This is a genomic window from Pusillimonas sp. MFBS29 (assembly GCF_020687695.1).
GTDB lineage: Bacteria > Pseudomonadota > Gammaproteobacteria > Burkholderiales > Burkholderiaceae_B > Pusillimonas_C.
Genome location: NZ_JAJEWL010000004.1, coordinates 170,021 through 226,008, shown reverse-complemented (window position 1 = coordinate 226,008; position 55,988 = coordinate 170,021). Strand labels below are relative to the sequence as shown.

56 protein-coding genes (2 of these 56 running past the window's edge) are annotated in these 55,988 nt (G+C 59.1%); 15 read left to right on the top strand and 41 right to left on the bottom strand.

Annotation, left to right across the window (positions count from 1 at the left end):
• From aceK to LKR43_RS08075, 9 genes are all read right to left on the bottom strand, one after another.
• On the bottom strand, positions 1 to 1,728 hold the 5' portion of the coding sequence (gene aceK, locus LKR43_RS08115) for a bifunctional isocitrate dehydrogenase kinase/phosphatase (RefSeq protein ID WP_227683539.1). 153 nt of this gene lie to the left of the window's left edge; 1,728 of the gene's 1,881 nt are visible here — the first part of the coding sequence; the start codon lies at positions 1,726 to 1,728; its stop codon lies beyond the left edge, outside the window.
• A 22-nt stretch (positions 1,729 to 1,750) separates the two neighbouring features.
• Positions 1,751 to 2,929 (bottom strand): isovaleryl-CoA dehydrogenase, encoded by a 1,179-nt coding sequence (locus tag LKR43_RS08110; RefSeq protein ID WP_227683538.1) that lies wholly within the window; start codon positions 2,927 to 2,929, stop codon positions 1,751 to 1,753.
• Between the two features lie 137 nt (positions 2,930 to 3,066).
• Positions 3,067 to 3,486 carry a PaaI family thioesterase gene (locus LKR43_RS08105; RefSeq protein ID WP_227683537.1) on the bottom strand — a complete coding sequence of 140 codons (420 nt, stop codon included), beginning with the start codon at positions 3,484 to 3,486 and terminating at the stop codon, positions 3,067 to 3,069.
• Positions 3,483 to 4,292 (bottom strand): IclR family transcriptional regulator, encoded by an 810-nt coding sequence (locus LKR43_RS08100; protein ID WP_227683536.1) that lies wholly within the window; start codon positions 4,290 to 4,292, stop codon positions 3,483 to 3,485. The genes LKR43_RS08105 and LKR43_RS08100 overlap by 4 nt, the downstream gene beginning before the upstream one ends.
• 94 nt (positions 4,293 to 4,386) lie before the next feature.
• Positions 4,387 to 5,352, bottom strand: a complete 966-nt coding sequence (locus tag LKR43_RS08095) for a tripartite tricarboxylate transporter substrate binding protein (protein ID WP_227683535.1) — start codon at positions 5,350 to 5,352, stop codon at positions 4,387 to 4,389.
• Between the two features lie 54 nt (positions 5,353 to 5,406).
• Positions 5,407 to 6,612, bottom strand: coding sequence for a CaiB/BaiF CoA-transferase family protein (locus LKR43_RS08090; protein ID WP_227683534.1), 1,206 nt, complete (start codon positions 6,610 to 6,612; stop codon positions 5,407 to 5,409).
• Between the two features lie 78 nt (positions 6,613 to 6,690).
• Entirely contained in the window at positions 6,691 to 7,827 is a 1,137-nt protein-coding gene (locus LKR43_RS08085) for a MaoC family dehydratase N-terminal domain-containing protein (protein WP_227683533.1), read from the bottom strand.
• A gap of 14 nt (positions 7,828 to 7,841) precedes the next feature.
• Positions 7,842 to 9,422, bottom strand: a complete 1,581-nt coding sequence (locus tag LKR43_RS08080; RefSeq protein ID WP_227683532.1) for an acyl-CoA synthetase — start codon at positions 9,420 to 9,422, stop codon at positions 7,842 to 7,844.
• A gap of 249 nt (positions 9,423 to 9,671) precedes the next feature.
• Positions 9,672 to 10,061, bottom strand: a complete 390-nt coding sequence (locus LKR43_RS08075) for a MerR family DNA-binding transcriptional regulator (RefSeq protein ID WP_227683531.1) — start codon at positions 10,059 to 10,061, stop codon at positions 9,672 to 9,674.
• A gap of 116 nt (positions 10,062 to 10,177) precedes the next feature.
• Here LKR43_RS08075 and LKR43_RS08070 point away from each other — a divergent pair, with 116 nt between their 5' ends.
• Positions 10,178 to 11,248, top strand: a complete 1,071-nt coding sequence (locus LKR43_RS08070; RefSeq protein WP_227683530.1) for an MBL fold metallo-hydrolase — start codon at positions 10,178 to 10,180, stop codon at positions 11,246 to 11,248.
• Between the two features lie 9 nt (positions 11,249 to 11,257).
• Here LKR43_RS08070 and LKR43_RS08065 read toward each other — a convergent pair whose 3' ends face one another.
• Entirely contained in the window at positions 11,258 to 11,887 is a 630-nt protein-coding gene (locus LKR43_RS08065) for a LysE family translocator (protein WP_227683529.1), read from the bottom strand.
• A gap of 146 nt (positions 11,888 to 12,033) precedes the next feature.
• On the opposite strand from LKR43_RS08065, the gene LKR43_RS08060 reads away from it, so the two are divergent.
• Entirely contained in the window at positions 12,034 to 13,233 is a 1,200-nt protein-coding gene (locus tag LKR43_RS08060) for a PLP-dependent aspartate aminotransferase family protein (RefSeq protein ID WP_227683528.1), read from the top strand.
• Positions 13,234 to 13,285: 52 nt separating this feature from the next.
• Here the strand turns inward: LKR43_RS08060 and LKR43_RS08055 are convergent, their stop codons facing one another.
• The 4 genes from LKR43_RS08055 to LKR43_RS08040 form a co-directional block, all read right to left on the bottom strand.
• Positions 13,286 to 13,915, bottom strand: coding sequence for a thiol:disulfide interchange protein DsbA/DsbL (locus tag LKR43_RS08055; RefSeq protein ID WP_370632083.1), 630 nt, complete (start codon positions 13,913 to 13,915; stop codon positions 13,286 to 13,288).
• 66 nt (positions 13,916 to 13,981) lie between these two features.
• Positions 13,982 to 14,641: an SPOR domain-containing protein gene (locus LKR43_RS08050; protein WP_227683527.1), complete on the bottom strand. Its 660-nt coding sequence runs from the start codon at positions 14,639 to 14,641 to the stop codon at positions 13,982 to 13,984.
• Positions 14,642 to 14,650: 9 nt separating this feature from the next.
• Entirely contained in the window at positions 14,651 to 16,336 is a 1,686-nt protein-coding gene (gene argS, locus LKR43_RS08045; RefSeq protein ID WP_227683526.1) for an arginine--tRNA ligase, read from the bottom strand.
• A gap of 142 nt (positions 16,337 to 16,478) precedes the next feature.
• Positions 16,479 to 20,228 carry a phospholipase effector Tle1 domain-containing protein gene (locus LKR43_RS08040; RefSeq protein ID WP_227683525.1) on the bottom strand — a complete coding sequence of 1,250 codons (3,750 nt, stop codon included), beginning with the start codon at positions 20,226 to 20,228 and terminating at the stop codon, positions 16,479 to 16,481.
• A 95-nt stretch (positions 20,229 to 20,323) separates the two neighbouring features.
• Between LKR43_RS08040 and LKR43_RS08035 the strand changes: the two genes are divergently transcribed.
• Positions 20,324 to 20,668, top strand: coding sequence for a DUF1840 domain-containing protein (locus LKR43_RS08035; RefSeq protein ID WP_227683524.1), 345 nt, complete (start codon positions 20,324 to 20,326; stop codon positions 20,666 to 20,668).
• Positions 20,669 to 20,704: 36 nt separating this feature from the next.
• Positions 20,705 to 21,022 carry a hypothetical protein gene (locus tag LKR43_RS08030; RefSeq protein ID WP_227683523.1) on the top strand — a complete coding sequence of 106 codons (318 nt, stop codon included), beginning with the start codon at positions 20,705 to 20,707 and terminating at the stop codon, positions 21,020 to 21,022.
• Here the strand turns inward: LKR43_RS08030 and LKR43_RS08025 are convergent.
• From LKR43_RS08025 to LKR43_RS08015, 3 genes are all read right to left on the bottom strand, one after another.
• A complete protein-coding gene (locus tag LKR43_RS08025; RefSeq protein WP_227683522.1) occupies positions 21,019 to 21,753 on the bottom strand; it encodes an IclR family transcriptional regulator in 735 nt (244 codons plus the stop codon). The genes LKR43_RS08030 and LKR43_RS08025 overlap by 4 nt on opposite strands.
• A 125-nt stretch (positions 21,754 to 21,878) precedes the next feature.
• Complete coding sequence (locus tag LKR43_RS08020; protein ID WP_227683521.1) at positions 21,879 to 22,769, bottom strand: NAD(P)-dependent oxidoreductase; 891 nt, start codon at positions 22,767 to 22,769, stop codon at positions 21,879 to 21,881.
• Between the two features lie 60 nt (positions 22,770 to 22,829).
• Positions 22,830 to 24,311, bottom strand: coding sequence for an aldehyde dehydrogenase (locus LKR43_RS08015; protein ID WP_227683520.1), 1,482 nt, complete (start codon positions 24,309 to 24,311; stop codon positions 22,830 to 22,832).
• A gap of 269 nt (positions 24,312 to 24,580) precedes the next feature.
• Between LKR43_RS08015 and LKR43_RS08010 the strand changes: the two genes are divergently transcribed.
• On the top strand, positions 24,581 to 25,549 hold the full coding sequence (locus tag LKR43_RS08010) for a tripartite tricarboxylate transporter substrate binding protein (protein ID WP_227683519.1): 969 nt from the start codon (positions 24,581 to 24,583) through the stop codon (positions 25,547 to 25,549).
• A 14-nt stretch (positions 25,550 to 25,563) separates the two neighbouring features.
• Here the strand turns inward: LKR43_RS08010 and LKR43_RS08005 are convergent, their stop codons facing one another.
• The 7 genes from LKR43_RS08005 to LKR43_RS07975 are packed head-to-tail and all read right to left on the bottom strand — an operon-like array spanning position 25,564 to position 32,362.
• Positions 25,564 to 26,388 (bottom strand): N-acyl homoserine lactonase family protein, encoded by an 825-nt coding sequence (locus tag LKR43_RS08005; RefSeq protein WP_227683518.1) that lies wholly within the window; start codon positions 26,386 to 26,388, stop codon positions 25,564 to 25,566.
• Positions 26,389 to 26,425: 37 nt separating this feature from the next.
• The gene (locus LKR43_RS08000; protein WP_227683517.1) at positions 26,426 to 27,226 is read right to left on the bottom strand and encodes a carbohydrate ABC transporter permease; all 801 of its coding nucleotides are present in this window, start codon (positions 27,224 to 27,226) and stop codon (positions 26,426 to 26,428) included.
• Complete coding sequence (locus tag LKR43_RS07995) at positions 27,223 to 28,098, bottom strand: carbohydrate ABC transporter permease (RefSeq protein ID WP_227683615.1); 876 nt, start codon at positions 28,096 to 28,098, stop codon at positions 27,223 to 27,225. The genes LKR43_RS08000 and LKR43_RS07995 overlap by 4 nt, the downstream gene beginning before the upstream one ends.
• Positions 28,099 to 28,108: 10 nt before the next feature.
• Complete coding sequence (locus LKR43_RS07990; protein ID WP_227683516.1) at positions 28,109 to 29,404, bottom strand: ABC transporter substrate-binding protein; 1,296 nt, start codon at positions 29,402 to 29,404, stop codon at positions 28,109 to 28,111.
• Between the two features lie 13 nt (positions 29,405 to 29,417).
• Positions 29,418 to 30,482, bottom strand: a complete 1,065-nt coding sequence (locus LKR43_RS07985; RefSeq protein WP_227683515.1) for an ABC transporter ATP-binding protein — start codon at positions 30,480 to 30,482, stop codon at positions 29,418 to 29,420.
• Between the two features lie 20 nt (positions 30,483 to 30,502).
• The gene (locus LKR43_RS07980) at positions 30,503 to 31,309 is read right to left on the bottom strand and encodes a phosphodiesterase (protein WP_227683514.1); all 807 of its coding nucleotides are present in this window, start codon (positions 31,307 to 31,309) and stop codon (positions 30,503 to 30,505) included.
• 3 nt (positions 31,310 to 31,312) lie between these two features.
• Entirely contained in the window at positions 31,313 to 32,362 is a 1,050-nt protein-coding gene (locus tag LKR43_RS07975) for a substrate-binding domain-containing protein (RefSeq protein WP_227683513.1), read from the bottom strand.
• 137 nt (positions 32,363 to 32,499) lie between these two features.
• Between LKR43_RS07975 and LKR43_RS07970 the strand changes: the two genes are divergently transcribed.
• The gene (locus LKR43_RS07970; protein ID WP_227683512.1) at positions 32,500 to 33,360 is read left to right on the top strand and encodes a DMT family transporter; all 861 of its coding nucleotides are present in this window, start codon (positions 32,500 to 32,502) and stop codon (positions 33,358 to 33,360) included.
• A 17-nt stretch (positions 33,361 to 33,377) separates the two neighbouring features.
• Here LKR43_RS07970 and leuA read toward each other — a convergent pair whose 3' ends face one another.
• Both leuA and LKR43_RS07960 read right to left on the bottom strand, forming a co-directional pair.
• Positions 33,378 to 35,081 (bottom strand): 2-isopropylmalate synthase, encoded by a 1,704-nt coding sequence (leuA, locus tag LKR43_RS07965; RefSeq protein ID WP_227683511.1) that lies wholly within the window; start codon positions 35,079 to 35,081, stop codon positions 33,378 to 33,380.
• 320 nt (positions 35,082 to 35,401) lie between these two features.
• Positions 35,402 to 35,947: a hypothetical protein gene (locus LKR43_RS07960; RefSeq protein ID WP_227683510.1), complete on the bottom strand. Its 546-nt coding sequence runs from the start codon at positions 35,945 to 35,947 to the stop codon at positions 35,402 to 35,404.
• Positions 35,948 to 35,963: 16 nt separating this feature from the next.
• Here LKR43_RS07960 and rpoN point away from each other — a divergent pair, with 16 nt between their 5' ends.
• The 3 genes from rpoN to bfr all read left to right on the top strand — a co-directional run bounded on the left by rpoN (position 35,964) and on the right by bfr (position 38,582).
• Positions 35,964 to 37,373 carry an RNA polymerase factor sigma-54 gene (gene rpoN / locus LKR43_RS07955; RefSeq protein ID WP_227683509.1) on the top strand — a complete coding sequence of 470 codons (1,410 nt, stop codon included), beginning with the start codon at positions 35,964 to 35,966 and terminating at the stop codon, positions 37,371 to 37,373.
• 118 nt (positions 37,374 to 37,491) lie between these two features.
• Entirely contained in the window at positions 37,492 to 37,755 is a 264-nt protein-coding gene (locus tag LKR43_RS07950; protein WP_227683614.1) for a (2Fe-2S)-binding protein, read from the top strand.
• Between the two features lie 350 nt (positions 37,756 to 38,105).
• Positions 38,106 to 38,582 (top strand): bacterioferritin, encoded by a 477-nt coding sequence (gene bfr / locus LKR43_RS07945; protein WP_227683508.1) that lies wholly within the window; start codon positions 38,106 to 38,108, stop codon positions 38,580 to 38,582.
• Between the two features lie 59 nt (positions 38,583 to 38,641).
• Here bfr and LKR43_RS07940 read toward each other — a convergent pair whose 3' ends face one another.
• The 4 genes from LKR43_RS07940 to LKR43_RS07925 form a co-directional block, all read right to left on the bottom strand.
• Entirely contained in the window at positions 38,642 to 39,298 is a 657-nt protein-coding gene (locus tag LKR43_RS07940) for a hypothetical protein (RefSeq protein ID WP_227683507.1), read from the bottom strand.
• 117 nt (positions 39,299 to 39,415) lie between these two features.
• Positions 39,416 to 41,023, bottom strand: coding sequence for a peptide chain release factor 3 (locus LKR43_RS07935; RefSeq protein WP_227683506.1), 1,608 nt, complete (start codon positions 41,021 to 41,023; stop codon positions 39,416 to 39,418).
• Positions 41,024 to 41,026: 3 nt separating this feature from the next.
• A complete protein-coding gene (locus tag LKR43_RS07930) occupies positions 41,027 to 41,656 on the bottom strand; it encodes a LysE family transporter (protein ID WP_227683505.1) in 630 nt (209 codons plus the stop codon).
• Between the two features lie 55 nt (positions 41,657 to 41,711).
• On the bottom strand, positions 41,712 to 43,157 hold the full coding sequence (locus tag LKR43_RS07925) for a DEAD/DEAH box helicase (RefSeq protein WP_227683504.1): 1,446 nt from the start codon (positions 43,155 to 43,157) through the stop codon (positions 41,712 to 41,714).
• A gap of 349 nt (positions 43,158 to 43,506) precedes the next feature.
• Here LKR43_RS07925 and LKR43_RS07920 point away from each other — a divergent pair, with 349 nt between their 5' ends.
• From LKR43_RS07920 to LKR43_RS07910, 3 genes are read left to right on the top strand one after another with little or no spacing between them, the layout of a single operon-like run.
• Entirely contained in the window at positions 43,507 to 44,118 is a 612-nt protein-coding gene (locus LKR43_RS07920; protein ID WP_227683503.1) for a LemA family protein, read from the top strand.
• On the top strand, positions 44,118 to 45,005 hold the full coding sequence (locus tag LKR43_RS07915) for a YgcG family protein (protein ID WP_227683502.1): 888 nt from the start codon (positions 44,118 to 44,120) through the stop codon (positions 45,003 to 45,005). Before LKR43_RS07920 ends, LKR43_RS07915 begins: the two co-directional genes overlap by 1 nt.
• 30 nt (positions 45,006 to 45,035) lie before the next feature.
• The gene (locus tag LKR43_RS07910; RefSeq protein ID WP_227683501.1) at positions 45,036 to 45,542 is read left to right on the top strand and encodes a TPM domain-containing protein; all 507 of its coding nucleotides are present in this window, start codon (positions 45,036 to 45,038) and stop codon (positions 45,540 to 45,542) included.
• Between the two features lie 18 nt (positions 45,543 to 45,560).
• Here the strand turns inward: LKR43_RS07910 and LKR43_RS07905 are convergent, their stop codons facing one another.
• Genes LKR43_RS07905 through LKR43_RS07895 form a run of 3 tightly spaced genes read right to left on the bottom strand, consistent with a single transcriptional unit; the run spans position 45,561 to position 48,745 of the window.
• Complete coding sequence (locus tag LKR43_RS07905; RefSeq protein WP_227683500.1) at positions 45,561 to 46,946, bottom strand: GTPase/DUF3482 domain-containing protein; 1,386 nt, start codon at positions 46,944 to 46,946, stop codon at positions 45,561 to 45,563.
• Positions 46,933 to 48,384: a DUF2868 domain-containing protein gene (locus LKR43_RS07900; RefSeq protein ID WP_227683499.1), complete on the bottom strand. Its 1,452-nt coding sequence runs from the start codon at positions 48,382 to 48,384 to the stop codon at positions 46,933 to 46,935. Before LKR43_RS07900 ends, LKR43_RS07905 begins: the two co-directional genes overlap by 14 nt.
• On the bottom strand, positions 48,377 to 48,745 hold the full coding sequence (locus LKR43_RS07895; protein ID WP_227683498.1) for a YkvA family protein: 369 nt from the start codon (positions 48,743 to 48,745) through the stop codon (positions 48,377 to 48,379). Before LKR43_RS07895 ends, LKR43_RS07900 begins: the two co-directional genes overlap by 8 nt.
• Before the next feature lie 249 nt (positions 48,746 to 48,994).
• Between LKR43_RS07895 and LKR43_RS07890 the strand changes: the two genes are divergently transcribed.
• A complete protein-coding gene (locus LKR43_RS07890; protein WP_227683497.1) occupies positions 48,995 to 49,327 on the top strand; it encodes a hypothetical protein in 333 nt (110 codons plus the stop codon).
• Here LKR43_RS07890 and LKR43_RS07885 read toward each other — a convergent pair.
• On the bottom strand, positions 49,317 to 49,922 hold the full coding sequence (locus LKR43_RS07885) for an NUDIX domain-containing protein (RefSeq protein ID WP_227683496.1): 606 nt from the start codon (positions 49,920 to 49,922) through the stop codon (positions 49,317 to 49,319). The two genes, LKR43_RS07890 and LKR43_RS07885, sit on opposite strands and share 11 nt — an antisense overlap.
• A gap of 84 nt (positions 49,923 to 50,006) precedes the next feature.
• Positions 50,007 to 50,510, bottom strand: coding sequence for an IclR family transcriptional regulator C-terminal domain-containing protein (locus LKR43_RS07880; protein ID WP_227683495.1), 504 nt, complete (start codon positions 50,508 to 50,510; stop codon positions 50,007 to 50,009).
• Between LKR43_RS07880 and LKR43_RS07875 the strand changes: the two genes are divergently transcribed.
• The gene (locus tag LKR43_RS07875) at positions 50,481 to 50,906 is read left to right on the top strand and encodes an NAD-binding protein (protein WP_370632084.1); all 426 of its coding nucleotides are present in this window, start codon (positions 50,481 to 50,483) and stop codon (positions 50,904 to 50,906) included. The genes LKR43_RS07880 and LKR43_RS07875 overlap by 30 nt on opposite strands.
• Entirely contained in the window at positions 50,899 to 51,789 is an 891-nt protein-coding gene (locus tag LKR43_RS07870; RefSeq protein ID WP_227683494.1) for a glutamate cyclase domain-containing protein, read from the top strand. Before LKR43_RS07875 ends, LKR43_RS07870 begins: the two co-directional genes overlap by 8 nt.
• A 68-nt stretch (positions 51,790 to 51,857) precedes the next feature.
• Here LKR43_RS07870 and LKR43_RS07865 read toward each other — a convergent pair whose 3' ends face one another.
• The 6 genes from LKR43_RS07865 to LKR43_RS07840 form a co-directional block, all read right to left on the bottom strand.
• Positions 51,858 to 52,325 (bottom strand): DNA-binding transcriptional regulator, encoded by a 468-nt coding sequence (locus LKR43_RS07865; protein ID WP_227683493.1) that lies wholly within the window; start codon positions 52,323 to 52,325, stop codon positions 51,858 to 51,860.
• A gap of 2 nt (positions 52,326 to 52,327) precedes the next feature.
• Positions 52,328 to 52,633, bottom strand: a complete 306-nt coding sequence (locus LKR43_RS07860; protein WP_227683492.1) for a DUF4258 domain-containing protein — start codon at positions 52,631 to 52,633, stop codon at positions 52,328 to 52,330.
• A gap of 136 nt (positions 52,634 to 52,769) precedes the next feature.
• A complete protein-coding gene (locus LKR43_RS07855; RefSeq protein WP_227683491.1) occupies positions 52,770 to 53,483 on the bottom strand; it encodes an HAD-IA family hydrolase in 714 nt (237 codons plus the stop codon).
• Complete coding sequence (gene pehA / locus LKR43_RS07850) at positions 53,476 to 55,014, bottom strand: phosphoric/sulfuric ester hydrolase PehA (RefSeq protein WP_227683490.1); 1,539 nt, start codon at positions 55,012 to 55,014, stop codon at positions 53,476 to 53,478. Before pehA ends, LKR43_RS07855 begins: the two co-directional genes overlap by 8 nt.
• A gap of 4 nt (positions 55,015 to 55,018) precedes the next feature.
• Positions 55,019 to 55,909 carry an ABC transporter permease gene (locus LKR43_RS07845; RefSeq protein ID WP_227683489.1) on the bottom strand — a complete coding sequence of 297 codons (891 nt, stop codon included), beginning with the start codon at positions 55,907 to 55,909 and terminating at the stop codon, positions 55,019 to 55,021.
• Positions 55,906 to 55,988, bottom strand: the 3' portion of a protein-coding gene (locus tag LKR43_RS07840; protein ID WP_227683488.1) for an ABC transporter permease. The gene runs 853 nt beyond the window's last position; 83 of the gene's 936 nt are visible here — the last part of the coding sequence; its start codon lies beyond the right edge, outside the window; its stop codon occupies positions 55,906 to 55,908. Before LKR43_RS07840 ends, LKR43_RS07845 begins: the two co-directional genes overlap by 4 nt.

Sequence of the window (55,988 nt, the reverse complement as noted above, 5' to 3'; positions counted from 1 at the left end):
GTCCAGCAGTTCGGCGTGGTACTTCATGAAAGCCGCCCGCACACGGGGGTCACCCAGTAAAAAGATTGAAAACTCTTCTGGAAATACATCGTTGGCACCCACCGGATACCAGGGTTCACCGGAAAGCTCGGCTTCGGGATATGGCGCCGGCGGGATGCGCCTGAAATTCATTTCAGTCATGCGTTGAATTTCATCGTAATCATAGAATACGACCCGGCCAAGACGTGTAACGCCGAAGTTCTTGAACAGCATGTCGCCTGGAAAGATATTGGCCGCCACCAGATCGCGTATGGCGTCGCCATAGCCCTTGACGGCGGTTTCCAGCACGGCATCAGAGGCTCTTGCCAGGTACAGGTTCAGCGGCGACATCCGCCGCTCGATGTAGACATGGCGCAAGACAATATCAGGGCCTGACTCATCAAGCAGGCTGGGGACCTGGCTGCGCAGTTCTTCCAGCAGGGCTTGTGAGAAGCGCTCGCGCGGCAAGGCCACTTGCGAGTATTCCCAGGTGTCCGCCATGCGCCCGACGCGGTCGTGCTTCTTGACCAGCAGGTACTTGCGCCTGACGGTCGCGTGGTCCATGCCCGGCTTGGCAATGCGATCACGGATCAGCTTGAATACATAAGGGTAGGACGGCAGGGTGAATACCGTCATGACCATGCCCTTGATGCCGGGGGCTATATCGAACTGGTCGTGCGAGTGTGCAAGATGCTGCAGGAAGTCGCGATAGAACAGCGTTTTGCCCTGTTTTTGCAGCCCTAGCGTCGTGTAGATTTCCGCCTTGGGTTTGCGTGGCAGCAGTGTGTTCAGGAAGTGGACGTAGGCCGCCGGCGCCTCCATGTCGACCAGGAAATAGGCACGGGTAAAGCTGAACAAAGTGCTCAGATCGTCGGATGTGTGCAGCAGGGCATCAAGGCGGGTATGGCCTGACGGTGTGTGCAGCAGCGCAATGGCAAACGGATAGATGCTGCCCTGGTTGATCAGGCGGCCAACGACGTAAGCCCCCTTGTTTCGAAAGAACAGCGAGTTCAGTACGTGCACCTGGCAATCGGGTGCAATGCGCCGACCGGAGTCTTTGGAGATCAGTCTGCGCAGCTGGTGGATGGCCAGCCGCAGCGCCTTGCGTGCGTCAGCCGGCAAGTCATTGAACGGTGCAGCCAGGCCAAAGTCGGCAATCATTTTGATCAGCGTCTTGTGCGGCCCTTCGGTTGCCGGGTAATAAACCCTGTACGACGGCACGGTGCTGTCCAGATATTCGGTAGACACGGCCGGGCGTACGAACAGGAAATCGTTATGGAAGTATTCGCGATGCAGTACGCGGCAGGAAACTGAATTGAAAAAGGTTTCGGCACATTCAGGCTGGCGATGGTCGGACAGCAGCGCCACGAAATGTGACTTCACGGCCAGCCAGAATGTTGTCTGGGCGTCAGTCAGATCTTTCAGGGCCGAGGCGTTTTCAGGGCTGGCGTCACTGCCCTTTAATGCGGTACCGAGCAGCGTGGCGCATTCGCGTACACGGGTGTCGTAGTATTCAATGCGTTCCTGGGCAAGTTGCTGAATACCGCGCCAGTTCCCCGACTCGTACAGCGATTTGGCGCGTTGCGCACCGTAGCGGAACAGCGAGTAATGACGATTGAAGCCATCGAGCATGGTGCGCGCCACAGCCCCAGGCGCCGGCCCCGAACGGGGTGCGGGCTCGATGTGCTGATGATCGGCGTTGTGGACCATGGCGCAGCCTTGCTCTTGTTGATCAGGCCGTTTCGTTGAATAGTTCGCGGCCGATCAGCATCCGGCGGATTTCGCTGGTGCCTGCCCCGATCTCGTACAGCTTGGCGTCGCGCCACAGGCGGCCGGTGGGGTATTCGTTGATATAGCCGTTGCCGCCCAGTATCTGTATGCCCTCGCCGGCCATCCAGGTGGCCTTTTCGGCGCAATAAAGAATGACGGCAGCGCAATCCTTGCGCACTTCCCGGACGTGCCCTGTGCCCAGACGGTCGAGGTTCTTGCCGACGGCATAGCAGAAGGCACGGCTTGCCTGCAGGGTGGTGTACAGATCGGCCACCTTGCCTTGTATAAGCTGGAACTCGCCTATGGCTTGTCCGAACTGCTTGCGATCGTGAATGTAGGGCACGACTACGTCCATGACGCCTTGCATGATGCCCAGCGGCCCGCCTGCCAGTACGGCACGTTCGTAGTCCAGCCCGCTCATGAGTACTTTTACGCCGCCATTCAGTTCACCCAGAATGTTGGCTTCGGGTACCTCGCAGTCCTGGAATACCAGTTCGCCCGTGTGGCTGCCGCGCATACCCAGTTTGTCGAGTTTTTGCGCGATGGAAAAGCCGGGGAAATCCTTTTCGATGATGAAGGCCGTGATGCCGCGCTGTTTGGCTTCGGGATCGGTCTTGGCATAAACGACCAGCGTATCGGCGTCGGGACCATTGGTGATCCACATTTTGTTGCCGTTAAGTACGTAGCGATCGCCTTTTTTCTCGGCCCGCAGTTTCATGCTGACGACATCGGAGCCTGCGCCGGGTTCGCTCATGGCAAGGGCGCCAACGTGCTCGCCGCTGATGAGCTTGGGCAGGTATTTCTGCTTTTGCGCTTCGGTGCCGTTGCGGTGTATTTGGTTAACGCACAAATTGGAGTGTGCGCCGTACGACAGGGCAACGGATGCGCTGGCGCGCGAGATTTCCTCCATGACTATCATATGGGCCAGGTAGCCCATATTGGTACCGCCGTACTCTTCGCTGACTGTCATGCCCAGCACGCCCAGGTCGCCAAATTTACGCCATAAATCCATGGGGAATTGGTCGCTGTGGTCGATTTCGGCTGCGCGCGGTGCGATTTCCGCCTGGGCGAAGTCGTGGACGGCATCGCGCAGCATGTCCAGGTCGGAGCCCAGGTCGAAGTTCAAGCCGGGAAGGTTCATTTCAATCTCCAGTACGGTGCTATGGGCACGGAGCGGCCTGAGCCATTCCGGCTGTATATCGTTGGCAGGTTAATACGCTTAACTTAGCAGAGTTTCTGCACAGTGAGATGAATAGTACGTTGACGTTTACGTAAACGTCAATTGGGGTTAACACGTTTCAATATGGCTTGTGCAGTGGCAATTACGTTGTCGTTGACTGTGATGCTGCCGTCGGTGAATAACAGCGAGCCGGTTGCGCGTACAACGCGCCCGCCGGCGACCAGCAGGTCACCTTCTTTGGCGGCGCCCAGAAAGCTGACATTGAGCTGTACCGTCACGCAGGGGATCTTGCCGGCATGTGACCAGCCCACGATGCTGAGGGCATGATCCATGAGCGCCGTGATGGTGCCCCCGTGCACGATATTGGCCTGATTCAGGTGATCTTTGCGTACGCGCAAGCCGTAAAGCCACTGATCATTCTGGCGTTTGCTGAGCAGCGGCCCCAGAGTGCCGATGAGGCCGGGAAGGGCGTGCTCGCGCCAGGGTGTGCCTTCGCCGGCTTCATTGGCGGAATTCATGCGGTCTGGTCTCCGGAATAGAGTTGGTTTGATGTGTAGCGGGCATGCTGCATGAGCTCCTGGATCATGGTGCTGGTTTGTTCCGGGTTCAGCTGATTGGCAATGCCGGCGGTGACGATGGTGTGGGTGATGCGTTGCCGGGTGTCGAGTACGGGTACGGCGATGATTGCGACCCCGGCGATATAGCTGCCGTTATCCACGCTGTAGCCATTGATGCGAGCCTGCTCGACCTCCTGTTGCCAGGTGGCCAGGGGGATGGGCTGCTGCCAGCGCAGGGATTTGAACTGTTGCGCAATTTCCTTGGGTGTGTGCTCGCTGTAGGCTGCGACCAGGCGGCCTGTTGCGCTGATAAGCCCCGGAAAGCGGCTGCCGACATCGACATGGAGCCGGAAAGGCAATTCCGAGCGTGACAAGGCCGTTACGACCATGTGATGCAGGTCGACGACTTCAACGCCTATGGCGGTCACACCCCATTTTTTCGAGATCAGGTCCAGCGCGGGCTGTACGACCTGGGCAAAGGAGTTGGTTTCCATCACGCTGCGTGCCAGCACCAGCATGCCGGTGCCCAGACGGTAGCGCTTGGAGGCACTGTCAAAGGCCAGCAGCTTTTCCGCCGTCAGCGCCCGGAGTATATGCAGGCAGGTGCTGGGAACCAGGCCCAGCGCGTCAGAAATGCTTTTGACGTTCATGGGCTCTTTGGTTTTGCCGAGCAGGCGCAATATGGCAACGGCGCGAGTGACGGCCGGGACGGGCCGTATACGTGGTGCGCTTTTGGTGGCTGTCTGGGGGCTGGGGTTGGCTGTCATGGAAATGCCTGAATAAGGAAGACTTTGATCATAACGGAGCAAAGCCTTCCTGGCATGCCCCTGCAGGCCGCTGTGGCCGGCAAGGCGCAGGGGCTTACTGGATCTTGATCCCGGCTTTTTCAATAACGGGAGCCCATTTTTTTCTTTCGGATTCGGTGAACTGCATCAGCTTTTCCGGTGTGCCGCCGCCGGCATCATAGCCAAGCTCGAGCAGGCGCTTGCGTGTTTCAGGCATGGATAGAAACTTCTGCAGCTCAAGGTTAAGTTTCATCACGATATCTTTTGGTGTGCCCTTGGGTGCGAACAGGGCATTCCACGCGAGCACCTCAAAGTTGTCGACCCCCTGGCTGGCAACCGTGGGAACGCCTGGAAGCAGATCGGTTTCCTTTTCGCTGGTAACGGCAATGGCTTTGAGTTTTCCTGCCGACAACTGTGCACGTGTGGCCGTGATGGTGTCGATGGACAAGGGAATTTCACCGCCTATCAGATTGGAGATGGACATGGACGAACCTTTGTAGGGTACGCCGAACAGCGGTGCGCCCGTTTGGTCTTTAAGCAGTTCGAAGACCAGCCGGGCGGTTGTGCTGGGCATGCCGATGTCGGCCGACCCGGGTGTTGTCCTGGCTGCATTCAGGATGTCGGGGATGGTATTGAATTTGGTGTCTGGTGTGGTCGAGATCACCATGGGAAAGGAGCCTACAAGAATAATGGGCTCGAAGTCCCTGACCGGATCGAAAGGCAGGGATGAATACAGGAATGAGTTCAGTACATGGGTGGCGTTGGTGCCCATGGTCAGGGTGTAGCCGTCGGGTTCGGCGCGCGCGGCGGCTTGCGTTCCAATGTTGCCGCCTGCCCCGCCACGGTTCTCGACAATAAAGGTCTGGCCCATGGCCTTGGTCAGGTAATCGGCGAAATAACGGGTGGCGATGTCGGTGCCCTGGCCTGCCTGATAGGCCACGATGATCTTGACCGGTTTTTCGGGGTAGCTGGATGCCAGTGCGGAACTGGCGGCGGCTACCGTCACGGTGAGCAGTGCGGCCAGCGCTTTGAGTTTATTCATGGTTTGTCTCCTTGGTGTTTTGGTGAGGTACCGCGGTGATGAATACTTGTTGAGTCAGTTTTTTTTCTGGCTACGGTGGGCGATCTGTTCTTTTATTTGTGTATCGTGCTCGCCGAACAAGGGGGGCGGAGCACCGGTGTCCGGCGGTGTTCCGCAAAGCTTGACGGGGCTGCCCAGGCCACGATATTCAGCATGTTCAACAACCATGTTGCGATGTCTGGCGTGGCTTTGCTGCAGCGCTTCGGGCACGGTATTGACCGGCCCAACCGGCACGCCGCGCTGCATCAGTTGTGTGCACAGGTCTTCCCGGGTCCACGACGCAAAAGTGCTTTCAATTTCGCGGTGCAGGGCTTCCCTGTTTTCCAGGCGGCTGGCATTCGAGGCAAACTGCGAATGAGCCAGGAGATCCTGGCGGTCTATACAAACGCAAAGCTTCTTGAACTGTGCGTCATTCAATATGCCCAGGAACACACTGCCGTCTTTGGCCTTGAAGCTGTCGTAGGGGGCGATGTTGGGGTGTGCGCTGCCAAGTCGCTTGGGCGGCACACCTGAATACATCCAGTTGATGGCCTGGGGTACGAGCAGGCTGAGCGCGGCATCGAAAAGCACAGCCTCTACGCGCTGGCCCTTACCGGACGCGGCCCGTGAGTACAGTGCCATCAATATGCCGGAAAACGCTGTGTAGCCTGTCAGGTGATCAACGATGGGCACGCCTATTTTAGTGGGGCCGGAATCTGGTGTTCCGTTGATGCTCATGAGGCCGCACATGGCCTGCAGCACGGCGTCGTAGCCGGGCAGGCCGCCCAAAGGCCCTGTCGCGCCAAAGCCGCTGATGCTGCATTGAATCAGTCGGGGAAAGCGTACCTGCAATTGTTCTTCATAGCTCAGGCCCCATTTCTCCATGGTGCCGGGCAGAAAGTTTTCCACCAGCACATCGGCATCTTCCAGCAAGGCAAACAGTTCAAGCCGGTCTTGCTCTTTGGTAAGGTCAAGCACCATGCCGCGCTTGCCGCGATTGAGGGCCGAGTAGTAGGCCGCATTGCCGTTAGTATCGAAGGGTGGCCCCAGCAGCCGGGACTCGTCGCCGAAAGGGGGTTCGATCTTGATTACGTCGGCGCCGTGGTCGGCAAGCATCTGTGTGCATAGCGGGCCGGCCAGTACACGGGAAAGATCCACGACGCGCACGCCGGCAAGCGCACCTTTGCGCTCGGACGGCTCAGCCCAGGGGCTGGATGAAGAAGTGTTGCTATCCATGTTCATGCAAATGGATTCCATGGGTTGCGCGCGGGCCGAAGGCCCGCATGGTGGCTGATGGCGGGTGTGTACCCGCCGGCAACCTTAAGCCTTGGAGGGAAGCTCCACGATGCCGCTGCCTACGACCGACAGTTCGTCATCCTGGTTGCGTCCTTCCTGTTCGATCTCGACCAGGAACTTGCCGTCTTCCTGGAACTTGCGCACTACCTTGCCCTTGATGAACAGCATGTCGCCTTCGGGGTTGTGGCGGCGAACTTTGCAGTGTGCCTTGCGCAGGAAGCCGTCATCGCCCATCCAGTTGGTCAGTTGGTGCGTCAGCCACGAGGTGCGCTCGGGACCGTAATCATAGGCGCCGGGGGCGCCCACTTCGAGGGCGAAATCTTCTTCCCAGTGCACGCGCTCGGGCACGTCGGGAATACCAAACCGATTCTTGATGCCCACGCCGGGATGGGCGTCGATCAATTGCCATGCCAGCTTGTTGGCACGAATGTACAGGCCACCCCAACCTTGAGCGTAGGCAATAAAGCCTGTGACCGTCATGGGGCCCTTGAACAGGGTAGGCAGCTCTTCGCCTTCCTGCACATCTTCCCAATAGCGCGGCACATTGCCGCGGATCTCTTCCTGGGCGTACAGCTTGTAGGCTTCCTGCAACTCTTCGTCGGTATAGCGACGCGGTTCGCGGCTTCTCACTTCCTTGTACTTGGTGCCCTGCTCGCGGGCGTGGTCACGTTCGGTACGGAAGCACCAGCTGTCGGCTTCCGCGACCTTGTCGCCGTCCTGGTTGAAAAAGTCGACATGGTAGGTTTGCTGAACGGCGCGGCCGGCAAAACGTGTTTCATGCGGCACCAGCGATTTCAGGTAGGCCTCGGTGTGGATTTCATCGTTGCGTTTCACAGGTTTGTGCCAGGTCCAGTCGGCACCTGACCACATGGCATGCACGCCAGGCAGGCCGCCAACATAGCCCGACACAATGCGGCTGGTGGCGAACAGGAAGCTGGGCAGGGCGATGATGCCGCCGTATTTGGTTTGCGCTGCGTAGGCGGGATCGCACCACAGCGGGTTGTCGTCGCCGATGCCGTGGGCATAGTGACGGATATTGTCGCGGGTGGCCTCGTAGCACCATGGCTCGGCGGTGTTGCCGATCTTGACGCCTATGCGGCGGCTCAGGTCTTCAAGGTCGTGGTCGGTAATTTTGGGAAAGGAACGTGCGATAGTGTCCATGTTTGGCTCCGGGTTTATTGTGTGACGTGTTCTTGTTCGGCTTGACTGGCCAGGGCTGCTTCCTGCTCGCGCAGTTTCTTGCGATGGATCTTGCCTGCAGGTGTTTTGGGTAGTTCGGCGGGAAAGGCGACATGCCTGGGGTACTCGTGCTGGCTAAGCTGGCCGCGCACAAAATCCTGAATTTCAGTCGTGAAAGTTTCGCTGGCTGGACGTGTGCTGATCACGAAAGCCTTGACGACCTGTCCGCGCAAGGCGTCGGGTACGCCGATGACGGCGGCTTCCTGGATATCGGGATGTTTGAGCAGCGTGTCTTCGATTTCCACAGCGCTCATGGTCCAGCCTGCGGAAATGATGACGTCGTCTGCGCGTCCGGCGTGGTAGAAGTAGCCGTCTTCGTCGATGCGGCCCAGGTCTTTCGTGGCAACCCATTCGTTGCGTCGCATGACTTTCATCTCGCCGATAACATTGGGCGGGCACGGACGCCCTTCAGCGTCTTGCACTTCCACGATACCTCCGGGTATAGGCTTGCCCAGCGAGCCATGCTTGACCGGGAAATCGGAAGCGCCTGGGTAAGACACCAGGATCACACCGATTTCGGTGGTGCCGTACATGCTGCAGATCGGGGTATTGAACAGCTTCTGGATAAAGGTTTCCGTTGAGCTGTCCAGAGGCTCGCCAGTGAACGACAGCTTTTCGAAGTAATAGGTGTGGTCACTGACTTCCGGGCTGTTGCGCATCATGCGATAGTGGGTGGCTGCTGCCGACATATTCGTGAACTTGTGTGCGCTCAGGGCCTGAAGCAGGCGTGTGGCGTTGAATCGGCCTGCGAAGGCACCGATGCTCAGACCCAGGGCCAGGGGAGCCAGGGTGCCGTGCCACAGGCCGTGCCCCCATGCCGGCGAAGATGGGCAGAAGAATTTGTCGCCCGGGCGCAGGCCGGTGCCATACAAGGCCGCCACCATCAGGGTGACCACTGCCTTGTGGGTGTGCTTGATGGCGTCGGGCAGTTCGCGGGTGGTACCCGACGTGTATTGGAAGATGGCCAGATCAGAGGCGCGTGTGCATGCCTTGAAGCTGGCGGGAAACTGGGCCAGGCTTGCCAGGAAGTCGCTGTCTATGACCTTGACGCCGACGTCGTCCAGGCTGCTGGCCAGTTCGGCCTTTGCATGATTGGTGAGCAACAGTTTGGGGCGGCAGTCCTGAATGCGCAGGCGCATGGCGTCGGGACCGAACAGCGTGAACATGGGCACAGCAATGGCGCCGGTCTTTATGACGCCGAACAGGGCGGCATAAAACGCCTTGGAAGGTTCGAGCATGATGGCGACCCGGTCACCCGGGACAACCCCCTGGGCCAGCAGGTAATGCGCGAAGCGCGAGGACTCTTCAGATATTTCACGAAAGGTCAGGATTTCATCCTGGCCGTCGGCGTGGACCACTGTAATTGCCACGCGCCCGGCGTCGGTGGCGTGGCGGTCTATGCATTCGTGTGCAATGTTCAACTCTTCGACGTCGCCATCGAATAGCGCCCAGAGCTGTTGTGGATCCCAATGCTGCTGGGCGTCGGCATACGTGGTGTAGTCCGTGAGTTTTTTCATTTTGATCACCGCAATGTTTCGGATGGCTTAACTTTATCGGCACCTTTTGAAATTGTCAAATACATTATTGAATTGTATATATACAATTAATTGGAATGGGGGCTTTCGGCGGCATGCGCGCGCACGCAGCAGGCAAAGGCCTTGCGGTACCTTGGCCTGCAACAGGGGTCATGGAAAAAGGGGAGGCGCGCGAAGAAGAGGAAAGTGGTGGTTTCCGGCGTGCGCGTGCGCCGGGCAAAGGCAAAAAATCTAGAGATTCTGCGGATGCTGGGCCAGCAGGCGTTCGCAGCTTTTTTGTTGCTTGTCTATGGCCTGCAAGGTTTCGTCCAGGTCCAGTCGCTGCTGCTCCAGCACCTTCCGGTGCTTGTCCAGGACTTCCAGGTAATGGTGCAACTGGGCAACGGTCTGCCCGGGGCCATCGTACATATTGATCAGGCTAAGGATTTCGGTCAGCTGAAAACCCAGGCGCTTGCCCCGCAGGGCCAGCTTCAGGCGGGTCCGGTCGCGCGCGTGGTAGACACGATTGCGGCCATCGCGAGTAGGGCTGACAATGCCCTGATCCTCGTAGTAGCGAATGGTACGTGGGGTAATGGAGAACTCCTGCGCCAGTTCGGAAATGGTCCAGGTGGTACGGTTCATGATGACAGCTGCCGTTTACGTTAACGTAAATTATGATGCCATAATATGACGCATCAAGCACAATAAAGATGGCGCACCCGGATATTCCGGGACCGTACGTTATGGCAGGAGAGCACATGAATCCGAACGAGCAGAAACTGGAGTATCCCTGGGGTGAGCAATTGGCCGAGCCCGGCAGCAGCATGGCGCTTGCCGATGGCCTGCGCTGGGTGCGCCTGCCGCTGCCGTTTGCCCTGGACCATATCAATGTGTGGCTGCTGCGCGACCAGATTGATGGCCGCGACGGCTGGACCATCGTTGATTGCGGTGTCTGCCGGGATGAAGTCAAGGATCAATGGAGCCAGGTCTTTGAAAATTCGCTGGAAGGCCTGCCGGTGCTGCGTGTCATCGTCACACATATGCATCCCGACCATGTGGGCCTGGCGCATTGGCTGTGCGAGCGCTGGAACGCCCCACTATGGATGACGATGACTGATTTTGCCGTGGCCAGATTGTGGTCGATGCAGCCGGTTGATGGTGTGGCACCGGGCGGCCCTAACGGGCAGTCGGCGGTTGATCATTTTGCGCGGCACGGCCTGACCGATCCGCAGGCGCAGGACGGCATACGCGCTCGCGCAGGCTATTACCCCAGCCTGGTGCCCGAGGTACCGGCAAGCTTTACACGTATCATGCACGGGCAAAACGTGACCATAGGCGGGCGTGAATGGCGCATTATCGTGGGGTATGGGCATGCACCTGAACATGCGTCGCTGTATTGCGATACCTTGCGCGTGCTGATTTCGGGCGACATGGTGCTGCCACGCATATCCACCAACGTCAGTGTTTTTGACTACGAGCCCGACTCCAACCCTCTTCCCTTGTACCTGAACTCGTTGCGCCGCTACGATGGTCTGCCCGAAGATACGCTGGTGCTGCCTTCACACGGCAAGCCGTTCAAGGGGCTGCACGAGCGCATTGCCCAGCAGCATGCCCATCATGCCGAACGTCTGGAAGAAGTCCTGTCGGCCTGCACTGAACCGCAAAGCACCACCGACATTGTGCCCATCATGTTCAGGCGCAAGCTCGATCTGCATCAGCTGACCTTTGCAATGGGTGAAGCGCTGGCGCATTTGCATGCCTTGTATTTCGAGGGTCGGCTGACGCGCACGACGGGCAGCGACGGCATCGTTCGATTCCAGCGCAAATAGCAACGTGCCTTAGCGGTTCGATAGAGCCAGCTTGATGGCCAGGCCCACGAACACGATGCCGGCAAAGCGGTTCAACAGGCGCTGCAACGTGTGCGATTTTTGCAGGCGCTCGCCCAGCGTTCCTGAAAACCATGCCAGTGCGCCAAAGACCAGCAAGGTGGCCAGCATGAACAAGGCGCCCAGGCTAAGGGTCTGCAGCGCGACTGACCCGCGCGCGGGCGAGGTGAACTGCGGCAGGAAGGCCAGGAAAAACAGCGATACCTTTGGGTTGGTCAGGTTCATGATGATGCCGCGCCGAAACAAGGTGCCGGTTGCCAGCCTGGGTGCGCGGCTGGTGCTCTCGTGCGTGTGAGAGGGCGCGCGCAATGCGCCCCAGGCCAGATACAACAGATATACGGCGCCGGCCAGTTTCAGCACGGTGAAGGCGGTTTCAGACGCAGCAAAGATTGCTGCCAGCCCCACGGCAACTGCCAGCGTATGACCGATCAGGCCGGTGCACAGGCCCAGTACGACCACCAGCCCCGACCGGCGTCCCCACATGGCAGATTGCATCAGCACGAACAGATTGTCGGGCCCGGGCGCCAACGCCAGCAGCACTGCAATGCCAAAAAAAGAGAGGGCCAGATCGTAGGTCAGCATAATGTTCAAAAACCAGAGGTTGAGTCTAAGGGCAAACGGTACTGCAGGGAATATGGCGACACGCTGGCTTACTATCCTTTATCATCGGTGTGACGCCACGATTGCGGGCGCCACCCCGATGCCAACCATTCTAAACCGATAACTCCATGGCCCAACCTACGACTACCCATCTGGACACCCAGCTGCAACATGCAGGCACCGCTCCTTTTGATCCCGTTCAGGGCGCCGCACCTGTTGCCCTGCCTTCCATGCGTACCAGCACTGTGCGTTTCCAGAATCTCGATGCGCTGGACAAGGCCCAGGCCGACAAGGCCAAGGGTGAACGCAGCGTAACTTATGGCCGTGTGGGCATGGATACTCATGCGGCCCTGGAAGAGGTGTTTTGCAAGCTGGAAGGTGGTGAGCGTGCGTTCCTGGCATCGTCAGGCCTGGGTGCCATTACTCTGGCATTGTTCAGCGTGCTCAACAGTGGCGACCATGTCATTGTGGCCGATTGCGCTTATGGTCCGGTGCGCTACCTCGACAAAACCGTGCTGGGTCGCATGAATATCCAGGTCAGCTACAGCCGCGCTGCGGTGGCCGACCTGGCCGATCAGCTGCGCCCAAATACGCGTGTGCTGTATGTGGAATCGCCGGGCTCGCTGTTGTTTGAAATGCTGGATATGCCGGCCCTGGCAAAATTTGCCCGCGAGCACAATCTGATACTGGTTACCGACAACACCTGGGGTTCGGGCTATGTGTATCGTCCGCTGGACCTTGGGGCCGATATTTCCGTGGTGGCCGGCACCAAATACGTGGGTGGCCATTCCGATCTTATGCTGGGTGCCGTGGTGGCGAAAGACCCCGGCCTGATCCGGCAACTTAACGACACGCACTATGCCATGGGTTATTCCATCAGTGCCGATGACGCCTGGCTGGCAATACGCGGCGTACGCACTTTGCCCCTGCGTATGCGGCAGACGGCGGAACATGCCATGGAAATCTGCCGCTTCCTGGCCAGTCGTGCCGAAGTGGCCCGTATTTATCACCCGGCCTGGCCCGATGACCCGGGTCATGCCATCTGGCAACGTGACTGCACGGGTTCCAATGGCATGCTGTCCGTTGAGCTCAAGCTTGACAACGCGGCAGCCCGACGCTTTGTCGACAGCCTGACGCTGTTCGGCATAGGTTTTTCGTGGGGGGGCTTCGAGAGCCTGGTGCAGCTGGTCGATCATGCCTCACTGCGTTCGCATGGTTATTGGCCGGCCAATGACCATGCGATTGTACGTTTGCATATCGGACTGGAATCGCCCCAGGACCTGATCGCCGATATGACGCAGGCCCTGGAGCAGGCCGCCGGGGCCTGAAGGGGGCCGCGAGGCCAGTACATGAACGGCGCCCTGAGCAGGCGCCGTTTGTTTATTTATTGATTTGTTCGAGCAGGCGCTGTGCTTCGGCGATAGTGCCTTCGTAGCTGTTGGCCAGCGTAGGCGAGGTCACATAACGACCGCCCACGGCGATGCTGGGTGTACCGTCTATGGAATAGAGTTTGGCCAGTTCATTGGCGCGCGATACCTTGGACATGACGCCGAACGAATTGAAGACGTCTTCAAATGCCTTGCGATCGAGACCCTGATCGACGGCCCATTCAGTAATGGCCTTGGCGTCGTAGATGCGCTTGCGTTCAGTGTGGATGGTCTTGAATACGGCTTGGTGCAGATCCAGTCGGCCCATGCTTTCGAGTGAATAGTACAGTTTCTGCAGATCGGTCATGCTGGCATTGAAGGCCACCGGAACCGGCTTCAGCACTACATTGTCGGGAAAGGTTTTGGCCCATTCGCGCACCATGGGTTCGATCGTATTGCAGTGCGGGCAGGTATAGGCAAAGAACTCCAGCACTTCTATCTTGCCGGTGGTATCGGACGGCTGGGCCGGTTCGACGGTGACGTAGCGTTCTGCCGCTACTGCGCCCGACAAGGGGGCAAAAAAGGCTCCCGCACTAAGGGCGGCGATGGCAAAAGTGCGAAACAGCAAATTTTTCAGCGACATATTCGTTTCCAGAATAGATAAAAACAATAAGACAGCAGCCGGCTTAACAAGTTCTGGGGCTGACCATTATGGGCGCACCACCGTAGATTCTATTTTTTCCTGACCCAGCAGGGCCCTTGAACGGTTCATTTCGTCTATGCCCTTGAAGGGACCTACACGCACGCGGTTGATGGGGCTGCCGTTGCTTTGGCCTTTTTGTACCTCGACGGGCAGGCCCAACAGCAGTATGCGCGCCTTGACGGATTCGGCATCCTCTGCGGAACGGAAGGCGCCCGCCTGCAGATAGTAAGTGGTTTGCGTGTTGGCTGGTGCCTCGGTGCCGGGCACGCGCGTGGGTGCCGCTGCAGCAGCCTGCGGCGGTGCCGGAGTGTCGACCTTGGAAAGGCTGGCGATCAGGTTGTCCAGACTGCCTTTCTCGGGCGGCGTGTCATTGCCGGCCTGGCCGGGCAACGGTGACGGCGACGTTATGGTGGGGCCGGTCGGAGCCACTCCGGCTGGCGAGTCCTTCCCATACAGGCCCAGATTGGGATCGGGGGCATTGCGCACATCGGGCAGCAAGGTCTGGGCCGGATCGCGACTGGCTTTGTCGACGAAAGGCATGGGTACCTGGGTGACGAACAGGGCCACGGCCACCGCGGCGGCCAGACCGAAAATCAGGCCGATGAGGATGCCGAACAATGTGCTGCCGGACTTGGCTTTTGTTGATTTGCTGCGAGTACGAGCCATAGGTGCGCGTTACATCCTTTCAGGGGCAGAAACCCCCAGCAATTCGAGTCCGTTGGCAATGACATGGCCAGTGGCTTGAGCCAATCGCAGGCGTGCAAGCTTGAGCTCGCTGTCATCGACCAACACCCGTTCGGCGTTATACCACGCGTGGAAATCAGCGGCGCAGTCGCGCAGCCAGAATGCCAGATGATGCGGGGCAAGCTCTTGTGTGGCCTGTGCAAGCGTGCTGCCGTATTCGGACAAGCGTTGCAGCAGGGCGAACTCGGTGGCGGCGGTCAGCTTGCCGACGTCTGCCAACGGAACCTGCGCGGCCAATTCAGCCGACTGGGCCAGCATCGAGCAAATGCGTGCGTGGGCGTACTGAATATAGTACACCGGGTTTTCTTCGCTTTTCGAGAGGGCCAGATCAATGTCGAATACAAATTCGGAATCGGCACGGCGCTGGCTCAGGAAGTAGCGCACCGCGTCCTGGCCCACCCAGTCGATCAGGTCGCGCATGGTGACATAGCTGCCCGCACGTTTCGAGATCTTGACCTCGGCGCCGTTGCGCACCACCTTCACCATTTTATGCAGCACATAGGCCGGGAATTCTTTGGGGATACCCAGATTCAGGCCTTGCAGGCCGGCGCGCACGCGGGCAATGGTGCCGTGGTGGTCGGAGCCCTGGATATTGATGGCATGATGAAAGCCGCGTTCCCATTTGGCCACGTGGTAGGCGACATCGGGCACGAAATAGGTGTAGCCGCCTTCGGACTTGCGCATGACGCGGTCCTTGTCGTCGCCGGTATTCAGCTCGGTCGTGCGCAACCAGAGCGCACCCTCGCTTTCGTAGGTGTGGCCGCCAGCAATCAGTGCCTGAACGGTCTGCTCGACGCGGCCCGAGGTATAGAGCGAGCTTTCAAGATAATAGTTGTCGAACTTCAGGCCGAATGCCTGCAGGTCGAGATCTTGTTCGCGGCGCAGGTAGGCGACCGCGAATATCCGGATATCTTCCAGGCTGTCGATGTTGCCGGTAGCGGTTACCGCTACACCGTCGGTGCCGGTGACGGTTGCCCCGGCCTGAAAGTCGCGGGCGATGTCCACGATGTAGTCGCCCTTGTAGCCATCGGTGGGAAAGTCGGCGGCGTCGGGCTCGATGCCACGCGCGCGGGCCTGTACGCTGATGGCCAGATTTTCGATCTGATTGCCGGCATCGTTGTAATAAAACTCGCGCGTGACTGCGTAGCCTTGCGAAGTGAACAGGCGGCAGATGGAGTCACCCAGCGCGGCCTGGCGCGAGTGACCTACGTGCAGCGGGCCGGTTGGGTTGGCCGAAACGAACTCAACCATCAGTTTTTGCCCGTTGGCGGGCAGGTGCCCGTAGCGCGCACCTTCCTGGGTGATCTGGTCAAGCACGGCGTGCCGGGCGGCAGTGGCCAGGCGGAAATTGATAAAGCCCGGGCCGGCAATTTCTGCAGAGGCTATCAAGGCCTGGGTGGCCGGTTCGGCTTGCAGTGCCTCGACAATCTGCTGGGCCAGCTCGCGCGGATTGCGCCGGGCTGGTTTGGCCAGTTGCATGGCGATATTGCAGGCAATGTCGCCGTGGGCAGCGATCTTGGGCCGCTCAAGCATCACGGTGGCGGAGGCCTCGGGCACGATGGTGCTGACGGCGGCCTGGATAAGCGAAATAAGCTGTTGTTGTTGCCCTGGAAGCATAAGATGGATCTGTATTCAAAAAGACGAGAGCCGCGGCGCAAGAGAAACCGTGGCCGGAGATAGCGTTTGCGCGGGCGCGAAGAAGGTATAAATGATAGCGTGATTTGCGGCTGCCTGCCTTGGCGGAGGCTGCCGGGCTGCCTCAACCGGGCGGAGCCTGCCAGCCCAGCTCGTCTTGCAGCCACAGGGCATAGCCGGTCATGTCAACGGTGCCGACCCGGGAACCGGCGGTGCTGCGCCAATCGGGAAGCCGTGTAATCAGGGACTCGGCGCTGTTGCGCCGCTCGTGCCCGAGTGCGGGATGATAGTCCTGGTAGTTGTGGGTGGTGTCGCCATGAGCGTCGATTACGCGGCGGTCACCGTCTTGTACCGAGCGCAGCAAGGCGGGACGCTCGTCGTGCAGGGCGGGGATGGTGATTAGCCGGTCGGCCGGGTTGGACAGATCGAAGCGCAGGTTGGCGGCACGTGCCTGCCACAGCATCCAGTTCAGGGCTACATCGGCCAGATCGCCTTCGGGGGCGGCCGGTTCGACGGTGTGCAGTACGCCCCCGCCTATGTCTGAATGAGCGCCGATAAAGGGCGCCTCGATGACATTGCCGCCAGACTCTGCGCTGCTCAGGGGAAAGGCCCAGCGTCGTTCATGCAGGGCCACCGCATGGGCCACCCATTGCCAGCTGGCGGCAATGGTCAGGTCGTAGTTGGCATTACGGCTGCCGGCCAGGCCGAATTGGGCGACGGTATCGAAAAGGCCCATGAAGCGCAGATCCACGCAGGCCGCAATCGACCCGCGCTGCGAGTCATGGTACGAGAACAGATTGCCGCGCGTGTGCTGGTTAACAAGGTTGCCAAAGTGCCTGGCCAGCGCAGCACCGCGCGAGTACCCGATGATGTCTATGGGTGTGTATTCGGTCAGCCGCCCGGGCTTGCTGAGCTCATTCAGCAACGACTGCCACTGATTTTCGATGATTTGCCCTGCCTGACTGGCCGTGACGGCGTCCCAATCGATATACATGGAATTGCCCGGTCCCGAGTGATAGTGGGCGGGACCATCAAGATAGCCCTGGCTCAGTTTCCAGACATTGCTGTGGGTGGAGGGACTGTGTCGTGTGCCGTCGAAGGCAAACAGCAAAAGACCCAGGGGGTCGATATGGCGACGTGGCTGTTGTGCCGCGTAGCCCAGAGCCTGGGTTCCCGGCAAGGGCCCCAGCGGGTCGGGTTCAAGGTACTGACCCAGCCACGGATGATAGGTGCGCAGGATATTGTCGTGCCAGCCCGTCTCGGCATCGAACACCTGGCCGGGCAGACGCAGATCGAGGTTCAGATCACCCGCCACGCGCAAGGCAGTGCCGCCAGGGTAATAGCTGGCCAGCCAGCGTATGCGCTGCTCTTGGTCGGTGATCAGGCGGGGCGCGCCCACCAGGTCGGTATGCACGGCATAGAGCTGACCCGGTTCTGTCCGGGCATCGCCCTGCGCAGCGTCGGGATAGATAATCAGGCCAACGACAGTATGGCCGGCACGTATATAGCGACGGCTTACCCGGAAAGGGCTGTTGTCGGCCGGCGTTTGTTCTGTGGCATGCCGACGTTCCGCCACAAGTTGGTTGTGCAGGTAAAAGTAGTCGGTGTACGCCCCGGCGCTGACCTTGCTGATGCGTTGGCCATAGGCATTGTGGGTATAGCGCGCAATGGACCGGCCGGCCTGGTCGGAGACCCGTTCCAGGCGGCGTTGTGGCCCGTAGTGCAGGCGATGGTTGGCGATGCGGGTGGGCAGGCCCGAAGTATCGCGCGTGATGGCCGGCTTGTGTGTCTGGCCATTGTGACGCAGGGCTGCGAGTGAGCCGTCGGGATACCAGGCCTGCCACAGGTGGTGCTGCAAGCCGGCTGCCTGGGCGGCATCGGCAGATGGCCGGTGCTGGCCGTCTGCGCCAATGAGCCTGCCCTGGGTGTCGTAAGCATAACGCCAGGTTTCGTGGTGGTTCAGGCTGGGTACTGCAATGTTTTCCTGCTGCACCAGACCTTGCTGGTTGTAATGCTGAATCAATGTAAGCAGTGCCGGTTGGCGGACGGCGCCCAGCCTTAGCTGCGCGGTTTGCCCTTGCGCATTGGCCTGCGTGGTCAGGTGCAGCCCATTGCCGTAGCGATAGCCGGCTACCCCGGGGCTGCTGCCGATGACTTCGTGGGTTTTACCCCGAGCGTCATGCCACTGGATGGTACTGAGGCGGCCCGTTGCGCCCCATTGGTAAGACAGCGAGCCCCCTTCGGGCAGATGATGGCGCACCAGTCTGTGTTGGTTGTCGTATTCGAAGGATTCGGTATAGCGCAAGGACAGACCGGGCAGGGCGGACGAGCGTATGACCTGGCGTTGGCTGAGGCGGTTCAGCGCGTCGTAGCTTCGTGTTTCAGATGCGTGCTGATGCTGGATCTGCCTGAGCAGGTTCCCGTGCCATTTGAGTCGTGTGATGTGTAATGCACCAGGGTGGCTGGCCGTGATGGTGAGCGGACGGCCCTGGGCGTCATACTGATAATCGTGCGTATCGCCATTCTGAAAGCGGCGCTGCATGGGCAGGCGACGAGGGTTGTACAGCATGTGTTCCGTACCGGTCAGGGATGAATGCCAGGACTGGCGCAGGCCGTGCTCGGGATGATGCAGCACCAGACCGGGCCAGCCTGGTGCCCACGGGTATATGGCGGTGAGCCGGCCGGTAGCGTTGCGTTGTATGCGTGTGCCGTTGATATGCATCAGACGACCCCGTGCATCGTATTCAGCGGCGCTGCCTGGTGCAGGACAGGCTGGACACCAGGCGCCACTGACCTGGGTGAGCACGTGGCGATCATGCGCGACGGCGGTATGAAAGCGGGTGGTCTGCCCGCTGGCGTTGGTGACGATAGTCAGGCCGCTTTGGTTGATCCCGGCCTGGCGGGGATAACTCAGGTGCAGCTTGCCTGCCTGGCTGTCTGGCGGACCGGCGATGGACAGAATGGCGCGGCTTTGGCTGTCGTAAGCCCACGTGCGCATGCGTTGCCATACCGATTTGTTTGCGCTGCCGATGGTGATGCCGGTAAGGGCATAAGGGTTGCCTGATTGCAGCCTGGCTTCATACAGATATTGCTTTTGCATGCCGTCGGGGCGGATGACACCGGTCAGGCGCAGCTGGGAATGCGCCGGATCGGCATGGGTGCCGGCGCTTTCGTAAACGTAGTCGAACTGCCCCAGTGGGGTGGATACCCGGTCCAGGTAAGCCTGGCCCGCATGGACGCGATAGCTGAACTGCAGCTGGCCGCCCTGGTCGCTTTGGATGCGTTCCAGGGAGTGGTTCAGCGGCCCGTCTTGCTGCTTGCGTATCAGGCGCAGGGCAGTGCCGTCTGTTGCGGTGATATGCGTTAGAAAACCTTGTGCATTGAATCGCAGCTTACGCCCGTTGGGCCAGGACCAGATCCATTCATGACCGTGTGCAGTGAGCGTGCCATACGCATTGGCAACGGGCTTGCCCTGTAAGCCGGCATACTGGATGCGGCTGCCGTCGGCCTGCACGATCTGCCAGGTTCCGCCGGCATGAAACAGACGCGTGTCGTACGACAAGGACCAGCCTTGGCCCAGTATGGATGCGCGCCGGTCCAGCGCGTTGTAGTGCCGCACGAGTTCAAGACCGGGGAATTGAGGGTGTGCCGGAAGATCTGTTTCCTGCTGGTACTTGTTGCCGGTGGCCAGGTGTATGGGATTGCCGACCCCGAGATTGAACCCTGGCTCGGTCTGTCCGGCCGCAGCAACGCCGCCGGTGGCACAGGGTGCGCCCAGCGCCGGGGGGCTGCAAGTGCCTTGTGCGTGTGCAGGGCCGGCAAGCGCTGCGACCAGCAAGATGAAATACCGTGTGAAATAAGGCTGACCTGACATGGCGTGTCCCGGCAAGATGAACACGCTTATCTTGCTGCTTGGCAGCTTTCTGAAGATAGAGTAGTGTATGGATGTGTCTATTGAGGGAAACTGCAATGCTTATAGTCTTTCACTCTAAAGCGGCTGCCGAAGTGTTGATGTTTGCGCATCATGCGCTGCCTATCCTCAAGGCGGCCGGCAAGCCCTACACTGATACCCTTCCTGAAAGGGGCGTCATCACTCGCGATCAGCTCGATGCTGCCATCAAAGGTATAGAACAGGCCATCTCGCTCAATACCGAAGACGAATACCCCGACGACGCTGACGATAACGACTCGAAAAAACATCCCATTTCCGAGCCTGTCAGCTTCCGCCGCCGTGCTTTCCCCCTGCTGGCCATGTTGCGTCTGTCGCGCGATCACGACGCCGATGTTATCTGGGAGCCGGCGCCGTCGTGGTAAAACAGGCGTCTGTCTTTACAAGCCATAGGGGGCTTTATGCGTAGTGCGGTAGAAATTATCTTCAACAGCCGGCAATCGTTGGAAGCCAGCGTCGATGTCGAGCCTGACAATGCCGGGTCACAGGCTTCGCGCGAGTGGTTCGACGCAACCTGGGTTCGGCTCGGTTGCGAGCCCTTGCGACCCAGTGGCAAGATTCTGCTGCTCGATAAAATTCTGGGCGTTGCCGATGCGCTTGGCCATGCCCAGTTGCAGGAAAATCCCCAGATGCTTCAGGAATTTGCCAGCCATACCGCCCTGGCGTTGCAAAAGCCCCGCATAACCGTCGACCTGCCTGGTCTGGTGGTCGGGTTTTAGGCTCGGCGGCTGGTAGCTGGCTTGCGTTTTGCGGGCCAGTGTCCGCCCAGAGTCAGCGTGGCTTGTTCGGCTGCCTGCAGCGCCATGCGCGACATCTTCTTGATCGCGGCGGCGGTGAAACGCTCTTTGGGACCCGAAAGCGAAATGGCGCCGCAAAACTCGTTGCCTGGCCCAAACACGGGGCTGGCCACCGCTGCGCAGTTCGGATCGCGTTCTCCCATGGACAGCGTCAGCAGATCATCTTCAGGCGCCGGAGCGACGCCCTGGCTGTGCCACACAATCAGTTTTCCTGCTGCACCTCTGTCCAGGGGCAGAAGGTCGCCCACACGTATGCTGTCCAGCGTTGAATGATGTGAGTCTACGCGCAGCAGGCAAATGCGCGATTGCGCGTCGTGATAAGTATGGAAAGAGGCGCTTTCACTACCCTTCTCGACCATGCCATGCAGCAAAGGTTGCACAACTTCGGACAGGTGGTAGGCATCTTCGTAGCACCGTCCCAACTGATGAGCATAAGAGCCCAGTGCGTAACGGCCATCGTTGCGCCGAACAACCAGCGAAGCCCTTTCCAGCGATGCGATCAGGCGCAGCAGCGTGCTTTTGTAAAAGCCGGTGGCGCGCGATAAATCGGCCAGGGTGATTGGTTCGCCACGTTGCGCAATGACATCGACAATGAGCAGGGCGCGGTCAACGGCGGCGACGCCGTCGCCTTCCTGAACGATAGAGGGGCTCATGGGGCAGGCGGAAAGTTGATATTTATTATGGTGTCTGATTATGCCATACAGGCCATCCCGGATGACCGCAGTGGTGCTGGTGTGGCCCATGTGCGCCGGATGCCGACGCGCATGGGCATGGGATATTACTTGCCTTCAAACACCAGCGAGATTGCCGGCGCATACTTGTCGCCGTGGCCGGCGGCAATCGCCTGGTCGAAACACGCCACAAGATTTTTCGCGCCGGTTGCGTCCACGCCCACCTGCTCGGCCAGCCCTACGGCGTACAGCAAGTCTTTCTTGGCGTAGGAAACAGGGAAGGCCTTCTCCGGGAAGTTTTGTGGTGCGATGGCCTTCATGCCGTGATTGCGCAGGGCAAAACTGTCGGCTGAGCCCGTGGACATGGCCGAGAACAGGCGATCGGGATCAACGCCCGCGCGCGCCCCTATGGCACGTGCTTCGCTTAGCGCCAGCACGGTTTCATACAACACCATATTGTTCAGGATCTTGACCACCTGACCGGCACCTATACCACCAACGTGAGTTACGTCGGATGCAAAGGTATCGATCAAAGGCTTGATGATGGCGAAGACATCGTTATCGGCACCGACGGGCACGGCCAGCGTGCCGGCTTCGGCAGCACTGCGGGTGCGCATGACGGGTGCATCGGCAAAACGCAAGCCGCGTTCGGCCAGCGCTGCGGCAATACGGCGGCTCAGGTCTACCGGGGATGTACTCAGGTCAACGATCAGTTGGCCGGCGCGGCCATTGCCCAGCAGACCGTCGTTGTTTTCGCCCATGACTACTTTTTCCACAATCTCGCCCGAGGGCAGGGACATGAAAATAATGTCGGCCTGCGCCGAGATTTCGGCTGCAGTGACGGCTTTGACACCGTGTTCGGCCAGGCGCTGCAAAGGGGCTGTGTCGCGGTCGAAGGCGAGTACTGGCACACCGCTTTTGGTAGCGATATGACGGCAGATGGGTTCGCCCATGACGCCGACGCCGATAAAGCCAATGGCTTTGATTTCTGATGACATGATATTTTTCCTTGAAACTGCGCTTGTTTTTGTTGAGTGCGGTGTATCAAACCGGGTGGTTTACCCTTGGTCCATATTGTTGGGATCCATGCTCCAGTAGATACCTTTGCTTTGCTGATACAGACGCAGGCCGCCGGTGCCTTTCTCACGCCCCAGGCCGCTGTCCTTGAAGCCGCCAAATGGTGTCGAGATCGAGAGTTGCTTGTAGGTGTTGATCCAGACCAGACCTGTTTCCAGGGCGCGTGCCACGCGCCAGGCGCGTTGATAGTTTGCCGTCCAGATGCCCGACGCCAGGCCATACAGGCTGTCGTTGGCCTGGGCGATCAGGTCGGCCTCGTCATCGAAAGGCAGCACGCACAGCACGGGCCCGAAGATCTCTTCGCGTACCGCTGTGGCTTGATTGGTCAGGCCGGCAATGATGGTCGGCAGGAAGAATGCGCCGTTGTCGAATTGCTTGCCTTCAGGGCGCTTGCCGCCCAGGACAATACGGCCGCCTTGTTCCGTGGCCGATGCCACGAATTTTTCTATGCGGTCCCGATGACCGAAGCTGGCTACTGGGCCCATCTCGGCCCCAGCAGCTTCAGGCTGATCGACCTTGATTTCGCTGCTGCGCTTGACCAGCATATCAAGCAGCCTGTCGTGCACGCTGCGTTGCACGAACAAGCGTGAGCCGGCTACGCAGGACTGGCCACTGCCCTCGAAGATACCGCCGATGATGTTCTCGACTGCCGCTTCCAGGTTGGCGTCTTCAAAGACGATGTGAGGAGACTTCCCGCCCAGCTCGAGTGCGACCGGAATCAGGCGTTCGGCCGCGATCATGCCTATGCTGCGGCCGGTGGCCGTGCCGCCGGTAAACGACACCATGCGTACGTCACGGTGCTGGACCAGCGCCTTGCCGGTAACGGCGCCGTCGCCGGTCAGTATATTCAGAATGCCAGGGGGCAGGCCGGCTTCCAGGCCTATCTTGCCAAGCAGTAACGCGGGAGAGGGTGTGACTTCCGAAGGCTTGAGAATGACGGCATTGCCTGCAGCCAGTGCCGGAGCGACTTTTTGCGCTTCCATGGTCAGGGGCGAATTCCAGGGCGTAATGGCAGCAACAACGCCATAGGGCTCGTAGGCCGTCATGGACAAGTAGTTGCCCCGTGATGGCGTGACCTCGGAACCCATGGTTTCGCATACGGCGGCGTAATAGCGGAAAGTCGCCGCAGCGCTGGCTGCCTGCGTCTTGCACTCGGACCAGACCTTGCCGTTCTCCTGCATTTGCAGGCGCGCGAACTCTTCGCCGTTCTGCACAATAAGGTCGGCCATGCGCATCAGCAATTGAGCGCGCACATGGGGCAACATGTTTTTCCAGGCAGGCTGTGCGGCTGCTGCCTTGGCCGAGGCGACGGCGGCGTCAACCTGTGCCTGCGTGGCGACGGGCAGCCGATAGTTCACCTGTCCGTTGGCGGGATTGATGGAGTCGAAAGTTTCGGCTCCGCCCGCGACCCATTCACCGTTGATCAGGAGAGGTTTGGGTTCTTGGTTCGGCTGTTGCGACATGTGGGTGACTCCGTGTGAGCTTTTATGTGTTGGGTGAGACGAGCTAATAGTATGAGTGTTCTGTTAGACGAACCAGATGTTCTATTTTATTATCGATAACGATGCGATCGATGTCAAGCGGAAAAGTCTCGTGAAAAGTCCAGGCTCCATTGACAAGCCAAATTGAAATCAACGAGAATGTTTTATGATTAGAACAGTAGTTCTGTCTAAGAGAACAATTGCCATTATGAAGTGTCCGGCTTCACGGGCACCCAACAAGGAAAGACAAAGTGGATTTGAAAAGACTATCAACCCTGGCCGGCATCAGCTGCGTCATGTTCAGTGCAGCCGCTATGGCGGCCGATTACCCCAACAAGCCTATAGAATTGATCGTGCCTTATGCGGCTGGCGGTGCAACCGACGTCATCGCGCGTCTGGTTGCAACCGATGTGTCGAAAGAGCTGGGTCAAACCATCGTAGCGGTCAATAAACCGGGTGCGGGCACCACATTGGCTGCGGCAGAAGTGGCCCGCAAGGCCAACGACGGCTATACCTTGTACATGACTACGGCTGCGCATACGATCAGCGCCAGCCTTTACAAGAAGTTGACCTATGATCCTATCGCTGACTTCACGCCAATTACATTGGTTGCGCGCATACCCATTGTGCTGGTGACTGCGCCTTCGCTCAAGGTATCGACGCTGGATGAATACATCGCCTATGCCAAGAATACCCCCGACGGTGTCTCGGTCGGTTCGCCTGGCAATGGGTCGCCCCAGCATCTCACACAGGTTCTGTTCAAGGAGCGTACAGGTGCCAATCTGCTGCATATTCCCTATCGTGGTGATGCGCCTATGCTCAATGATCTGCTTGCTGGTCAGGTAGATTCTGCCTTTGTTACGCTATCGGCCGCGCTGCCTCATATTCAGGCGAACAAGATCAAGGCGATCGCGCTGGCTAATCCAACGCGCATTCCTGCAATCGCTGATGTTCCTACGATGACCGAAGCAGGGCTTTCCGGATTTAACGCTGCGACCTGGTTCGGTCTGTTTGGCCCCAAGGATCTGCCTGCAAACGTGTCGGACACTATTTTCAAGGCGTCACATAAAGTGGTTGCTGAACCTGAGTTCACCAAGCGCTTGCAATCTATGGGCGCAGAGGTCGTCAACATTGGTCCCGAAGACTTTCAAAAGCTGGTCAAGGAAGAGTCCGCCCAGTGGGCGAAGGCCGTTGAGGTATCGGGAGCGCGGGTCGATTAAGTTCGATCAGCCGTTTACTCGTCTGAGCCCCGCACCGGGGCTACATGCAACACCACGGTGTCGGGGTCGTCGGCACGGTGCAGCGGATAGTGCTGCATAACCATGGGGTCGTGCCCTGGCACCAGGTGATCCGGGCTGTCGGCTGCTGCCGAAAGGCGGGCATAACCGGAAAGCATGTCGGCAACATTGTGGACGATGGGGAAAGGCCGCTGCCTTTCCATGTTCTCGTAATAATGTGAGGCGTCGGACGCCAGCACCACCCATCCTCTTGCCGTGTGCACACGCACTGATTGCAGGCCCTTGGTGTGGCCGCCTATTTTCAACAGGCTTACTCCGGGTGCGATAGTCTGGTTGCCATCGTGGAAGACCACTCTGTCTTCATAGACGTTGCGCACCAGCGTAACGACGTCGTCCACCGAGTAAGCGTGCCGCATTGGCTCGAAGCACATGCAGCGGCCTGTGGCGTACTCGACTTCGGCATCCTGCACATGAAAACGGGCATTCGGAAGCTTGTCCAGATTGCCGGCATGATCGTAGTGCAGGTGGGTCAGGATGACATCACTGACCTGCGCAGCGTCGGCACCCACGCTGGACAGGGCTTCGATAGGGCAACGTATCATTTCGCGGTTGCGCTTGGCGGCCGTAGCTGCATTGAATCCGGTATCAACCAGAATCAGGCGATCGCCCGAGCGTAACAGCCATACGAAAAAATCCATGGGCATAGGGCCGTCATGGGGATCCCCGCCCAGAAAGTTATCGCGGCGCGTACGCGCCATGCTTGCATAGCGCAATGCATACACTTCATACTGCGGTAGTTGCGCGGGGTCTGTCTGTTGCATGGTCTGTTCACCTGTTATACGAATGCATCGACCCATTCTAGCGTATACCCGCCCTCATGAAAGACTGCACGAACTGCCGCTGAAACAGCATGAAGGCAACCAGCAGCGGTGCGGCGCTCAGCAGTGTGGCGGCGGTGATGATGGACCAGTCTATACCCTGGTCGGTCGATGCGAACACTTGCAGGCCCACCGTCAGCGGGCGGGATTCCACCGAGTTGGTGATGATCAACGGCCACAGGAAATTGTTCCAGTGGTGGCTGACGGACACGAGTCCGTAGGCGACATAGATGGGGCGCGCCAGCGGCACATAGACTTTCATGAGTATCTGCCAGCGGCTGGCGCCTTCTACTCTGGCCGCTTCTTCAAGTTCGCGTGGCACGGTCTTGAATGTTTGACGCAGCAGGAAGATGCCGAAGGCCGAAGCGAAGTAAGGCAGGCCCACTGCGAATATCGTATCGCGTACGCCCAGCCAGGACATCAGCCGGTAGTTTTCGACAATCAGGACATCGGGCATGATCATCAATTGCAGCAGCACCAGCATGAACATGAAGTCCCGTCCCTTGAACGTGAAGCGGGCGAACGAATAGGCCGCCAGCGTGGACAGCACCAGTTGTGCTGCCAGCACCATGGTCACCAGGATGAAGGTGTTCAGGAAATATTGGGCGAAAGGCGCCGCATTCCAGGCCGCCACGAAGTTGCCGAGCGTCAGGGGTGCGGTCAGGTCAAATTGTGTGGAATAGGCCGACGGGTGAAAGGCGGCCCACAAGGTATAGGCCAGCGGCAGGAACCACAGTATGCCCAGCAGCCAGGCGCCCAGAGTATCCAGTTTTTGCGTCATTGGTAATGTGTCCTGCGGTCCAGCCAGCGGAATTTGATGAGTGCAGTAATGGACAGTATCAGCAGCAGCACTACCGACAATGTCGCTGCGTACGAGGTGTCCCAATAGCTGAACCCAACCTCATAGATATAGAACAGCAGCAGGGTGCTGGCATTGTCGGGGCCGCCTTTGGTCATGACAAGTACGTGGTCGACCAGTCTGAACGCGTTGATCAGGGCGTTAATCAGCACGAACAGTGTCGTGGGCATCAGCAAGGGGAGCAGGACACGCCAGAAGTACTGCCATCGGCTGGCCCCTTCCAGCAAGGCCGCTTCGCGCAGCGAGGGCGATACTTGTTGCAGTGCCGCCAGGTAAAAGATCATGAAGAAACCGGATTCCTTCCAGATGGTGACCAGCATCAGTGCGGGCAGGGCGGTGTCCCGGTTACCCAGCCAGTTCATGCCTGGCAGGTTGAACAGCCCCGCAATCTGGTCCACCAGACCGTATTGCGGGGTATAGAAGAAGAGCCAGATATTGGCCACGGCCACCATAGGCAGGACGGTGGGCGTGAAATATGCCAGGCGCAGGAAGCTGCGCCCGGCCATCTGGCGATTGACCCAAAGGGCCATGATCAGGGCAATGGCCACCGACACGGGTATGGTTACCAGCGCAAAGGCCAGGTTGTTCCATAGTGCCTGCCAGAATACCGGGTCATCCATCATGGCCCGGTAGTTGTCTGCCCCCACGAACACCGCCGGGCGTCTGGCCTTGGGTGTGGAAAAGAAGCTGTTCCACAGCGTGGCGAGCGCCGGATAGTGTGTGAAGGCGCCCAACAGGACGATGGCCGGCAGCAGAAGCAGCCAGCCATACACTGCGTGCAGCGATGGCTTCATGCGCATGATGTTACTTGTAAGAACGTAGCAGACGGTCGGCCTCGGACTGGGCGTCCTTCATGGCTTGTTCGGGTGTCTTGGCGTTGGTCAGCACGGCTTGCAGGTTGTCGTTCAGCAGCTTGGTGACGCGCTGGTTGTCGTGGGTCGAGAACTCGGCCACGGCAACGTCAAGCTGGTCGCGGGCGACCAGGGCCTGGGGCACTTCCTGTACATACTGCTTCATGCTGTCGGTTTCCCAGGCTGCCTTGTTCACGGCCACGTAACCAGTGGCGATGCTCCACGCTGCGGCATTTTCGGGGCTGGTCATCCATTTGACGAATTTGTAGGCAGCCTGTTGCTGTTCGGGCGTGGCCGATTCAAACAGATAGAAGTTGCCGCCACCTGTGGGGCTGCCGCCTTGCTTGGATTTGGGCATGGGTGCCACGCCGAAATCAAACTTCGCATTCTTGCGCACATTGGTCAGGTTGCCGGTGGTGGTCCACATGATGGCGGTCTTGCCGACCAGGAAGTCCTTGGGCGTGGTGCCCCAGTCTGTCGTGCCGGTGGGCATGATCTTGTGCTTGTACGCCAGGTCGTGCCAGAACTGTACAGCTTCGATCACGGCGGGCTTGTCCAGGTAGACTTCGTTGCCCGATGAGTTCATCAGGATGGCGTCGTTGGGCGTGGTCAGCGCCTGGAACAGCCAGTAGGCAAAGGCGCCGCCCGATGGAATTTCCAATCCCCACTGGGTCACCTGGCCGCTGCTGTCCTGCTTGGTCAGCTTCTTGCCCTGGCTGACCAACTCTTCCCAGGTCGATGGCGGCGCGTCGGGGTTTAGTCCGGCTTCCTTGAACAAGTCCTTGTTGTAGTACATGACTATGGTCGAGCGCTGGAATGGTATGCCCCAGGTCTTGCCTTCGGTCTGGCTGTTGGCCATGAAGCCGGGATAGAAGTCGCCCAGCCACTTCTTGTCTTCGTCAGTCTTGACGAGCGGATCGAAGGGCACAATGGCGCCTTCGTCTATGAGTGTGAACATGTCGGTCGACAGCAGGACGGCCAGTTGGGGCGCGCTTCCGCCTTTGTAAGCGGTCAGGGCCTTGGCCACTGAATCCTGATAGGAGCCGGCATAAACGGAATTGATCTTGATGTCGGGATTCTCTTTTTCGAAGTCGGCCACCATGCCATCAACGATCTTGGTGATGGGGCCGCCCACGGCTACGGGGTAGTAGAACTCCAGTTCAACGGGTGCAGCCTGGGACCAGGCCGGTACGGTGGCAAAGGCGCCGGCAAGGCTGAATGCAAGAGCTTTCAAGACAGTACGTCGCATGATTTTTTCCTGTTTAAAAAGTAGGGATGGGCGTTTGGCTCAATGCCTGGCCCGAGACGTCAAAGAAGTGCTGCTGGTGTGGGCTCCACAAGAGCCTGATCTGTTCGCCCCGTGCAGCACGCAGGTGGCCGGGGGCACGTACCGCCACGCCGGCGTTGCTGCCCAGGCTGGCGATGATGATGGAGTCGGCACCGAAGTATTCGACGCTTTCAATGTTTGCAGGTATGCCCGCATCCTGGCTCAGCGCCATGTGCTCGGGCCGTACTCCCAGCGCAGTGGCGCTCTCGGGTATCCCTGCGGCAAGCTGACCTGCGCCGGTGATCAGTCCCATGGTTTGCTCATCCAGGCGCAACACATTCATGGGTGGCGTGCCAATGAATCGGGCGGAAAATTCGCTGGCGGGCCGGCCATACAGCTGGTCCGGACTGTCGTTCTGTTCAATGCGTCCGCCATTCATCAGCACCACCTGATCGGCCATGCTCATGGCTTCAGTCTGGTCATGGGTGACGTAAACCATAGTGATGCCCAGGTTTTGCTGCAGCGTCCTGATCTCACGGCGCATCTCGTGGCGCAGTTGTGCGTCAAGATTCGACAGGGGCTCGTCCATCAGGCATACAGGCGCTTCCGAGATCACCGCCCGTCCCAGCGCCACACGTTGCTGCTGTCCGCCGGAAAGCTGGGAGGGCTTGCGATCCAGCAGGGCTTCCAGGCCTAGCAGTGCCGCGACTTTGGCCAGCCTGGGTTTGTACTGCGCAGCGGGCTCTTTGCGTACCTTCAGGCCGAAAAGGATGTTCTCCCTGACGGACAGGTGCGGGAACAAGGCGTAGGACTGAAAGACCATGGCAACCTTGCGTTGTGCCGGCGGCAGGTCGGTGACATCGCGGCCGCCAATATGGATGCGACCGGAGCTGGGCGTATCCAGGCCGGCAATCATGCGCAGCGTGGTCGATTTGCCGCAACCCGATGGTCCGAGCAGCACCGTAAAGGTGCCGGCCTGCACTTCGAAGCTGATTTGCCTGACTGCGGGCGCAGCATCTCCGTACTGCTTGGTGATGTTGTCCAGGAGAATGGTAGACATAGGCGGTATAGGGTTGATCGTCAGAAGGGGTGGGGGCCGGGGAATTCGCCTATCACGGCATGGTGGGTGACCAGGCCATGGGCGCCCTGCCAGTGCAGCTGATAGCCCGGCGGCTCGAAGTTGAATGACAATGCTTGAGCGTCTGGTTTCAGGTCCAGCACGATCTGGTGTGCGGTGCCGGGGCAGGTTGACGCTACGGTGGGCCCGACCCGACACAGCATGGTCCGGTGCAAGTGGCCGCAGAGTATGCGCTCAATGTTGTGATACGGAGCAATGATCCCGGCAAAGGCCTCGCGCCCCGTGAGCAAGCCCAGTTCATCCATTTCCCGGATGCCGGTCTGGAAGGGCGGATGATGCATCAATATCAGGGTGGGGGCTTCGGGTGCCTGCGCCAGGGTGTCGCTCAGCCACTGCAGTCGCTCAGCGCACAAGCCACCTTCGCTGCGCATCGGTATGGTGGTGTCCAGCGCGACAATGCGTAGTGGCCAGTCATCAATCACGTACTGGATGAAGGGCGAGTCTGATGCAGGGCCTCTCTGCAAGTAGGCGTGTTCGTGAAAAACTTCACGCAACATGGCGGGGCTGTCGTGATTGCCGGGTATCAGCAGGTAGGGCATGTCCAGCTCCGCCAGCAGGGGCTTGAGCGTCATGTACTCCTGTCTGCGGCCGCGCTCGGTCAGGTCGCCGGTAATCACGACCAGATCAGGACGTGGAGCCAGGCGATTCAATGCCTGTATGCAGGTGGTCAGATGTCGCTCGGCCTGGATCAACTCCTTGTGCTTGCCGTCTGCCTGTATGTGCAGGTCGCTGATTTGGGCAATAAGCATGGTTCAGATCCGTTTAGAGGTGACGGGTTGGCGCCGCATTGTGAGCAGGGGTGCGGCGCTGGCGCCGGTGATCAGCGTGTGCGGCACTTGCTGGCTGCGCAGCGGTTGATGTTCGATTTGTTCGAGCAACAGGTGGCAGGCGGTCTTGCCGATCTCGTAGCCGGCGGCCTCGATGGTGGTCAGACTGGGCGACATGACGGCGCCGTAGCGCATCCCGTCAAAGCCCGCAACCGAGATATCCTGCGGCACGTCGTAGCCCAGCTCACGCAGGCTCACGATGACGGCGGTGGCCAGCAAGTCGTTGGAGCAAAACAAGGCTGTGGGCGGTCTCTTGGTGCCCAATATCTGTTGCAGGACAGCAGTGTCCGCCTGAGTGTGGCTGGGCATGAGATGGTGCCTGACGGGTGACAGACCCAGCGTGCGTGCCTGGTTCCTGGCGCCCGACAGGCGCGCGGCGGCCCGGTCGGACATGCTCAGTGGTCCGCTGATGAAGGCAATGCGACGATGGCCCAGCTGCGCCAGATGCCCGATCATGTCGGAGGCCGCGGCATGGTTGTCGACCGCCGAACAGGGATGTGCATTGGATTCGTTGTAGGCCAGCACATAGCGCACATCCCGCGCTTTCAGGGTCTTGAGTACGGTGCTCTGCTGAGGATTGGCAACCGTCAGGATAATGCCGTCCAGCTGATGGTCGATCAGCCGCTGCACGGCGTCCGCTTCCTGTTCGGGGTCATAATGCGTTACGGTCATCATGACGCTGTAGCCCGATGCGCGCGCTCGCATTTCGGCGCCTTCGAAGCAGTCGGCAAATACGGGGTTGGACAACGTGGGCAAGACCAGACCCAGCGTGCGGGTGCTGCCCGAGCGCAGGCTGCTGCCCAGGCGGTTGGGGCGAAAGCCATGGCGTTCGGCTATCGCCATGATGCGTTCCAGCGTACTGGCCTGAACAAGCGCGGGACGATTGAAAGCGCGGGAAACCGTTGCCGGAGACACCTGGGCCTCTTGGGCAATCTGTATCAGGGAAACCGGCGCGCTGCGTCGTTTATTGTCCACGGACGTTGCTCTTGCTTATGACGGTAAGATGAAAACGTTTTCATATTAAACAATAACTATTGCATGCTTATTACAGTATTTACCCGAGGTACTATGTGTAAAAACAGCATCGCCCGGGCGGCCAACACAAGGAAATCATGAATAAAGCAACGAGTGCCTGGGTCAACGGTTTTATTGGCATGCTGATTTTTTCGGGCTCGTTGCCCGCCACCCGCGCAGCTGTCATCGATCTTGATCCCTTGTTCGTGACCTGCGCCCGGGCGTGTATTGCGGGGATATTGGGATTCGCCCTGCTTGGCCTGTCCAGGCAAAGGCGTCCCGATCGACAGGATTTTGCCTCATTGGTGCTGACTATCCTGGGTGTGGTGGTAGGTTTTCCCCTGTTCACCGCACTGGCCTTGCAGCACATATCGTCGGCGCATTCCCTGGTGTATATGGGGCTGTTGCCTGTGTCTACGGCGTTGTTTGGCGTTATTCGCGGAGGCGAGCGCCCGCGTGCAACGTTCTGGTTGTTTGCCGTGCTGGGTAGTGTTTTTGTGGTTGGCTATGCGGCCTCGGGTGTTTTCCGGGCGTCCATGCAGGGAGACTTGCTGATGCTGGCCGCCATCGTGGTCTGCGGCCTGGGTTATGCAGAGGGTGCGAGTTTGTCGCGCAAGCTGGGTGGGTGGCAGGTCATCAGTTGGGCGCTGGTGCTTTCACTGCCTTTGACGCTGCCGCTTACCCTGCTCACTATGCCGGATTCATTTGCGGGAGTGGGAACTCCGGCATGGATAGGGCTGATGTACGTTTCCGTGTTCAGCATGCTGGTGGGCTTTATTTTCTGGTACCGCGGCCTGGCCCAAGGTGGTATTGCCGCAGTCGGACAGCTTCAGCTGCTCCAGCCCTTTTTCGGACTGGGTCTGGCGGCTTTGTTTCTGCACGAGACCGTCAGTTGGGCCATGTTGGTTGTGACCCTGTGTACGGTTGTCTGCGTGGCCGGCGCCAAGCGTTACGCCTGACGCCGCACGCTTCAGGCTCAGGCGGTAACTGCTTCGGCGCCTGCAGTTGCCTGCTCGCTGTTGGCATGGCGGTTTACTGCACTCAGGATGGCCAGGAACGAAGCGGTGACGATATCGCCATGCACGCCCACGCCGAAGCCGGTGGGTGAATCACCCACGCGCAGCTCGACATAGCTGGCCGCACGGGTATCGGTGCCAGTGCCGATGGCATGTTCGTGATAGTCCATGATGCGCACTTGCACGTCCAGAGCATCGACAAAGGCAGAGATAGCGCCGTCGCCGCGACCCACCAGGTTGCGTACCACGCCGTTTTCTTCCAGCTCGACCTCGATCGTGAACTGCTCGCCGTTGCCAGCCTGGGTGTTGCCGGTGATGCGGTGGCGCACGAGCTTCCAGGGTTGGTTCTGCTCCAGGTATTCGCTGGAGAACAGGTCATAGACATGGGTGGCGGTGACTTCCGCTCCGGTTTCGTCGGTCACGCGCTGGATGGCGCGGCTGAACTCGATTTGCAGGCGGCGAGGCAGGACCAGTCCGTGTTCGGCTTCGAGCAGGTACGAGACACCGCCCTTGCCCGACTGGCTGTTCACGCGAATGACCGCGTCGTAGCTGCGTCCGAGATCGGCCGGGTCGATCGGCAGATAGGGGACTTCCCACAGGGTATCGGGTTGCTGGCGCGCAAAGCCCTTCTTGATGGCATCCTGGTGCGAACCCGAAAAAGCGGTAAAGACCAGATCGCCGGCGTACGGATGGCGTGGGTGCACGGGCAGCTGATTGCAGTACTCAACACAGCGGCGCACTTCGTCGATATCGGAAAAATCCAGGCCGGGGTGTATGCCCTGTGTGTAAAGGTTCAGTGCCAACGTCACCAGATCGACGTTACCCGTACGCTCGCCATTGCCGAACAGGCAGCCTTCGATGCGGTCGGCGCCGGCCATCACGGCCAGTTCTGCGGCGGCAACCGCAGTGCCACGGTCATTGTGAGGGTGTACGCTGAGTACGATGCAGTCGCGCTTGTTCAGATTGTTGTGCATCCACTCTATCTGGTCCGCGTACATATTGGGAGTGGTTGCTTCGATGGTGGCCGGCAGGTTGTAGATGATTTTGGCTTCCGGTGTGGGTTGCCACTCTTCGGTCACAGCATTGCATACTTCCAGGGCGAACTCGGGCTCGGTGGTGCTGAAAACCTCGGGTGAGTACTCGTAGAGCCAGGTGGTTTCTGGGTGTCTGGAAGTGTATTCCTTGACCAGACGGGTGCCGGTCAAGGCAATTTCCTTGACCTCATCCTTGCTCATGTTGAAAACAATTTTGCGGAAGGCTGGAGCGCAGGCGTTGTACAAGTGGATGATGGCACGCTTGGCGCCGGCCGCCGATTCCACCGTGCGCTTGATCAGGTCTTCGCGGGATTGGGTCAGGGCAATGATGGTGACATCGTCAGGAATGCGGTTTTCGTCAACCAGCTTGCGTACGAAGTCGTAATCGGTTTGCGAGGCCGAGGGAAATCCCACTTCGATTTCCTTGAAGCCTATTTTGATCAGCTGCTCGAAGAAGCGCAGCTTGCGCTCGACGCTCATGGGCTCGATCAGGGATTGATTGCCGTCGCGCAGATCGGTGCTCATCCAGATGGGGGGGTGCGTAATCCGCTTGCTGGGCCAGGTCCGTTCGGAAAAGTCGCGGTCAAAGGCAACAAATGGACGATATTTGTCGGAGGGATTGGAAATCATGGGACACCTGTTTTTTATAGCTGAACGATATGTTTGCCATCATCGGGGCGGTTGCCGCGTGCAATTGGGACGGGATGACGGAAAAAATGGGTGTGGCGAAGGGGGCTGCCGAACTGCCACGGACGCTAGGCCCGGCAACCGATCGGTAGTAGTAGCGATAGGGCCAGCTGGGGAAGGGGTGCAACGAGGGAGCCGTGCTGAACACGCAACGCGAAACCCGCAGGGAGACTGCGGGTAGTGGCGTTGGCAAAGGTGATGTGTTCGGCTTGCATACCAATAGTCAAACATAATTTTACAAAATCCGCAAGCTTTATGCGAGCTCAGGCTGCGGGATCCACCACACCCAATACGGCCGCATGACGGCGTGCCAGAGCAATTTTAGAAGCGCGGCCACTGCGAATTTCATTGTAGGCGCGTTGCAAATCACCCACGGTCAGGGGATCACGGCGATCTTGCCAGGCCCATCGCAGGACTTCCCGCGCAGGTTCGGACAGCTGGCTGACCAGCTGCGACACGGTGGCTTCGTCGACCAGCCGGGCGCGTGCGCTACGCTGCATGCCGAGTACAAAGCGATACAAAAAATAAGCAATAATAAGCGTGCACAAGGCCACGACCGCCCACCAGAAAAACGGGTTGTATTGCTCGAGCAGCGCAAGGGTGCGAGCACCCAGAACCTGCAGTCCGCTGTAGTCGATGTTATGCCCGTATGCCAGCAAGCGATTGAGCAACCTGTACCAAATCAGCGCAATCACGACGATTACGACGACGCAAAAGATTTTTTGCGCGGCAGTCAGTTTGAGCAGCGTGTTGCGAAACAGGCTGCGGTCTTGTCTGGTAGGCTGTTGAGCCGGAGTATCAGTATTCATATCAATCATTTTAACTATGCAATCTCGTCAGTCCCTAGAACTTCGTCAGCATCAGCAACTGGCCCTGACACCACAACTGCAGCAATCGCTTCGATTCCTGCAGTTGTCGACGCAGGAGCTGGAACTGGAAGTGGCGCAGGCACTGAACGATAACCCGCTGCTCGAGCGTGAAGAAGAGTATGACACTGAAGCCGGCGCAGAGGTAGCCAATGATGCGCAGGCCATGGACGAGCGCTGGACGATGCTGGGATCGGCCAACCGTGCGGGAAACAATAACGCAGACGAGGAAACCGAGCGCCCCGAGACGGCGCTGACGGAGACCCTGCAGGAGCATTTGCAGGAGCAGTTGCGCCTGACACGCGCGCAGCCCCGTGATTGCGCCCTGGTGTCGTTGTTGATCGACGAGCTCGACGAGAACGGTTACTTGCTTACCAGTCTGGATGAGATCCTTGCTTTTCTGCCCGCCGAACTGGACGTGGGGCTCGACGAGCTGCAGGCGGCGTTGCGTTTGTTGCAGTCATTCGATCCACCCGGCGTTGCTGCCCGCTCGTTGAGCGAATGCCTGGCCTTGCAGCTGGATCACCTGCCGGTGAATGCGTCCTTTCCCGCGCAAGTGCTGGCACTGGCCCGGAAAATTGCCGCCGATCATTTGCCTTTGCTGGCGACGGGTAACCTGAATCGGCTGCGTGATGCTCTGGCCTGCGAGCATGACACCCTGTTGTCGGCGCATGCCTTGTTGCTGCAACTGGAACCCAAGCCCGCCAAAGAATGGGCAACCTCTACTGCTGCCTACATCACTCCCGACGTCCTGGTACGCAAGATCCGGGGGCGCTGGATAGTCAGTGTGAATCCGGCTGTTATGCCACGGGTACGGATCAATCGGGTTTATGAAGGGTTGCTGGGCGAGGCGCCGGCTGCACCGGCCATGCAGGCACAGCTGCAGCAGGCTCACGGCCTGATCAAGAGCGTGAATCAGCGGTTCGTGACGATAGTGCGGGTGATGCAGGCCATTGTCGACCGGCAGATGGACTTCTTCGAGCAAGGGCACAGTGGCTTGCGTCCCCTGCAGTTACGCGACCTGGCCCAGGAACTGGATCTGCACGAATCAACCATATCCAGAGCAACCAAGCAGAAATATGTGCAGACCCCCTGGGGCGTCCTGGAGCTCAAGCGTTTCTTTTCTTCCGCCCTGCAAACTGATGATGGCCAGAGCACGACTCCTTCGGCGGTACAGATGCTGATACACAAGCTGATAGAAGGAGAGTCCGGCAAGAAACCGCTGTCTGACAGCAAGCTGGCTGCCCTGCTTGCCGAACAGGGGGTGGTGATTGCACGCCGTACGGTCGCCAAATACCGCGAGGCGGCCGGCATTGAGCCTGCCATCGTACGCAAGGCACGCGCCGCCCTGGAAGCGCATCAGGGTTGATCAATAGCCTGGTTTTGCGCAGGGTGTCACGACCGCTGCAACAAAAAACAGACAAAAACTTTTAAAAATCAATGTAAACCGATTGCGTTCTGCGTAAGTTTAGATAATAATGGTTCTCATGTTTATTTGTGTCTGTAATGCCATCACAGAGCGTCAGGTCCAAGGGGCCGTTGCCCGGGGCGCATCTACCCTAGCCGATTTGCAGGGCGAATTGGGCGTGGCTTCGTGCTGCGGCTGCTGCGCCGAAACGGCTACGGAATACTTGCCGGGTGGTCGCTATGCCGGTCAGGTCACTGCACCGCAAACCGAAGGCACACGGGTGTCCGACGCTGCAAACGATGCAACCGCTCCTTTGGTCGAAGTCCTCATTCGTCGCGCCTGATCTGGAAAATTACGTTTGGTAACAAAATGGCTGGCATTTATGACCGGCCATTATTCGTGGCGTATTTCCATTACTTTTTCCCCATGAAATCAAGCATTTCGGCCGGCTGTCGTGCTGCAGAACGCGCCATGCTGTCATTCGTCCTGAAACCGCAGTTATAAGCCTAGTCATTCTCATTTGCAGCCCCGGGAGCGGGTGGGGCGGCCCGAGCGCTTCGGGCGACCGGTGCACAGGCTGTAATTGCCTTAATGGCGTGTTAGCCTTGAAAGCCTATAGGAATTGACCTGTATCAAGGGAATCGGGCGCCGAAACGGCGCGTGTATCACTTACTCAGTTTCAGGAGCACGGCCATGAAAGGCGACACCACCGTTATCAAGCATTTGAATGCACAGCTCAAGAATGAGCTAACTGCCATCAACCAGTACTTTCTGCACGCCCGCATGCTGAATCATTGGGGCTTGAACAAGCTGGGCAAGCATGAATACGATGAGTCAATCGGCGAGATGAAACACGCAGACCGTCTGATCGAACGCATCTTCATGCTGGACGGCCTGCCCAACCTTCAGGATCTGCACAAGCTGCTGATAGGCGAAGACGTACCCGAGATTCTGGCCTGTGACCTTAAGTTGGAAACCGGCGCTCAGGCGACGGTAAAAGAGGCCATGGCTTATTGCGAGTCGGTGCGCGACTTCGTGTCCCGCGATCTGTTCCAGGATATTCTGAACGACACGGAAGAACACATAGACTGGCTGGAAACGCAAATCGAGCTGGTCGAAAAAGTGGGGCTGCAAAACTACCTGCAATCGCAGATGGGCGAGCACGACTAAGCGTTACAACATGGCGGGGGCCGGCGGCTGCCGGCGCACCCGCCAGAGAGCACGACAGGCTAGAAAGACTTGGACGGGCAGCCGCTGACTCGACCCCATGCATTGTTGGGTTCGCAATAACGATTGCGGGCCGCCCAGGCGCAACTGGGCCGGCTGAAGAACCCCTCGGCATCGCAGGCACGTAGTGCCTGGTGCAGCGCAGCTTGCCAGCCGTTGTTGCCGGAGGAAGCGCTTGCTGTATTCGGAGCGGGTGCTGCGGGTGCCACCTCTATGGGCTGCAAGGGTGCATTGCCCGGGTTGTTTGAATTGATGCTGCCCAAACCCAGACCGGTGATGTCTGCAATGCCTTGCAGGCCTGAAGACTGCTCGCCATATTCCGCAATTTGTATGGCCTCTTCCATGGATATCTTCGATGTGGCCACTGATATGGCGGGATTGCTCAGTATGTCGTCGGCGGCCGTTTCAGAGATTTGCCAGGCGAGTTGATCAGGGGCTTCGGGAACGCCAAGCTGACCATTCATGAGGGGTTGCGGCGGTTGCGCCATGAAGGGCAGGCCGTTTGCATCAAGCACTGGTGTGTCTGAAAGCTCGGGATGTTCGACGACCGGTGGGGCCACGGGGCCATGGGCGACCAGCCAGTCACCCAGACGCAGTCCTCCCCAGGCCGATGCGCCTGCCAGGACTACCAATATCGCAATAAGAATACGCCAGGACATATTTTCCCTTTGTTCTGCCAAAACTGCACTGCGGTTCCCGGGCAAATTGCCTTTCCTGGAGCCGCAGAACCAGGCCAGTATATATCGGGCGGCTTACAGCTGTTGGCGCTGATGCCTTCAGTCATGCTGCCCGAACACCTTGCCACCATGCTCGCGCATGGCGTGAAACTCCAGCCCGGGATACAGTTCCTGCGCGACACGCAGTTGCGCAGAAGAACTGACCAGGAAGGCTGCCGCGTCGACAACATCATAAGCAATGTTGGCGGCATTGGCGGCCATGAATTTTCGCAGCACTTTGGGATCTTCTGCAGTAAACCAACGTGCCATGTTGTAACGCGAAGGCATCAGGCGCGCCTCGACGCCGTATTCCGTTTTCAGCCTGTGTGCCACGACCTCGAACTGCAACTGGCCGACTGCGCCCAGCAGCAATGATCCGCCGGCCACTTCCGGCCTGAAGACCTGGATTGCGCCTTCTTCGCCGAGCTGTGTCAGGCCTATGCGTAACTGCTTGGTTCTTAAAGGATCTTTGACCTCTACTGCCTGGAACAGTTCCGGTGCGAAGAACGGCAGGCCGGTAAATTGCAGGGTTTCGCCTTCGGTCAGTACGTCGCCCAGCTGCAGCACGCCGTGATTGGGAATACCGATAACGTCGCCTGCGTAGGCTTCGTCCAGCAAGTCGCGTCTTTGCGACAGAAAGGAAACGACGTTGTTCGGTCGGATTTCCTTACCGGTACGCGCAACTTTCAGGCGCATACCGCGCTCGAAGCGGCCCGAGCTGACCCGGACAAACGCCACGCGGTCGCGGTGGGCCGGATCCATATTGGCCTGTACCTTGAAGATGACCCCGCTGAACTTGGGTTCATCGGGTTGCACGACGCGCTGCAGGGCCTGGCGGGCGCCGGGCTTGGGCGCCAGATCGACCAGCGCATCCAGCACTTCCTGAACGCCAAAGTTGTTGATGGCCGAACCGAAAAATATCGGCGTCTGTTTGCCGGCAAGAAAAGCCTCGTGATCGAACTCAGGTGCGGCGGCCTGAATCAATTCTATTTCTTCGCTCGCCTTGGCAAAGGCATCACCAAAACGTTCGGCGGTTACCGGATTATCCAGCCCGTCTATCAGCTCGTCCTCGTCGTTGCGGCGCTCCTGCCCCGAGCGGAACACGCGCATGCGATCGCGCCGTATATCGAATACGCCGCCGAACGCACGACCCATGCCGATCGGCCACGAAAATGGCACGGCATCCATGCCCAGGTGCGATTCGATCTCGGACAGCAGATCCAGCGGTTCCTGCACTTCCCGGTCCAGCTTGTTGATGAAGGTGATGATGGGTGTATTGCGGGCCCGGCATACCTGCAGCAACCGTATGGTTTGTGGTTCCACACCATTGGCGGCGTCAATCACCATCAGCGCCGCATCAACGGCGGTCAGTACGCGATACGTGTCTTCCGAGAAGTCCTGGTGCCCCGGGGTGTCGAGCAGGTTTATGACGCAATCCCGATACTCCATCTGCATGACGGACGAGGCGACCGAAATGCCGCGCTGCTTCTCGATCTCCATCCAGTCAGATGAGGCGTGCCGGCTGGCCTTGCGTGCCTTGACGCTGCCGGCGATCTGGATCGCGCCTGCGAACAGCAGCAGTTTTTCCGTCAGTGTGGTCTTGCCCGCGTCGGGGTGAGAAATAATGGCAAAAGTGCGTCGCCTTGCGACTTCTTGGGTAATGCTCATGTCTTATTTAGTATGGCTGAACGATGCCAGGACAGTGCCGGCAAGGATGAACATGGCGCCGAAGCTGCGGTTAAGCCAGCGTATATGGCGCGGGCTGCGCAGCAACTTGAGGATGCGGGCCGCCAGGGTGGTATAGCAGCCCATGGCCACCAGGTCGGTGAAGCACAGGGTAGCCGCCAAAATAACATACTGCAGCGGCAGCGCCTGAGAGGTATCCAGGAACTGCGGGACGACGGCCAGCAGGAAAACCGTGCCTTTCGGGTTGGTAACGTTGACCAGGCAGCCGCGTAACACCAGGTCGCGCACCCGAAAAGCCGAGTTATTGTTGGCTTGCACCGTGACGGGTGCCGCGTCGGTGCGAATCTGCTGCCAGCCCAGATAGATCAGATACCCCGCACCCAGCCACTTTATGATGTTGAATGCGATTTCTGATGCTGTCAGCAGGGCGCCAAGCCCGACCGCAACTATCACAAACTGTAGCAGCAGCCCGATCAGCAGACCCGCTGTGGTCCAGTACCCACGCCTGAAGCCGTACTTCAGGCCCGAAGCCATGGCTGAGATCGCACCGGGCCCGGGCGAAAAGGAAATCGCCCAGGAAGCGGCAAAAAAGGCCAGCCAGGTGGATAAGGACATATCTAGGTCTTACGTTGGAAAAGACGAAATAATACGCTTTAAAACATAAGACGATTTATTTGCCCAGCAGAGCGGCGCGTCGTGGCGCAGCGCTGCTGCGATGGTTCGAGCCTGCCGATTGGCCTGAACCATTATGGCTACGCGCTGGTTTTGCCGCGGGCTGACCGGATCGCCCGGCACTATTGCCTGTGCGGGGTGAGCCGCTTTCCGAACGCGGCCTGGATGCAGGGCGTGCACCCGATCGGGCACCATTGCTGCGGCCGGTGCCACCGCCATGACGGCGTGGCTGGCTGGAGCGGTGGGGACGATCGTCGTCGGCATCGCGCACGTGGGCTGGTTCGGCCTTGACCATATCGGGTGACCAGCCTTCGATGGTGGTGCGCTCGATAGGGCGTTTGATCAGTTTTTCTATGGCGTTCAGCAATTTGATTTCGGAGCGGTCCACCAAAGACATGGCGCTGCCTTCGCTGCCGGCGCGACCGGTGCGGCCGATGCGGTGTACATAGTCTTCCGGTACATTGGGCAGTTCGAAATTCACGACATGGGGCAACTGGTCGATATCAATGCCGCGCGCGGCAATATCGGTTGCCACAAGCACGGCAACCTTGCCGTCCTTGAAACCGGCCAGGGCGCGAGTACGTGCAGCCTGGCTTTTATTGCCATGTATCGCCGCCGCCGACAGGCCATCTTTGGTCAGCTTCTCGGCCAGGCGGTTGGCGCCGTGCTTGGTGCGGGTGAAAACCAGCACTTGATGCCATCCGCTTTCACGAATGATGTGACTGAGCAGATCGCGCTTGTGGGCTTGCTCGGTCAGCACCATGGTTTGCTTGACGAGTTCCGAAGCCGTGTTGCGGCGGGCGACCGAGATCTCTGCGGGATTGTTCAGTACTCCGCGGGATAGCTCACGGATTTCGTCGGAGAATGTTGCCGAGAACAGCAGGTTCTGGCGTTGCTTGGGCAGCAGGGCCAGAATGCGGCGGATGTCGCGGATGAAACCCATGTCCAGCATGCGGTCGGCTTCGTCCAGCACCAGTATTTCCACACCCGAAAGGTCTACGGTTTTCTGGTGTGCATGATCCAGCAGGCGGCCCGGTGTGGCCACCAGGATGTCCAGCGGCTTGCGCAGGGCATTGATCTGGGGATTGATGTTCACGCCGCCAAACATCACCATCGATCGTATTGCGGTGTGTTTGCCGTAGGTACGTACCGACTCCTCGACCTGGGCGGTAAGCTCGCGGGTGGGGGTCAGGATCAGCACGCGTGGCTGACCAGGTTTGCGGCCCTTTGCGGGGTTTTGCAGCAGGCGGTGCAGAATGGGCAGGGTGAAGCCTGCCGTCTTGCCAGTACCGGTTTGAGCGGCGGCCAGCAGGTCACCGCCCTGTATGACTTGCGGGATGGCCTGTGCCTGAATCGGGGTGGGGTGCTCGTAGCCGGTGTCGGTTACCGCACGCAAAAGGGGTTCTGCCAGCCCAAGGGAGGCAAAGGTGTTGGGATTACTCAAGAAATCACTCCAGCGACAGCCTATCGCTCGAGGTGAGAGATACCAATCTAGGCAGACGATAAAAGTAGTTGTTAGCTAAAAGCTAAGGGCCAGAGAGTCTGGCCACGGCTGACAGACACGGGAATGGTCTGCAGGCAGTGCACTGACTGGTGCGGTGCACAATCCACTATTGTAACGTAGTTGCCGTGAGCTGCGGCAGTTTTATTCCAGGCCTTGTGCAGCAAGGTGTATCAGCCGGGACAAGAATCGTGAAGTTGTGTAGCGGTGCGGCGGGCAAGGCGGTTTTTCGTCTTGGCAAAGCCCGCGCAAACTGATGTAATTTATCTACTTCCCTCTTTAGTGAACATCCATGAAACGTATTCTGCTGTTGCTGGTTATGCCCTGGCTCGCCCTGATATTGTCGGGTTGCGGCTATAACGACATTCAACGCCTCGACGAACAGGTCAAGGCGGCCTGGTCGCAAACGCTGAACCAGTACGAACGTCGCGCCGAGCTCGTGCCCAAGCTGGTCGCTTCGGTCGATGCCTATATGGCCAATGAGCGCGCCATACTGACCCAGGTTACTGAAGCCCGTGCCAAGGTGGGCAGCATCCAGATCTCGGCCGCAGACCTGCAGGATCCGGCCCTGATGGCGCGTTTCAACCAGGTGCAGGGCGAGCTTTCCTCTGCGCTGTCGCGTCTGATAGCCGTATCCGAGAACTACCCGCAGCTTAAAAGTGATGGAGTGGTGCGCGACCTGATGACACAGCTCGAAGGCACCGAGAATCGTATCGCCACCGAGCGCGGTCGCTATGTTCAGGCCGTGCAGGAATACAACCAGTTCATACGCCAGTTCCCCACCGTGATCACGGCCAAGATTTTTGGCTACGACACTATGGAAAACTACGGCGTATCCAGACAGGAAGAAATTACCCGCGATCCTGAGGTCAAGTTCACCCTGCCTGAGGCAGCGAAATCGTAATGCGGCTAGTGCGTTTCGTCCTGTATGCCGTGCTGGCCATCGCGGCCTTGCTGCCCGCAGCTCAGGCAGCTCAGGTCGCCGTGCCCGAGCTTACTGCGTGGGTCACCGATCAAACCGGTACGCTCGATTCGTCTACTCAGGCCAGCCTGAATCAAAAACTGGCCGATCTGGATAAGTCCAAGGGAGCGCAGATTGCAGTGCTGGTGGTGCCCACCACCGGCGAAGACAGCATCGAAGGCTACGCCAGGCGCGTATTTGATCAGTGGCGTCTGGGGCGGGCCAGTGTCGATGACGGCATCCTGCTGCTGGTGGCCAAAGATGACCGACGCCTGCGCATCGAAGTTGGCTACGGGCTGGAAGGCGCGGTGCCTGACTTGCTGGCCGGGCGCATCATACGCGAGCAGATTACGCCACGCTTCAAGCAGAACGACTACGCCGGAGGCATCGTGGCCGGTGTCGACAGCCTGGTCAGGCTGGTCGAAGGAGAATCACTGCCGCCGCCGGCGCCCGGAGCTGCCAGCGAACAGCAATCGAGCGATGACTCGCCCGTCATCATGTTGTTTCCGCTTGCTTTCATGAGCTTTTTCATGCCTGCCGCTTTTGCAGCTTTTGCCGTGGGCATCTTCGTCTTTCTTATGTTCAACAGCGTGCTCATCGGGCTTGTCGCTGCGGTGCTGGCCTTTGTGCTCAGCCGCATCGGGCGCGTGTTCGGGGCGGGTGGCAAAGGTAGCGCAGCCCGGGCTTCGCGCCGTGGCGGCGTCATCGGTGGACTGGGTGGCGGCTTTGGCGGTGGCTTCGGTGGAGGCGGCGGTTTCGGCGGTGGTGGTGGCTTTGGGGGCGGCGGAGGCGGCGGTAGCGGAGGCGGTGGTGCCTCGGGCAGCTGGTAGCCCAATATCTTGAATTCAACAGGAGTCGCCATGCAAACATCTGCTGCGATATGGAAGCGCTTCACGGGCTGGTCCAGCCTGGAAGGCCAATGGCTGCGACGCAAGCACTTTACGGCAGAGGTGCTTGCGCAAATTGCCGAGCGCATACGGTTGGGTGAGCAAGGCCATACCGGTGAACTCATGGTGGCCATCGAGGCGGTCAGCCCCGAGCACGAGCCAGCCAGCCGCATGCGTGCCCTGGAAGTCTTTGGCCGTTTGCGAGTATGGGATACGCCCCGGAATACGGGTGTGCTCCTGTATCTGGCGCTGGATCGTCACAGCATAGAAATCGTTGCCGACCGCGGCATAGCCGCAGGCGATGATTTATGGGAACAGGTCAGCGACCGACTGCAAAGCCGGTTGCAAAACAGTGATTACGCGGCCGGCGTGCTGGCTGCTGTTGAAGACATAGAAAAAATTCTGGCTGGGCGCTGCCCGCCAGGCGCCGGCCCTGGCGGCAATCCCGACGATCTGCCCAACGAGCCGGTGTTGCTCTAGGCCGGGCGTTGTGCGGGTTCATTCGCGTGCCAGTTTGGCCGCGAGCACCTGCGCGATTTCATTGCGACGCGCACTGGCCTGATAGTCTTCCGACAAGGTCGACCACTGCGGCTGGCTGCGCGCTTCCTGCAGCTCATCGGGCAGGCTGTCGCGTTGCCAGGCCTTCATAGTGCTGTCTTCGGACGCCAGCTCTATGGGTGTTTGTGCTGCATGGCCACGACGCTCCAGGGCATGTACCAGTGCCAACTGACGAACGGCCAGCAGACGCAAGACCGCATCATCCACACTGATTTCCTGATACCCCTTCAGGCGACCCAGCATGCGCTTGCCCAGTTTGTCGGCGCCTTGCCACAGACCGCCTGCCGCCGCGCCCAGCAAGGTTGCGGTGCCCAGGCTCAGGCCGGCGGTAAAGGCATCAAGTGTGGCGCCTGCCATGGCGCCTGCTGCCATGCCTTTGCCCACACGTATCCCGACATCCTTGAGTGCTTGTGGATGAAACAGGTCCATGCCCCAACGCTCGCCTTCCAGCGGCAAAGCGTGTGCAGGGAAGTCACGGTTGCTGAAGTTATACCGTTTGAGCAAGGCTCGTATGCAGGCATTTTCCCGTTCGCGCAGTTTGCGTCGGAGTGTGGCGGTAGCTGCGTCCAGCGCCGTCTGTTCGGGCTCGCTGGCCACGCGCCATGCGGCAGCGTCTATCAGCAGCTCGGCGATCAGTCGCAAGGCGTCGTCGTGACGCAGGGCGCGCTGTTCGGCCACATCGTGTTTCAGCGTCTGCAACAAGGAAGCATGCTTGTCCATAAGCAGGGCCAGTTTGTCGTAAAGCTGGGCTTCCCCGTCGAGTGCGGGAGCGATGGTGTCGAATTCCACCATGGCGTGCAGACCCAGCCTGGACAAGGCTTCCCGCCAGGCAGCCAGACGCTGGCCCGGACTGCTGGTGAAATTCAGGACGGGCAGCAACGGATGCCCGCAGCTGGCCAGTATGCTCAGCTCGTCCTTGTGCTTGCCCAGCACCGGATCGCGTACGTCAACGACATACAGGCCGGCATCGCACTCAAGCAGCTTGTGCAATACCCTGGCTTCCTGTTCATAGCGGCGTTTGCTTTCCGGGCTTTGCAGGAATCGGCGTATGCGTTCGGGGCCATCAAGCCGTTCGGCTGGCGGTGCGAGCACGTCCAGATAATCCAGCAGCGCAATGCCGTCTTCCATGCCGGGCGTGTCATAGAGTTCGACCAGCACGACGCCATTGGCCAGCAGGCGGGCGCCTTCCACATGCCGGGTAGTGCCCGGGTTGTCGTCCACCTTGCCAAAGCTCGCATCACGCGTCAGGGTGCGCAGCAGCGAGGTTTTGCCTGTATTGGTATGGCCAACGACGGCCAACCGCAGGATCTGGTCAGGATTGGACACGCTCACCCCCGCGATCGAATGAAGAAGTCCCAGCCAGCCAGTCCAGGTTCTGCGACAGGTCGGTCTGAAGCTGCCCGTCGTCAAAGCCGGCCGCTTGCAGCATGGTCATCCAGGCCGACAGCCGGCTCGCATCTGCTGACATGGGCTGTACGTCGAGCACAATACGGGTCTGGGCCGCCAGGCTGGCCAGGTCAGCCAGCAATGCGACCGTGCCTCGGTCGGGAGTTTGTCTGGGGTCGCAAACCAGCAGCAGCTTGCCGGCAGCCTGTTCTTGCAGGCTATCAAGCAAGGCCTTGCGTTGGCTGCGGCTGTCGATGATGCCGGCATCGGCGATGGATGCTGCGAGTGTTGCGGGCGGCCATGGCGTTTCGGGGCTGAGTTCTATGCCGGCCAGCATGGCCTGCCCCGGTTCGTGCTGTGCCAGGGTGCGTTGGTGCACACGGGCCTGAAAGCCTGGCGCGTCGGGTGCGTCGATACCGGTGGTCTCGCTGGCGGGCGCCAGGCGATCGCGCAGTTCGGCATAGCCGGGCAAAGTGACATCAGGCGTTAGCCTGGCCATGGTGCGTCTGACCGGGATCAGGCTGCATGCGAGCGCCAGCAGCCGGGGCAGCAGACCGTAAACAACCAGGCAGCCGATCAGCCAGCCCGACCACAGGCTTTGTGCGGCATCGGGCAAGACATGCTGACCGTCGCTGATCCGGATGATGGCTTCGGGCGGCATGGAAAAGCCCAGCAGGCCAGGCAGGCTGCCCAGCCAGGTTGTGATGAAAACAAAGGTGTCGGGGGAAAGCAGTGTGGTTTCCCAGTTGAACTGATAGCGCCTGGCCGACAGCAGGGCCAGCATGGCAAGCAGCATGCTGCTCAGGGCCAGCAGCCACAGCCCGTGACTGACGCCGCCCAGCAACCAGCGCAGCGCCTGATTGCGGCTGAGCATTTCGATCAGTGCACGTGGCGCCAGCGCAGCATCGGGGCCGCGCGCCAGTTTGCGTGTCAGCCACAGCCATGACTCGCCCAGCCACGCACCGCCATTGCTCTTGAACAGAAAACTGAGCAGCCAGAATGCCAGTGCCAGCCAGTTAAGACCCAGCAGCGCCACCAGTGCCAGCAACAGATTGACCGGCCGGCTGCCGTCGCCCAGAGCGCCCAGCGCCGCGCCCACGCCACCTATCAGGGCCAGCAGGCACAGAATGGCAAGGGCGAGTCGGGCGCCGCTGATCCATTTGTCGAGCAGCAGATCAAGCTTTTCACGCTTGCCCAGATAATAGGCACGGAGCAGGATCTTGTCACTGAAGCTGCGTTCTTCGACCCGGACGCGCCGTACTTCGCTGGCATCTTCAAGCGGCCCCCACAACGCTTCGCGCAGACGCAAGGTTTCCGCCAGCCAGCAGGCCTTGAATCGGGAGCCGCCCGGGATATGGCCCGGATGTGAGTCAGGCATCGGTATAGGCTTGGGCCGAGGGTGTGCCGAACCAGGAGTCCAGCTTCTGGTGTGCCTGTGCCTTGACCTCGGGCGTTATGTAGAACGCCACGGTAGCCAGTGCTGCCGTCATGATGCTCAGGTCATCGGTGTAGCCGACCAGGGGGGCCAGATCAGGGATGGCGTCGAGCGGGAAAATGAAATAGCCCAGCGCGCCGTAAATAACGCGTTTGGCCCATTTGGGCGTACGGTCGCTTTGGACGGCGTAATACAGATACAGCGCCTTTTCGAGCACGCCGCGGCCCAGCGACCGGGTACGTGGCCCCAGTTTTTGCCAGAAGCGGCCAGGCGTGTATATGTGTTGATACCTTGTGTGATTCATGATGCCCCCGGGCAACAGTGTGAATGTTTACGACATTATTGTATCGGTCGCCAGACGGGGTGTATTGCTGTTTGATGCCGGCATGGCCGGCCGCTTAAATAATATGCATGGAGAGACATTCAGTCCACCTCACTATATCGAAATTCGTATCAAAAAGTTAGAGGGCTGATCCTGGCGTTGCGGGCTATCGCCCCGCTGCCGGCAGATGCTAGACTGATTTTCAGCATTCGACTTTCAAGGGCAACACACATGGCAGCTTTTCTTCCTGCGCTCAAAATTGCGCTTCCCTACATTACGCAAATTGTGACGGCTGCAGTGCCCATGTTCACATCCAGAACTGCCTCTGGCAAACAGGATGAACTCATTCCGCAGCAAATCCGCGAACTGCAGGATGCCGTGACCCACAATGCCGAGTCTGTAAAGGGCCTGGCAACACAATGGAAAGGCACGATAGAAAGCATAGACGCCGCAGCGGCCCGCTTGCAGCAGGAAATAGTCGTATTACGGCGTCTGGTTTATTGCTCGACCGCGATCGCGCTGGTGGCCAGCGTGCTGGCCGTGATCGCCTTCGTCAGGCCTTAGGCACGAGGGCGTCGGGCGGGCTCTGCCAATCGAGCGACCAGGCGCCCGATACGACATTCTGCAGCCACAACATGCAGGTCAGCGTTTTGGCGTCGGTCACCCCGCCATCGCGGCAGGCCTGCGTCAGGGCGTCGATGTCTTCCGTTCGCACTTCCAGGAACTCATCGCTATCCAGCCTGGCCGGCCCCGCCTGAAGGTTGCGGGCAAAGAAGATATGAATGATTTCCGTGGAATAAGCAATGGCCAGATGCATGGCGCCTGCATAGGCCCATTGCCCGGCGACATAACCGGTTTCTTCCTGCAGTTCGCGTATGGCGCAGGCCAGCGGGTCTTCGCCGGGATCCAGCTTGCCTGCCGGGAACTCCAGCATCACACGGTCGACGGGATAGCGAAATTGTCGCTCCAGCACGACCCGGTCGCCATCAAGCATGGGAATAATTACCACCGCACCGGGATGCACAATGTACTCGCGTTCGGCGCTGCGGCCATCGGGCAGGCGTACCGTATCGCGGCGGGCTTTCAAAAAACCGCCGTCGGCCAGCGTTTCGCTGTGAACCAGGGTTTCGATCAAGTGGGCGTCGTCGGGTTTTTTCATGGCAAGTCGGCGTTGGCTGTGTTGCCTGCAAGCATAACTGGTAAATATGACGGCCATGCCCACGCTTCTGTTTTGCTAATGCAGTTAATGGCTTTTGGTTGTGCGTTGCTGGAGCATCAGGCTTAACTCGGCGATTTCCCGGCTTAGCACTTTCAACAGCTTCTGCTCACGTTCAGGCACCATCCGGGCTGAGATCGCAGCAATGCTGATGGCTGCTACTGGCTTGCCATTGAGTAGCACTGCCATGCCCAGCGCGCGTACGCCGTGCACACCAACCACATCCATGGCGATGTGGCCCTGGCTGCGGCCCTGAGCGGCTAGATCACGAACTTGCTGGATGTCTATGTCCCGGTAGCTGTTGATCCTGGCAGTGTTGTGACCCAATATCAGGTCAGCAACATCTTCAGGCAGGGCGCTGAGTATGGCCAGGTTCCCTGAGCCTATGCCTAAGGGGCGCCGCGTGCCTACATCGACCACGAAGGTCTTGATGGGATAGGAGCCAATGGCACGATCGGCGCATACCGCGTCATCACCACTGCGTATCATTAGAAAGACGGTATCCCCGGTATCGTTGGCTATGCGGGCCAATGTGGGCTTGCAAATAGCGGCTTCCGCGGCCGAGTTGGCCGCCCGCTGCGAAATAGTGCTGCTTTCCTGGCAAAAAAAGCGGGTGTGCCCATGAGCGTTTTTTATACCCTGATGGCGCGTGAGTCGGGTCTGATGCGCCCGCTTACCCACCGGTTTGGCGAGCGTATCAAGCAGCAGAACTTCGAAGGCGGCATGCCTACCGTCAACGCCCGCAAGGATTCCGTGCTTATCCTGGATCTGGCGCGTGAACTAGGTGTGCCGCTGTTCACCATGCAAGCGTCTCATTCCGTATACGAGATCGCAGGTGCCGAAGGGCTGGACCGGCAGGATTACGCTTCGATATCCAGGCTCTGGGAGAAGTGGCTGGATGTGGAGTTTGGATACGAAGATGAGTAACGGCGCATCCGGCATGTGGTATTACGAATACCTGGATCAAATAGTCAATCTTGAACTCAAGAATAAGCCTGCACAGCAAGGCGGGACCCAACTGCGCTACCGGACGGCCCGTGAACAGCAGGGCGGACAGCCGCTGTGCGGCCAGATTGCCCAGGCATTGCTGCCGCGTCTGCCTGACAGTACTGTCATTCTGGTGACGGGCACCGGCAATCCTGAATGGCTGCCTCATGGTGAAACGGATGGACCTTCGGGCGTAGCCGTGCTGGCACGCTGCCTGGGTGCTTTGGGGGTTCGGACTTGCATCCTGTCAGAGGCCAGGTTTCTGCCGGGTGTCCAGGCATCGGTCCAGGCGGCGGGGGTGCCGCTGCTGCAGGAAAGTGCCTGGTGCAATCGTAATAATGCCGCGCTTTGCCTTGAGTTCCCGACAGGCGTGAATGCAGCCATGCCGTTTGTTGACGAACTGATGAAGCGCTTGCCCAAGGTTTCGGCAGCATTCTTTATAGAGAAGCCAGGGCCTGGCCGGGAGGGCAGATTCCACAACAGCAGCGGAAAGCCCAAGGACAGTGACTGTGCTTGTGAACATGGATTGCTGGATGCGACTGAGCTGGATTTCCTGTTCCCGGCCTCGGTGTCCAACTGGGGGGGCTATGCCATTGCAGCGGCACTGGCGTTGGCAAGCGGCCGGTTTTTATTGCTGCCGCGCTGGGAAGAGGTGGCCAACAGCATCAGCGCCCCCATTGCCTTTGGTGCTTTCGATGGCTATAGCGGGCTGGCGGTGCCGACGGTGGACGGTACCTCAAGCGAAGCCAATCGTGCTGTTTATGGCTTAATTGGCGAAGTGCTGAGGCTGGCTCACGAAGCCAGCAACTCATCCCATCTTTGAAACGCAAAATGACGCGGCATGCCCTTGAGCGCCTGGTCGCCGTAGCCGGGCTCGTGCAGCAACCGCTCTCATCCCGGACTGCAGTCGAATATGGATGGCTGCTCTTCGTTTGCCTCTGCCGTCCATCCGCTTCTGGACTCTTTCATGACGATGTAGATAGTGCGATCGGTATCATTGAGCGCATGAATGATGTTCTTCACTTTTTCGTTGCCGTCAGAGTGGGCGGCATACAGTACTCGCAGCATTGAATCGGCAAATTTTGGAATGCGTCCGCGCTTCTCCCATATTGCTACGGATTGATCAGAGCGACCAAGTGCTTTTCCCAAAGAGGCTTGCGACATCAGCATTGCCGAGCGTAGATAACGAAACTCTACGCCAGTCAAACGGGCTCGCTTGCGAATTAGAGCTTTGCAAATAGCTTGGACAAGTGCAGGCAGGTTTTGTATTGAGATGGCTTCGCCATAAGGAGTCTGCTCGGTTGTGTAACCGTTAGCCAGCCACACATTACGGAGCCCACCATCCGTAAAGTGAAACATGATTATTCTCCAACGATAAATATCGTGACAACAAGACAAGAGGGCGCAAGTTCTTGTTCAATAGCAACGATGACTGCGATATTTCGGCCCGCGCAGAATCTTTCGATCCTGCATTCAATATATCCGGTCTTGATATTGACCTCGGGGACTCGATTGACTGCACCTTTATGCAGAATATCCAGTATTACAGGCATGGTGATTTTTCGCTCACGCATACGAGCTCTGGCGTGAGCACTCCATTTTACGCAGCCAGAATCCTTGGAAATCTGATGGATCCAGCGCTCCCAGTCGCGATTGTTCCAAGCCATAAATATACCCTAGTTTTTATAGGTAATGTTTTTCTGGTTTTAGCTTGACGTAGGATTGCTTTTTGTACTGAGTTTGTACGATGCTGGCTTATTGTGAGGCTTCTTAGGCTTTTCGGGTACCGTAGTTGTAGCGCTCTTATCCACTTATTGGACGTTCATTGAGCAATTCATCCCATTGCTGAAACGCAAAATGGTGCGGCATGCCCTTGAGCGCCTGGTCGCCGTAGCCGGACTCGTGCAGTACAAAACGCACACCGGCTGCGTGGGCGCATTCGGCATCGACCGACGTATCGCCGAAATACAGGCACTGTTCGGGCGCCAGACCCATCATGCGTATGGTTTCCAGCAAGGGAACCGGCGAGGGTTTGGCCTGCGGCCAGCTGTCTGATCCGCTGATGAAATCGAACAGCCCGTGGATGCCCATTTTATGGGTGGCGGCCAGTGCGCCGGCGTGGACCTTGTTGGTGCAGATGCCCATGGCCAGCGATGCGTCCCGGCAGGCGTGCAATACATCCTGAGCGCCTGCGTAAAGCCGGGTGGTGCCGTGGCCCAGGCTGGCGTAATGCTGCACATACTGGGCCTTGAGCTGCGTAAAGTCGTCAGGGGCGGGCCAGCCCATGTCGGCCAGGATCGCTTGCATGATGCCTGCGCTGGTGCCGTGCAGGTTATCGGGGAAATAGTCGTCCGGCAGGGTGCCCAGGCCGGCATGCTGGAAGGTCAGGCGCATGCCTTTGATAATGTCGGCGGCACTGTCGATCAAGGTGCCGTCCAGGTCGAACACGATGCCGCGCACATCGTCTTGCGCGAGTAATGGATGCAGCGCCAGGTCTGCTTGCATTGAATCAGGCACGTTTCAAAAGTCCTTCAGGAGATGCCGCATACGCGGTCAATGTGCGGTCCATGTAGCGCATGCGCCAGGACAGCATCTTTTGCGCATACCTCAGCATTGTATGCTGTTGGGCGGGATCGTTGGCCAGGTTGTTCAACTGGGCGGGGTCGGCTTTCAGGTCGAAGAACAGCGGTGCGGCATTGGTGAAATGCACGTACTTGTAGTTGTGGTCTTGCACCACCGACAGCGAGCTGTCGTCCAGGCCGGTGCCCATATGCTCTTCGGGAGTGGAATAGAAAATATTCCGGAAATCAAACTCGTAGTGAACTTCCGTGCGCCATCCTTGCGGTGCCTGGCCCTGAGCCAGGAAAGGCAGCAACGAAGCGCCGTCGCAGCTGCGTGGCACGGGCAAGCCCATCCACTCCAGGATGGTGGGCATGGTGTCGATGGTTTCTGTGAAGTCGCGCACGATCTTGCCGCGGCTGGCATCGGCGGTCGGTCGCGGGTCCCGCACTATCATGGGAATATGATAGCTCTGGTCGAAGTAGCCCAGCTTGCCCAGCATGTGGTGGTCGCCCAGTTGTTCGGCGTGGTCGCTGGTGAATATGATCAGGGTGTCGTCCCACTGTCCGGTCTTTTCCAGGAAGTCAAAGATTCGGCCTAGCTGCGCATCGACCTCGCTCATCAGGCCGTAATAAGTGGCCCGCATTTGCTTGACTTCATCTATGGACATGTCTTTGGCCAGGCCTTCCCCATGCCGGAAGAAATTCTTGCGGCCCACGTTGTTCAGGTAGAACTCCGTCAGCGGGTGCTGCGCAGCTTCCTGTTCGGGGCTTTCGGCGCGTACCGGCGCGGGACTGTCCTCGGGGTCGTACATCGAATTCCATGGTTCGGGTGCGATGAAGGGCGGGTGAGGACGCCAGTAGCCCAGATGCAGGAACCAGGGTTTGTGGCGTACCCCATGCAGGTACTCCAGCGCTTTTTCGGTGAAGAACGAGGTATCGGAAAACTCGGCGGGAACCAGTGAGGGGCTGGTAGTGGCGCCGATTTCGTCTGGGTCGGCATCCCGGGGCAGCCACATGTCTTCCGGGGTGGACGGCATGTCGGGCCAGCGATGGGCGACCCAGGCAAAGTAGGATTCCATTTTCAGGCCCATGGACCCCACCAGTTTCCAGCCGTCCATTTCGCCGCCCAGCACGCGAAAGCGCGGGTCTTCATGGTCGGTGTAGCGTGGATCGGGCGTGGTGGTGGTATAGCCAACCAATGCCGGTTCGTAGCCGCCCTTGCGCGACTCCCAGGCCACATTGGTATGACGCGCATCCAGCGGGATGGTGTTTTGCGTGGCCCGGTGATTCATCATGTACATGCCGGTCAGCAGGCTGGCTCGGCCCGGTCCGCAAGGAACCGCCTGGGTGTAATGATGGGCGAACGTGACGCCTTCGGCCGCCAGGCGCGAAACATTGGGCAGTTGTACGTGATGGCCAAGATTGGGTAGCGTATCGCCGCGCCACTGATCGACGACAATCAACAATACGTTTTTCTTTTGTTGCATGGAATTAGCTCACTGAAGGGTCGAGACGGTCGCGCAGCCAGTCGCCGACCAGACTGATGGAAAAAGTGGTCATGACAATGACGAAACTTGGGCACAATAGAATCCAGGGCGCCGACTGCAGGTATTCGCGACCGTAGCCCACCATATTGCCAAGGCTGGCCATGGGTGGTTGTACGCCCAGGCCCAGAAACGACAGCCCCGATTCCAGCAGCACCACGCCCGGAAAGGTAACGGTGATATTCACGATGATGGTGCTGGCGATATTGGGCAGTACGTGGCGGCCGTATACGCGACCGGCCGAGGCGCCCAGGTCGTGGGCCGCCGCCGCGTAACCCTGCTCGTTGGCCGCGATGGTCAGGCTGCGCGCAATACGCGCGGTGCGCTCCCAGCCGTAGAATCCCATTAAACAGATGAACAGCGGCAGCGAATTGCCAAAGAACGCCAGTACGGCCAGGGCAATGATCATGAAGGGCATGGAGGCCTGAAAGTCTATAAGCACCAGCACCAGGTTTTCGATCCAACCCCGAAAATGCGCGGCCATTACGCCCAGCACCACGCCCAGCATCGTGGAAATCGCTGTCGAGGCAAAGGCGATCAGCAGGCTGATCTGTATGGCTGAAATGACCCGGGACAGTACGTCGCGACCCAGTTCATCCGTCCCCAGGGCATGCGCCCAGGTGCCGCCGAAACCCACGGGCGGCTGCAGCCGGGCGCGCAAGTCTATCTGGCTGAACTCGTAGGGCATCAGCCATTGGGCCAGCAAGGCGGCGATTATCATGGCAAGCAGCCAGCCTATGCCGAGCAGCACCAGGGGAGGCCACGATTTGAAGAAGGCGCGCAAATTGCTGCGCGAGCGCCGAAAATGGGCAGGTACGGTTGCTGGTACGGTGCTCATGCCTTGGCTCCTTGACCACCCGACCGCAGACGCGGATCCAGTATGACGTAAAGGGCGTCAACCAGCAGGTTGGCGATCA

Coding starts and splice junctions, on each gene's coding strand:
- LKR43_RS08110 (WP_227683538.1), bottom strand. CDS start 2,929: ATGAACCTTCCCGGCTTGAACTTCGACCTGGGCTCCGACCTGGACATG.
- LKR43_RS08105 (WP_227683537.1), bottom strand. CDS start 3,486: ATGAATTCCGCCAATGAAGCCGGCGAAGGCACACCCTGGCGCGAGCAC.
- LKR43_RS08100 (WP_227683536.1), bottom strand. CDS start 4,292: ATGACAGCCAACCCCAGCCCCCAGACAGCCACCAAAAGCGCACCACGT.
- LKR43_RS08095 (WP_227683535.1), bottom strand. CDS start 5,352: ATGAATAAACTCAAAGCGCTGGCCGCACTGCTCACCGTGACGGTAGCC.
- LKR43_RS08090 (WP_227683534.1), bottom strand. CDS start 6,612: ATGAACATGGATAGCAACACTTCTTCATCCAGCCCCTGGGCTGAGCCG.
- LKR43_RS08085 (WP_227683533.1), bottom strand. CDS start 7,827: ATGGACACTATCGCACGTTCCTTTCCCAAAATTACCGACCACGACCTT.
- LKR43_RS08080 (WP_227683532.1), bottom strand. CDS start 9,422: ATGAAAAAACTCACGGACTACACCACGTATGCCGACGCCCAGCAGCAT.
- LKR43_RS08075 (WP_227683531.1), bottom strand. CDS start 10,061: ATGAACCGTACCACCTGGACCATTTCCGAACTGGCGCAGGAGTTCTCC.
- LKR43_RS08070 (WP_227683530.1), top strand. CDS start 10,178: ATGAATCCGAACGAGCAGAAACTGGAGTATCCCTGGGGTGAGCAATTG.
- LKR43_RS08065 (WP_227683529.1), bottom strand. CDS start 11,887: ATGCTGACCTACGATCTGGCCCTCTCTTTTTTTGGCATTGCAGTGCTG.
- LKR43_RS08060 (WP_227683528.1), top strand. CDS start 12,034: ATGGCCCAACCTACGACTACCCATCTGGACACCCAGCTGCAACATGCA.
- LKR43_RS08055 (WP_370632083.1), bottom strand. CDS start 13,915: ATGTCGCTGAAAAATTTGCTGTTTCGCACTTTTGCCATCGCCGCCCTT.
- LKR43_RS08050 (WP_227683527.1), bottom strand. CDS start 14,641: ATGGCTCGTACTCGCAGCAAATCAACAAAAGCCAAGTCCGGCAGCACA.
- argS (WP_227683526.1), bottom strand. CDS start 16,336: ATGCTTCCAGGGCAACAACAACAGCTTATTTCGCTTATCCAGGCCGCC.
- LKR43_RS08040 (WP_227683525.1), bottom strand. CDS start 20,228: ATGTCAGGTCAGCCTTATTTCACACGGTATTTCATCTTGCTGGTCGCA.
- LKR43_RS08035 (WP_227683524.1), top strand. CDS start 20,324: ATGCTTATAGTCTTTCACTCTAAAGCGGCTGCCGAAGTGTTGATGTTT.
- LKR43_RS08030 (WP_227683523.1), top strand. CDS start 20,705: ATGCGTAGTGCGGTAGAAATTATCTTCAACAGCCGGCAATCGTTGGAA.
- LKR43_RS08025 (WP_227683522.1), bottom strand. CDS start 21,753: ATGAGCCCCTCTATCGTTCAGGAAGGCGACGGCGTCGCCGCCGTTGAC.
- LKR43_RS08020 (WP_227683521.1), bottom strand. CDS start 22,769: ATGTCATCAGAAATCAAAGCCATTGGCTTTATCGGCGTCGGCGTCATG.
- LKR43_RS08015 (WP_227683520.1), bottom strand. CDS start 24,311: ATGTCGCAACAGCCGAACCAAGAACCCAAACCTCTCCTGATCAACGGT.
- LKR43_RS08005 (WP_227683518.1), bottom strand. CDS start 26,388: ATGCAACAGACAGACCCCGCGCAACTACCGCAGTATGAAGTGTATGCA.
- LKR43_RS08000 (WP_227683517.1), bottom strand. CDS start 27,226: ATGACGCAAAAACTGGATACTCTGGGCGCCTGGCTGCTGGGCATACTG.
- LKR43_RS07995 (WP_227683615.1), bottom strand. CDS start 28,098: ATGAAGCCATCGCTGCACGCAGTGTATGGCTGGCTGCTTCTGCTGCCG.
- LKR43_RS07990 (WP_227683516.1), bottom strand. CDS start 29,404: ATGCGACGTACTGTCTTGAAAGCTCTTGCATTCAGCCTTGCCGGCGCC.
- LKR43_RS07985 (WP_227683515.1), bottom strand. CDS start 30,482: ATGTCTACCATTCTCCTGGACAACATCACCAAGCAGTACGGAGATGCT.
- LKR43_RS07980 (WP_227683514.1), bottom strand. CDS start 31,309: ATGCTTATTGCCCAAATCAGCGACCTGCACATACAGGCAGACGGCAAG.
- LKR43_RS07970 (WP_227683512.1), top strand. CDS start 32,500: ATGAATAAAGCAACGAGTGCCTGGGTCAACGGTTTTATTGGCATGCTG.
- leuA (WP_227683511.1), bottom strand. CDS start 35,081: ATGATTTCCAATCCCTCCGACAAATATCGTCCATTTGTTGCCTTTGAC.
- LKR43_RS07960 (WP_227683510.1), bottom strand. CDS start 35,947: ATGAATACTGATACTCCGGCTCAACAGCCTACCAGACAAGACCGCAGC.
- rpoN (WP_227683509.1), top strand. CDS start 35,964: ATGCAATCTCGTCAGTCCCTAGAACTTCGTCAGCATCAGCAACTGGCC.
- LKR43_RS07950 (WP_227683614.1), top strand. CDS start 37,492: ATGTTTATTTGTGTCTGTAATGCCATCACAGAGCGTCAGGTCCAAGGG.
- bfr (WP_227683508.1), top strand. CDS start 38,106: ATGAAAGGCGACACCACCGTTATCAAGCATTTGAATGCACAGCTCAAG.
- LKR43_RS07940 (WP_227683507.1), bottom strand. CDS start 39,298: ATGTCCTGGCGTATTCTTATTGCGATATTGGTAGTCCTGGCAGGCGCA.
- LKR43_RS07935 (WP_227683506.1), bottom strand. CDS start 41,023: ATGAGCATTACCCAAGAAGTCGCAAGGCGACGCACTTTTGCCATTATT.
- LKR43_RS07930 (WP_227683505.1), bottom strand. CDS start 41,656: ATGTCCTTATCCACCTGGCTGGCCTTTTTTGCCGCTTCCTGGGCGATT.
- LKR43_RS07920 (WP_227683503.1), top strand. CDS start 43,507: ATGAAACGTATTCTGCTGTTGCTGGTTATGCCCTGGCTCGCCCTGATA.
- LKR43_RS07915 (WP_227683502.1), top strand. CDS start 44,118: ATGCGGCTAGTGCGTTTCGTCCTGTATGCCGTGCTGGCCATCGCGGCC.
- LKR43_RS07910 (WP_227683501.1), top strand. CDS start 45,036: ATGCAAACATCTGCTGCGATATGGAAGCGCTTCACGGGCTGGTCCAGC.
- LKR43_RS07900 (WP_227683499.1), bottom strand. CDS start 48,384: ATGCCTGACTCACATCCGGGCCATATCCCGGGCGGCTCCCGATTCAAG.
- LKR43_RS07895 (WP_227683498.1), bottom strand. CDS start 48,745: ATGAATCACACAAGGTATCAACACATATACACGCCTGGCCGCTTCTGG.
- LKR43_RS07890 (WP_227683497.1), top strand. CDS start 48,995: ATGGCAGCTTTTCTTCCTGCGCTCAAAATTGCGCTTCCCTACATTACG.
- LKR43_RS07885 (WP_227683496.1), bottom strand. CDS start 49,922: ATGAAAAAACCCGACGACGCCCACTTGATCGAAACCCTGGTTCACAGC.
- LKR43_RS07870 (WP_227683494.1), top strand. CDS start 50,899: ATGAGTAACGGCGCATCCGGCATGTGGTATTACGAATACCTGGATCAA.
- LKR43_RS07865 (WP_227683493.1), bottom strand. CDS start 52,325: ATGTTTCACTTTACGGATGGTGGGCTCCGTAATGTGTGGCTGGCTAAC.
- LKR43_RS07860 (WP_227683492.1), bottom strand. CDS start 52,633: ATGGCTTGGAACAATCGCGACTGGGAGCGCTGGATCCATCAGATTTCC.
- pehA (WP_227683490.1), bottom strand. CDS start 55,014: ATGCAACAAAAGAAAAACGTATTGTTGATTGTCGTCGATCAGTGGCGC.
- LKR43_RS07845 (WP_227683489.1), bottom strand. CDS start 55,909: ATGAGCACCGTACCAGCAACCGTACCTGCCCATTTTCGGCGCTCGCGC.